Origin of the sequence: Robbsia sp. KACC 23696, from assembly GCF_039852015.1 — a bacterium.
In the GTDB taxonomy this organism is placed as follows: domain Bacteria; phylum Pseudomonadota; class Gammaproteobacteria; order Burkholderiales; family Burkholderiaceae; genus Robbsia.
In genome coordinates this window covers 1,037,910-1,095,580 of record NZ_CP156626.1, presented here as the reverse complement: position 1 = coordinate 1,095,580, position 57,671 = coordinate 1,037,910, and the positions used below count along the sequence as shown (strand labels likewise).

Sequence of the window (57,671 nt, the reverse complement as noted above, 5' to 3'; positions counted from 1 at the left end):
TGTCACCACGCGATCCAAATCGATTGTCGTGATCCGTCCGTCCCGTACGACCACCTTGCCATCGATGACACTAGTGGAAACTGTCGACGGCGCGCAGAATAATAACGCTGCAACGGGATCGTGCAAGGCGCCCGCGAAATGCAGATGACGCAGGTCGAATGAGATGAAGTCGGCCGCCATCCCCGGTGCAAGCACGCCGATATCGTCGCGATTCAAGACCTTTGCGCCACCGAGCGTCGCCAGTTCGAGTGCCTCTCGTGCGCTCAAGGCATCGGCCCCGAAGGCGACACGCTGCAGCAACAGCGCTTGACGCGCCTCGCTTACCATTTGCGCGCCGTCGTTCGAAGCCGAGCCATCCACGCCCAGCCCGATCGGCACACCGGCATGCCGCATTGCCTTGAGCGGTGCGATACCGGATCCTAAGCGCATATTCGAGCACGGACAGTGGGCCACGCCGGTACCGGTACGCGCGAACAAGGCGATCCCGGCCGCATCGAGCTGCACACAATGGGCATGCCACACATCAGGGCCGACCCAGCCGAGATCTTCCGCGTATTCGGCCGGCGTCATGCCGAACTTCTCCCGGCTATACAACACATCGTTGCTGTTTTCCGCGAGGTGCGTGTGCATCGATACGCCGTAGTGACGCGCCAGCGCCGCGGCATCCCGCATCAGTTCGCGACTGACGGAGAAAGGCGAACACGGCGCCACGACCACGCGCAACATCGCGTACCGGCTTGCGTCGTGATACGTCTCGATCAGCCGCTGCGTGTCTTCCAAAATGAAGCGTTCGCTTTCCACCAATGCGTCGGGCGGCAATCCCCCGTCTTTTTGCCCGACGCTCATGCTTCCGCGTGACGCGTGAAAACGCATGCCGATCTGCTGCGCCGAAGCAATACTGTCATCCAGGCGGCTGCCGTTTGGAAAGAGATAAAGATGATCGCTCGATGTCGTGCATCCCGACAGGATCAGTTCCGCCATCGCCGTCAGCGTCGACACTTCGATCATCTCGGGCGTCAGGTTCGCCCATATCTTGTAAAGACTGCCGAGCCAGCCGAACAACTCGGCGTCCTGCGCAGCGGGAATCGCACGCGTCAGGCTTTGATACATATGGTGATGCGTATTGATCATTCCCGGCATGAGCAGATGACCGGACAGATCGAGGACCTCGTCGGCGTGCTGCGGCAGATCGGCGCTCGGTCCCACTTGGACAATGCGATTGCCTTCGATGAACAACCCGCCGTCGGCGATTTCACGCCGCGATGCGTCCATCGTGACGACAACGTGGGCGTTCTTGACGAGTAACGTACGGGGCGAGCGGGTCATGTGCGTATCCTGGGTAAATATTGGGAAACGCGAAGCACGCATTAGACCGTCTCGTGCATCGCATCCTCTACCCGGTTACCCAACGCTGCGCGCCGTCTTCGGGGTGCCTATCGTGCGCCTCGAACGCGCATGCCTGCATTATCCGCACGCAATATGCCCGCGCCATACGGCCGCCGCGATAATCCCCTTCCTCGCGAGCGTATAGTCCGATGTTTCCACCGAAAAAGGCCGATGCCGCAAAGGCGCGGTTTCGCTTTATTCGCGGTGAAGAAACGCGCGCAACAGCGCGTTGAATGCCGCCGGAAACTCCATCGGCGGAAAATGCCCACACTCGGGCATCACATGAAGGGCCGCATCGGGCGCGCACTCGACAATGCGCTGTCCCGCAGCCGGTGATGCACTTGCATCATCTTGCCCGGCAACAACCAACACGGGGCATTGCACCGTTTCGAGCTGTTGCGCCACGTCGAGCGAGGCGACCATCGCCCACATCTCGGCATGAAAGGCATTGTCCTGACGCAAAAGTATTTTCGTCAAACGGTCGATCAGGTCGGGGCGCACCGCGCGAAAAGCATCAGGGAACCACCGCGCCACGTGCAAAGGTGCGAGCGCCGCCATGCCGTGGTCGCGCGCATAGTGTGCTCGCTCACGCAAGTTCTGACGGACCGGATCGGGAAAGGTGCAGGACGTCGCGACCAAGGTCAGCGATCGCACCCGCTCCGGCGCCCGTACCGCAAGCGTCTGCGCAATCATCCCGCCCACGGACAATCCCACGACATCGACGGCAGCGATGTCCAATCCATTCAAGAACTGCACCAGACTGTCTGAAAATGCCGCAAAACGCGGTGCGTCGTCAGTTTGCGGGGTCCGTCCATGTCCAGGCAGATCGACGGCAATGACATCGTGATCTGCGCCGAATGCCGCGATCTGCGACTCCCACACCGACAGATCCAGCCCCAGCGCATGGAGGAAAAGAAGCGGTGTTCCGCCGCGCGGCCCGGTACGGATGTAATGGAGCGCCACGCGCGATTCGACGTCGTTGGTCGTCATGTCTCTTTCCCATAAAACGGCCGCCCCACCTGAAAGATAGGGCAAAAATCACACCGGAGATATTTACGCTACAGTTTGTAGCGTAATATACGACGTAACGCCCTGCCTGGCAATGTGCGTCATGGCGCGTCCATCGTGATAGGCTCGCGATTCGTCGATCTCACGGGCGATGATTTGCTCGATTACCAATCCAGGGAATGAAAAACGAAACACTGTCCGATGCCACACCGCCTTCGCGCGTACGGGGCGTCGGGCGTCCGCGTGACGTGGCCGTGCATCGCGCTATTCTGGACGCCGCGTATGCGATTCTGGTGGAAGACGGATTAAGCCGATTTTCGATCGATGCCGTTGCGGCAAAGGCCGGTGTTGCGCGAACGACGGTCTACCGTCGCTGGCCGGATAAAATGAAGTTGATGCACGAGAGCTTCCTGAGCGCCTTTGCGCCCACGTTGACTTATGCGGACACCGACGCACCGGCGGATGATTTCCGCGCCTTGGTCCTGTCCCTCGCACGCACGTTGAGCGGGCCCAATGGCCGCATCGCGGCATCGGTCGTTGCACTGGCGCAAAGCGATCCACAAACGCAGCAGATGTTTCTGGACGACTTCTCCAAGCCGCTCAGGAAGCGCAGCACCCTCGTGCTGCAAGCCGGCATCGACAAACAGGAATTTCGAGAGGACCTGAATATTGCGCGTGTCCTCGATGCGTTCGTCGGCGCCATTTATCTACGCCTCTTGCTGGGCCAGCCAACCGGGCCGCAGTGGGCGAATCAACTGGTGGATACGCTGATCGAGGGATCTCGCCGGCACGGCCCGCGGTAGCGATACCGCAGACCATGTTGCATTGTCTGCAGTCGCGGCACCTTATGCCATCTGTGACACCGCCAGTGCAAGGCGCTTGACGCCTTCGCCGATCTGTTCGACCGACGGCATCGCGAACGACAGACGAACGGTGCTACGGTCCGCTTTATCGGAATAAAAGGCGGAGCCCGGTACGAACATCACGCCCTGCTCGATCGCCGCCTTCAGCACCTCGGCCGCGTCGACGCCCGATGCGACGCGTCCCCACAGGAACATCCCGCCCTGCGGCGTCGAAAACGTTAGTTGCTCGCCCAATGCCGCTTGCAAGCCGGACGCCAGTGCATCGCATTTGGCCCGATAGGCGGCGATGATGCGCGGAAGATGAGCGGCACACGCATCGTCCTCCAAATAAGCGGTCGCGACGGCCTGCGGCCAGCCGGGCCCGCAAAGATCGACCGTCTGTCGCGCAATGGAACAGCGACGCATGATTTCCGTCGGTGCCAGCATCCAGCCGATGCGCATGCCGGGCGCGACGATCTTGGAAAGACTCGAGAAATGCACGATCCAATCACGCGATCCAGGCACCTCTTCGGACAGCGCCAGTAAAGACGGCACGGCGTCGCCCGAAAAGCGCAGCTCGCTATACGGGTCGTCCTCGATCAACAGCAGGCGATGTTTGACCGCCAACTCAAGCAAGGCAATGCGTCGCGCACGCGACATCGTCAAACCGGTGGGATTCGAAAATGTCGGCACCGTGTAGAGCGCTTTCGGTTCGGGCAACGTGCGATCCCACTGTGCCAATCGCGCGGACAAGGCATCGATATCGAGACCATCGTCGTCGACGGCCAGCGACACGACGCGTGCCTGCGCCAAGCGGATGGCCTGCAGCGTCGCCGGATAGGCCGGCTCCTCGACGAGAATGACGTCGCCGGGCTCGACCATGACACGAAGCAACAAGTCTAAACCCTGCTGCGATCCAGACGTGACCATGATGCCGCTTTCGTCACACTGCACACCGCGCGCGCGCATCACCGATGCGAGCGCCGCACGCAGCATCGGCAATCCGTCGGTCGGGCCATATTGCAGGCACGCCGACTTGTTTTTCCACGCTTTTTCCTGCGCGCGTTGCAGACCGTCGCCATCGAAGAGGGCCGGATCCGGCATGCCGCCCGCGAACGAGATCATCCCGGGACGACTTAGGTAGGGAAACAGTTCGCGTATCGGCGACCCAACCGGGTGTCGGAACGGCGCCGCAAAAAAGGACGCGTCGAGGGCGGGTCCGGCGGCCAGGCCGGAAGTGTCGGATTGCGTGGCGCTCATGTCATCTCAAAAAGTGAAGAAAACACTGGCAAACCTGCCAGTGAAGCTCAGGCACACGGTGCCTCGTGCTCCTTGTCGAAAGACCCACCATGCGATGACCGCAAGATGCCGACATCACGACATCACGACATCGCATGGATGGGACGACGTTCAACCGCCGTCGAAATCGAAGCGGATTCCTTGTGCGAGCGGCAATTGCGTCGAGTAGTTGACGGTGTTCGTCGCGCGGCGCATATAGCCCTTCCACGAATCCGAACCGGATTCGCGGCCGCCGCCCGTTTCCTTCTCGCCGCCGAACGCGCCGCCGATCTCCGCCCCGCTCGGACCGATATTCACGTTCGAAATGCCGCAATCGCTGCCGGCGGCGCTGGTGAATCGCTCGGCTTCGCGCAGATCGTTCGTGAAAACGCACGATGACAAGCCATGCGCGGCCGCGTTGTTCGCCGCGATCGCATCGTCGAACTGGCTGTAGCGCATCACATATAAAATCGGCGCGAAGGTTTCCCGCAAAACCACCTGCGTTTGCGATGGCATCTCGACCAATGCCGGCTGTACATAGAACGCCTGATCGCTGCCCGCATCGCCCTCGGGCCTGACGCGTTCGCCACCAGTGATGCGCCCGCCCTGCGCGCGGGCCTCTTCCAGCGCGCGTTGCATGGCATCGTAGGCATCTCGATCGATCAAGGGGCCCATCAGAACGCCCGCCGCCAAGGGATCGCCGATCGGCACCTTCGCGTACCACGTCTTGAGCCGCGAGACGGTTTCGTCGTAGATGCTGTCATGTACAAAAAGACGCCGCAACGACGTGCAGCGCTGTCCGGCGGTGCCGACGGCCGCGAACAGAATGCCGCGCAGCGCGAGTTCCCGATCCGCCGACGGCGTCACGATGCCGGCGTTATTGCCGCCAAGCTCCAGAATGGCGCGGCCAAAGCGGCGCGCCACGTCCGCGCCCACGGCGCGCCCCATCGCCGTGCTGCCCGTCGCACTGACGATGGCGGCGCGCGCATCGTTGACCAGGTGCGCGCCGATGTCGCGGCCGCCGATCACCGTTTGCACGAGACCGGGCGGCGCGTCACCGAAAGCGTTCAGCACATCGCGCATCAAGGCATCCACCGCCAGCGCGGTCAGCGGCGTCTTCTCCGACGGTTTCCATACGACGCTGTTGCCACAGACGAGTGCCAGCGCCGCATTCCATGACCACACCGCCACCGGAAAATTGAACGCCGAAATCACCACGCACGGTCCCATCGGATGCCAGTTTTCGGCCATGCGATGACCGGGCCGCTCCGACGCGATCGTCAGCCCATACAACTGGCGTGACAGCCCGACGGCGAAGTCGCAGATGTCGATCATCTCCTGCACTTCGCCCAGCCCTTCCTGGAGGATCTTGCCGGCTTCCATCGACACCAAGGTGCCCAAGGCCTGCTTCTTCGCACGCAGCGTCTCACCGAGCAGACGCACCAGTTCGCCGCGCCGCGGCGCCGGCACATCGCGCCAGCTGAGAAATGCCGATTGCGCGCGTGCCATCACCGCCGGCGCCTCATCGGCCGCATGCAACGGCGCGACGCCGAGCCGCCGCCCGTCGATCGGGGAATGTACCGCCAGCCCCGCCGTTGACGGCGTGCCGTCGCCGGCCGCGGCGTGCGCGCCCAGATGCGCCAACCCTAGATCAGCCAGAATGGCATCGACGTTCATTTTTTCTCCTGGTTGCACAGACCGCCCGCTTACATCACCGCGCCGGCCGTCATCTTGAAAATGCCCTGGGCGTTGCCTGCATCAAAGCGCAGATCCAGACGCCAACGCCCGGTCTCTTTGTCGAACTCGTGCTTGCGCGTGATGAACTCATAGAACGAGCCCGGCACCGTGCGCGTAATCTCCCGGCCATCGCGATCGATAAAAGGCCGCTCGACCGGGTCCGCGCGGTAGGCCGTCTGGAAGACCCGGCCGGAACGCGAGCACTCGACATCCGGCTTCATCGGCAAACCGAGCGATTTTTCGGCATCGGCGAGCGCGAACACATCGGTCACGCGATCGGTGGCGTGATTGAAGGCATTGCCTTCGGTGGCGATCCAGGCCATTTCCGCCGACTCCTTCAGCACCGCCTCGTAATCCCGCTCGCGGGGCACCGCATGCTGCCGGGCAAACGCGCCGACGATCACCGGCAACAGTTCCTGCGCATAGGCCAACGGCAGGCTGCCGTCACGGTGCAAATCCCACAGCAGGGCAACGGCGTTCGGCGTCAAGGGATCGACCGACGTGGACACGATCTGCGTCACCGCTTCCTGGAACGCCGGCGAAAACCGCTCCGGATGCAGCTCGCTGACAAAGAACTGCGCGATGTCTTCCGGCGCGTCACGATGCGCATAGGCCCGCCCGGTCATCCCGAGTTTGTCCAATGGATACCGGTTGCGCATCTCGAACCCCAAGGGGATCAGAATGCGCGCGAACGCCGCTTCGCCGGGCGGCAAAGCGCCGTTCTGCGCCCAACGGACCGTGCGCAGCGCGCCGTGATCGAAACACACCGCCGACGGCTCCCGCGCCGCAGCCGATACGGACGACATGTCGTCCCGCGCGTGTTCGGCCGCTCCCGGCGCACGCCGGCGCTCACGTACGGCAGCCAACGCCCGCGCGGTATACCGCCGGCCGTTTGCGGAGCGCGCGATCAGGCCATCGAACAGCGCCATATTCATGGCCTGCGCCAGTTCCGTGCGGCTGACCACGCCCGGTTCGCAGTGCGACAGCGCCGCCGGCATATTCAACGTATCGAACAAGGCGGTCGTCTTTTCCGAACCCAGCAAGGACTGCAGCAGCCCGTCGATATTGGCATTGCGTTTCATGTTCTCCTCCTTTTCTTTCCTACCCATGTGAACTGATTATTGGCCTCTACGGCGCCGACGTAAAGCACGATAAAATCGGCAGGTAATGCGTTTTTGGAATCAACTTCATGACGATGCGCCGCCGCAGACTACCGAATATGGGGGCATTGATCGCGTTCGATGCCGCTGCCCGCTACGAACATTTCACCGCGGCTGCCCGCGCCTTGTCGCTGACGGAGAGTGCCGTGTCGCGCCAGGTCAGTGCCCTGGAAAGTCAGCTGGGCGTGCGTCTGTTCGTCCGCGCGAAACAGCGCGTGATCCTGACGCGCGCGGGGGCCTTGTATAGCGCGCAGGTGCGGCGCACGCTCGATGCGCTGGAGCGCGACACGCTGGCCATCATTGCCCACGGCAGCGGTGCCGGTGCATTGGAACTGGCGGTCCTGCCGACCTTCGCCTCGCAATGGTTGCTTCCGCGGATGCACGATTTAAGCGCCCGACATCCCTCTCTACAGGTCAATCTTGGCGTGCAGACGGAGATGTTCGCGTTTGGCGAGACGCATTTCGAGGCCGCGATTCACTACGGACCGCCGAATTGGCCCGGCACGATGGCGGACCGTTTGTTCGGTGAAGAGGTGGTGCCGGTGTGCGCGCCGGCCTTATTGGCGACGCTGGGAGACCTTCCGACGCATCCGGCAGCGCTGCTCGACTTGCCGCTGCTGCACTCCACCACGCGTCCCGACGCTTGGCAGAACTGGCTGCTGCAATGCGGCGTAGACGATCCGCGCGCGATGCGCGGCGCGCGCTACGAACTGTTCACGATGTTGATCAGCGGCGCGCGCGCGGGGCTAGGCGTGGCGTTAGTGCCGCGCTTCTTTCTCGACGGACTGTGGGGCGATCCTGGCCTGGCGATGCCCTTTGCCGATTGGCCGAGCAGGCAGGCCGCGCAACGGCGGGGGGCGAGGAAGAAGTCAGGAGATAAGGGAGACGGCGCGGCGTTGGACGGCGATAACGGCACGCGCCATCGCGACGCCGATGCCGCCTACTACCTCGTTTATCCCACCGAGGCGCGCCACAACCCGCCGCTACAGATGTTCCGGGAATGGCTGCTCGGTCAGGCGCGCGCCTACGTGGGTGACGGCGCGGGTGACCCGCGCAACCCGACGCCAGACGATCAAAGCGCGGCGATGACACCCTCGACGTCGATCGGCTTGACCAACAATTGATCGAAGCCCGCAGCGTGCGCTTGGCGGCGGCTGCCGTCGTCGCCATAGCCGGACAAACCGATCAGTTTCAACTGATCGGCGTTGAATTGGGTCCGAAGTCGCCGCGCGACCTCGAATCCGTCCATGCCCGGCATGCTGATGTCCAGGATGACCGCATCAGGCAACCGTTCGGCCACCGCCGCGAGCGCCGCCGGTCCATCGTGGACGACGCGGGCCGTATAGCCGTGAATTTCCAGCAACATCGCGAGGCTTTCAGCCGAATCGATATTGTCGTCAACGACCAGTAGATCTTTTTGTTCTTGCATACGTGCCTACGCTCCTGTCCCTCGCGCTGCTATTGAACAGGTTCGGCGTGGCACGCCGGAGCCGTCAGGCCTACGCGAAGCGAAACGATTGCGCCACCTCACCGACAGATCGCGCAACCGATTTTAACGAAGCATTATACTCGGATGCCCTAGCCCCGATGTAATTCGTGAGACCGGCGTTCTTTAAAAGAAACCGAGCGGCGACGTACCGTAACTGACCAGCAGATTTTTCGTCTGTTGATAATGTTCCAGCATCATCTTGTGGTTCTCGCGACCAATGCCGGATTGCTTGTACCCACCGAACGCCGCATGCGCGGGATAGGCGTGATAGCAGTTCGTCCAGACGCGCCCGGCTTGAATGGCGCGCCCCATCCGATAGGCTCGATGGACATCGCGTGTCCATAGCCCCGCTCCGAGACCATAGGCACTGTCGTTCGCGATCGCCAGCGCTTCATCTTCATCCTTGAACGTCGTTACCGACAACACCGGCCCGAAGATCTCCTCCTGGAAGATGCGCATCTTGTTGTCGCCGCGGAAAATCGTCGGCTGCATGTAATACCCGTTCGCCAGTTCTCCGTCGAGTCGCGCGCGAACTCCGCCGGTGAGGCAGGTCGCACCTTCCCCTCGACCGATCTCGATGTAGGACAGGATCTTGTCCAGCTGCTCCTGCGATGCTTGCGCGCCGATCATCGTCTTGTCGTCCAACGGATGCCCCTGGCGGATTTTCTCCACGCGCGCCACCGCACGTTCAATAAATCGCTCATAGACGCTTTCTTGAACTAAAGCGCGCGACGGGCAGGTACATACTTCGCCCTGGTTCAGCGCAAACATCGCAAAGCCTTCCAGCGCCTTGTCGAAGAATGCATCGTCATGGGCCATCACATCGTCGAAGAAAATATTCGGGCTCTTGCCACCCAATTCGAGCGTTACCGGAATCAGATTCTGACTCGCATATTGCATGATCAGGCGTCCGGTGGAGGTCTCCCCGGTGAACGCGATCTTTGCAATGCGCTTGCTGGATGCCAACGGTTGCCCTGCCTCCGTGCCGAATCCGTTGACGATGTTCAATACGCCGGGCGGCAGCAGATCGGCGATAAGTTCGGCCAGCACGAGAATCGACGCCGGCGTCTGCTCGGCCGGCTTCAGCACGACGCAATTACCGGCCGCCAAGGCCGGCGCCACTTTCCACGCCGCCATCAGGATCGGAAAATTCCACGGGATGATCTGCCCGACAACGCCGAGAGGTTCGTGAAAATGATAGGCGATCGTGTCGCGATCGATCTCACTGATCGCGCCCTCCTGCGAGCGCAGACAGCCGGCGAAATAGCGAAAGTGATCGATGGCGAGCGGAATGTCCGCGGCCCGCGTTTCGCGGATCGGCTTGCCGTTGTCGATCGATTCGGCAAAGGCGAGTTGCGGCAGATGGAGCGCCATGCGATCGGCAATGCGCAACAAGACCGCCGCACGATCCGCCGCCGACTGCCGCCCCCACGCATCCTTTGCCCGATGCGCGGCATCGAGGGCCAATTCGATATCCGCGGCGCCCGATCGCGGCACCGACGTAAATACTTGCCCGGTGATCGGCGAAACATTGTCGAAATAGACACCATCGACCGGAGGCACCCAGGCGCCACCGATGAAATTTTCATACTGCGGCTTGAACGGGAAGGGAACACCGAGGAATTGCATGTCAGCATGGTTCATTGCCGTCTCCGTTATCGTTGAAGTCGTTGCACTGGTGGATGGCGCGATCGGCGCGATCCATGCTGGTTATCAGGGTTACAGACCGCTTAGGCAATGCTGGTTTTCAGCATCGGGGGAACCCTGACCCGCGTGCAGCGGACCGGGACAGCGGGACGCCACGCGAAACGCGTCGTTCCTCAGCGATCCTTTGCGCGCGGCCAGGCGTAATGCATCGCCACTTCCGTCTCGTATCCCAGCTTTCGGAAGGCAGTCATCTTGTGTCCGCTGACGGTCTTGACACTGCGTTTCAATTTCGCGGCCGCCTTGGTCGGCGACAAACCTTGACGACAACATCGCAGGACATCGCATTCCTTCGCCGTCAATGCGGCACGCGGCGACGGCGCAGCCACGTCGGAGGGCGCCTGCCACGCGGCGCACTCTCTGCCGTCATAGGTCGCCCCGGTAACGTAGCGCTTGCCGGCCGCCACCGCATACAGGGCATCGATCGTATCCCGGACCGCTTGGCGCTTCGACAGGAAGCCGTGCGCGCCGGCGCTGAATACGGCGCGTGTCGTCACGATGTCGTCGAGCGCCGAACAGACCAGGATCCGTATGCTCTGGAAGCGCACGCGCAGGCGCTGGATCAATGCGATGCCATCAACGTCGTCATCGGACAATTGCAGATCGAGCAGCACGATATCGACGCCGCCACGCCGCAATACCGGCGTCAGCGATGCACTGTCGGCCAGGCTCGCGAGCACCGTCAGATCGGGATGTGCATCGATGATCGCGCCGTACGCTTCCCGGACCAGCGGATGGTCGTCCACCAGCACCACGCGCCATGCCCTCGCCTTCGCATTTCCCGGGTCCCCGTTCATCGTCACCTCGTCGCTGTGTTATCACATCTAATGCAATACGACGGATCGTCGTTGCCCGCTGCATTATCGCGAGCGCCTGTCGGTGATCCAAGCGATCGACAGAGAAACCAGAAAAGTCTGATCCTTCGTCGCAATCCCCGTGGTGGCGCGCCGCGTCGCCCTGCTTCAGTTGCCAATACAAATAAACTGGGTCGATCGTTGCCAATGAATCGTTGCCAATTAAACGGTCGTATCAAAGCCGAGGCCCGCCTGCATATCGCTGTCGACAGGCCCGCGAAAGCCTCTTGGATCGCGCGATGGTCGAGCTTATCGGTTGCGCTTTATAGGGTCTGACTGCTACTCTAATGGCCGTGACAAGCAGTGTTCCGCTGCGTGTCGACACAGATTACCGATGTCTTGCAGGACGGCCATGTGCTCGACGTGAGGATCGGTAACGACGCGCGGTGAAGCGGACGGTTATCGGCTGTTCGCTGCGGAAAGCACGTTGTTCGTCGTCTTCGTCGTCGCGCGCCTTCCATGCGATAGCGCGCCGTCGTGAAATCAGCGGTGCGCCTGAGACGCGCACGGGTTCCAAGCAGTGTGCGTAAGACGCGCGCTGTCACCCGACTTCCGTCGTGTCCCGCTCCCGATAGCGCCTTGCGTTGCGCCCAAGGAGTACCACTGCGTCATACAGTGAGATTGATCGTCCATGCCGGCGTGCATCGCTGCAATGCACCCCAGCCGGACATGCGCCGTGTGACATCGTATTTCGACGTATTTGTCGCCATACGATTGCGACGCCCCTTTTTTCGCCATCCGCGGGTTCCAGTCAACGCGGATGGCGCGACCCATCATTCGACCGGTTCCAGATTGGCGCACCTGTTGCGACGAACCGGCGAAACACGAAAATTCATGTCTTTTAGCGAACTCGGCTTATCCGAACCCATCCTGCGCGCCGTTGCCGATATGGGCTACACGACGCCCACGCCCATTCAGCTGCAAGCCATTCCGGCGGTACTCGAAGGCGGCGACCTGCTCGCCGGCGCACAGACGGGGACCGGCAAAACGGCCGGCTTCACGCTGCCCCTGCTCGAACGCCTGACGCGTCTGCCGGCCAAAGCCGGTAAGCCGGTCATTCGCGCGCTGGTCCTGGCTCCGACGCGTGAACTGGCGGCACAGGTCGAAGAAAGCGTTCGCAGCTATGGCAAGTACCTGAAGCTGAAATCGATGATGATGTTCGGCGGCGTCGGCATCAATCCCCAGATCGATCAATTGCGCCGGGGTGTCGATATCCTGGTGGCCACGCCCGGCCGTCTGCTGGACCATCTGTCGCAAGGCACCGTCGATCTGTCGCACGTTCAGATCCTGGTACTGGACGAAGCGGACCGGATGCTCGATATGGGCTTTATTCGCGATATCCGAAAGGTGCTGGCGGTCTTGCCGCCGAAGCGACAGAATCTGCTGTTCTCGGCGACGTTCTCCGATGAAATCAAGACGCTGGCAGCCGGATTGCTGGATGCACCGCGAACGATCGAGGTGGCCCGCCGGAACACGACGGCGCAAACGGTCGACCAACGCGTCTATCTGGTGGACCGCGAACGCAAGCGTGAATTGCTGACGAAGCTGATTCGCGATAATGCATGGTTCCAGGTGCTGGTTTTCACGCGCACGAAGCACGGCGCGAACCGTCTTGCCGAACAGTTGGACCGCGATGGCATCCGTGCGCTGGCGATCCACGGCAATAAGAGCCAGTCCGCACGTACCCGGGCCTTGTCCGAATTCAAGGATGGGACGCTGCAGGCGCTGGTCGCCACCGATATCGCCGCGCGCGGCATCGATATCGACCAATTGCCGCACGTCGTCAACTTCGATTTGCCGAATGTCGCGGAAGACTATGTGCACCGAATCGGCCGCACCGGCCGTGCCGGCGCCACGGGCGAAGCCTGGTCCCTGGTCTGCATCGACGAAAAGCAATTGCTGATCGATATCGAAAAGCTGATCAACCGCAGCCTGCCGAAAGAAATCCTGGAAGGCTTCGAACCCGATCCCACGATCAAACCCGAGCCGATCCAGAAGCGCGGCGCGGGCGGCGGCGGTCAACGCGGCGGCCCGCCGCAACGTGCCCGCGACGGCCAACGCAATGGCCAGCGCGACGGGCGTCGTGACGGCGGCCTGCCGGGCGCGCATGCCGGCACGCGTGACGAAGGCCGCGACGGTCAGGGTAATAACACCGGCGCGCGTGGCGCCCAAGACGGCCGCCGCCCGGCAGCGGATCGCGCCGACCGGCCGGCCCGCACGGAAAATCAGGCGCGCCACGGCGGCGCGCCGAAGCCGCAGAACGGTGCGGCAACACGCGGCCCCCGTCCGGCGGCGAATGGAAATAGCGGCCATGCCGGTGGAGCACCGCGGGCCCACGCCGACAACGCCGATCGCGGTCAGCCCCGCGCACCGCGTCAGGGTAATGGGGCGCTGGCCAATAGCGCCCCGCGCAATGCCGCGCTGCTATCGCGCGGCGCCCGAGGCGACCGCTCCTAAGCGGTGAACCGGTCACGGCCCTCTCGATAGAGGGCCGGCATGTCTCCCTGCAATGTCAACGCATGCGGGACGCGCATAAACAAAAAAGCCAACGAATGATTCATTCGTCGGCTTTTGCTTTGGCGATACGTCAAACGTGTGCCGCACCCTGCTCCCACTCAGCTCCAGGAAAACGCCGCCAGTGCCGCCTGCTGCGCACGCCACCGCTCGGCCGTATCGGCGCGCGCCGTGGCATCGCCGGTCAAGCGATACCGAATACCCGAGGTCAGCTCGGCATAGGGCACGCGTTGGGCTTCCCCCTCCACCAGAAGCAGCTCATGGCAAACCAAGGTCGACGTCGTGGCATCCGCTCGCGCGCGTTTGCTTAGCACCAGCGGCGCATGGCCCATGGAGCGCAGTCTTAGCTGAAAAAAGCAGCCCTCGAAAATAAAGTCGAGCGTGGCACGCTCCTCGCGGGCGAGATTGCCGTTGGCGCGCGCCGACGACCATAGCGCGATGCGCACGCGCACCGCGTCGATCACGACCACTTCGCCGGGCCCCAGCAACGACGTCACCGGCCAACCATCGGTGCCGGTCGTCAACAAAGACAAGGTGAACTGGGGGCCGTCGGGCTCGACTCCATCGCCGCCATCGGCCGCCACGGCGTCCATCGGGGCGCGCGGCGCCGCAGTAAGCAAGCGGTCCGCCGGATCGCCGTCGGCCATCGCGAAGCGTAAGGCAGAGGCCAAACCGTCCAAGTCGCTAACCGCGTGCCGGCTGCTGCCCGGCTTAGCGGAAGAAAACATGTTGGAGCACCCCCGCGAGGGGCGGCTGAATCGTCGACTGCAATTTACGCGGCAGATCGAGCGGTTTCATCAGCATCTTCAAGCACATATCGGCCGACAGATTGCGCCGCACCAGACGATTCACGCGGCCACTCATCGCACGATACTGCGGCGTATCGACCGCTTCGGTGTGGTGACGCTCGGCAAAGACATGGCGCAACGCGATGTCGGAATCTTCGCTCTTGATCTCGATGACACGGCGCACCAGCGCACCGAGCACCTTCCAGCGCCCGTTTTTCTCGGCCGCGTTATAGCGCTTGAAATACTGCAGAAAATGCTTGTAGTGCCGCACTTCGTCGGCGCGAATGTTCGACGTCAACTGCTTCAGGATCGGCTCGTCGGTACATTCGTTGATCGCGCGATACAGCGTGGCCGTGCCTGTCTCGACCACGCAGCGTGCCGCCATTTCCAGCGCTTTCGTCTTCTCGAACTCTTCGATCGAGCAGGTCTTCGAATACTCGTCGAAGAAGCGCGCGAACGACGCATCCCAATCGAAATCGGGCCAGACGTAAGCGATATACGCCTTCAATGCACGGCCGTGCTGAAGCTCCTCCGCTTCCCAGCTCGTGTTGAGCCAATCCTCCACCTCGCGATCGCCGGCGAAATATTCGACTAGGTTTCGGCTGTAGAGATCAGAGCCGCTTTCGATGAACGATGACGCGCACAACAGCGCGACGAGGTCCTCGTTACGGGCGACCACCTCGGGTTGGATCGACGCAAAGTCGATATCCTCGAGTCGCCACGGTAGCGGTGGAACATGTCCGGTTTGCACTTTGCTGCCTCCGAGAGCCATGTCTTGCATGTCTTTTCTCAATCCACCCGCATGGCGAGCGCGTGAATGGTTTATCAGGATGATCTTGAGACGCTGTCGGTCCGACTGACGTGCTCCACGCGTCGTCCGGTGCGGCCAGGAACCGGTGCCTTGCGACGCCGCCGCGTCGCGCGCGACGATTACGGAACTTTCATCTGTCTGCCTTCAGATCCATCTTCGCCATCATAAAGAAATTTGGACGAACGCGCGTTACACCCTATGACCTTTGGGAGATCAACGGTTCCTAATCCGGTGCGAAATTCGCGTATCCGTCGTTAAATAACCGTAAGCATTTGAAAGCATTCAGTCATATTCGACGGACTGGTAAAAATTTCACGCGCTATTGCCGCGTTTTACATTATTTTATGGCATCGCATCGACGCGGGCATCGCCGTGCTTCGCGTACGGCTATTTCCCCATCGGCGACGTTTCATCGAACTGAAGGACCGCGGCATCTAATGGCGACGCGAAAAGCATAAGGTATGCCCACCCATCCTACCCCACGTGTTGCTGCCGCACGGCGGGAGGGGCGTCCCGGTCGATCTGCCGGGCGCATGGCGTTATAATCTCCCGTTTGATTTCCTCGCCGTGCTGCCAGAGACCGCGTCCGCGATCGGATCCGCGCGCCCGCTACCGAAAATGGAAGCAGCACAGTACGTTTCACCCCTACTTTTACACGCCCCCAGGTCAACCACTGCGATCGGCGCCCCCACGATGACAACGCAAAACCACACCCTGCAGGATGCCAGCCCGGCTTCCTTGGCGCACCTGGCCGACGACACCGTCGCCGCCGCGGTCCCGCACCAGAAGAAGATCTTCATCAAGACCTACGGTTGCCAGATGAACGAGTACGACTCGGACAAAATGGCCGACGTGCTGGGCGCTGCCCAAGGTCTGGTGCAAACCCAGACGCCCGAAGACGCCGACGTCATCCTGTTCAACACCTGCTCCGTGCGCGAGAAAGCGCAGGAGAAGGTGTTTTCGGAACTCGGCCGGGTGAAGATGCTGAAGGAAAAGAATCCGAACCTGATCATCGGCGTCGGCGGCTGCGTGGCGAGCCAGGAAGGCGCGGCGATCGTCGCCCGCGCCCCTTATGTCGACGTGGTATTCGGACCGCAAACGCTGCATCGGCTGCCGAAGATGATCGACGCGCGTCGGGACACCGGGCGCTCGCAGGTGGACATCTCCTTTCCGGAAATCGAAAAATTCGATCACTTGCCGCCGGCGCGTGTCGAAGGGCCGAGTGCCTTCGTCTCGATCATGGAAGGCTGCAGCAAGTACTGCAGTTACTGCGTGGTGCCCTACACGCGCGGCGAGGAAGTATCGCGCCCGCTCGACGACGTGCTGACCGAAATCGCCGAGCTGGCGGAACAGGGCGTACGCGAAGTGACGTTGCTGGGGCAAAACGTCAACGCCTATCTGGCGCCGCTGTCCAAGGATCTGGCCCATGACGCGGACGCGGAAAAGATCGACTTCGCCGGCTTGATCGAATTGGTCGCGGATATTCCCGGCATCGAACGCATCCGTTACACGACGTCGCATCCGAAGGAATTCACGCAGCGCCTGATCGACACCTACGCAAAGGTGCCGAAACTGGTCGATCACCTGCATCTGCCGGTTCAGCACGGCTCCGACCGCGTATTGATGGCGATGAAGCGCGGCTATTCGGTGCTCGAATACAAATCGGTCATCTGCAAGCTGCGGGCGATTCGCCCGAACCTGTCGGTGTCCACGGATTTTATCGTCGGCTTCCCCGGCGAGACCGACGACGACTTCGACAAGATGATGGCCCTGGTCGAGCATATCGGCTATGACACCAGCTTCTCCTTCATCTATAGCCCCCGCCCCGGCACGCCGGCGGCGAATCTGCACGACGATACGCCGCATGAGGTGAAGCTGAAGCGCCTGATGCACCTGCAGGCGACGATCGAAGCCAATGTTCGACGCATCAGCGACAGCATGCTCGGCAGCGTGCAGCGGATTCTGGTGGAGGGTCCGTCGCGCAAGGATCCGAATGAACTGCATGGTCGCACCGAGAACAACCGCGTCGTGAATTTCCCGGCCCCGCTCGCCTCCCATGCGCGCCTGACCGGGCAAATGATCGACGTGTATATCGATCAGGCCTTCCCGCACTCGCTGCGGGGCCAGATCATCACCGCGGACGAGACGCCGCCTTTGGCCTGATCCTTTTTTTCAAGACCGCGCAGCCGGCAGGGCGGTCCCAAAACCGGGCAGACAAGCCGGCGCGGTGTAATAATGCAATCGCGGGACCGACGTCGGCCCGCGATCTCTTTATGTGGAAAGGATGGCTGTCTCGCGTTGAAAATCGCCCAAGAAGAATTCACCGCCCCGCGCGACGATAATCAGCGTCTCGCGAACCTGTGCGGACCGCTGGATGAGAACCTGCGTCAGATCGAGCAGGCCCTGGATGTCACGCTGGCACGGCGTGGCCACCGGATTGCCGTGCGAGGCAGGAATGCCAAGACGGCCGTCGCGGCGCTGGAAAACTTCTATAACCGCGCACGCGTGCCGTTATCGCTGGAAGACGTGCAGTTGGGATTGGTCGAAGCGCGCCACACCGGGATGGTGACCACCTTGCCCGCCGGCAGGACGTCCCGATCGGGACAGGCAAGCGGAGCGGCCAAGGCAGAAAACAAGACCGCGGCAAAAAGCCGGACGTCGGTGGCCGGCCGCGGCGCGGCACGCACCGGACAGACGCGCTATCCGACCGGACCGGAACTGCCGCCCACCGTCGAGTTGACCGCGCGCGATCAGATTGCCCCGGTCGCGGCGGACGCCGACCCGCACGCGTTGCCGACGCACCTCGGGCCGGATGCGATCGTGCTGCACACGCGCAAATCCGATCTGCGCGGTCGCACCCCGACGCAACATGCCTATCTGAAAGCGATCCTGTCGCACGACATCACGTTCGGCATCGGTCCGGCGGGCACCGGCAAGACCTATCTCGCCGTGGCCTGTGCGGTGGACGCGCTCGAACGCGATCAAATCAAACGAATCGTGCTGACGCGGCCGGCAGTCGAAGCCGGCGAACGGCTGGGGTTCCTGCCGGGCGATCTGACGCAGAAAGTGGACCCCTATCTGCGGCCGTTGTACGACGCGCTGTACGATTTGCTCGGCTTCGATCGCACCGCCAAGATGTTCGAGAAGCAGATGATCGAGATCGCGCCGCTTGCTTACATGCGCGGGCGGACGTTGAATCACGCCTTCATTATTCTCGACGAGGCGCAGAACACGACGCCGGAGCAGATGAAGATGTTCCTGACGCGGATCGGTTTCGGCTCGAAGGCCGTGGTGACCGGCGATACGACACAGGTCGATCTGCCGCGCGGCCATCGCAGCGGCCTGCTGGACGCGCAGGAAGTGCTGGGCAACGTACGCGGGATTGCGATGACGCGTTTCACCAGCGTCGATGTCGTACGCCATCCGCTGGTGGGACGGATCGTCGATGCCTACGAGGCGCATGCCAAGCAGGAAGAGCGCGATCACCCGGACGGACGTGGCACCTCACGACGCGGCGGCCACCACGAGTCCGGATCGCGCGGTGCGCGCCCGGATCGAAGTGCGCAACACGCGGACCGTTCGTCGGATGCCGGCGACCCCGCACCAACGACGCCCGTCGTACGCAGCGACGTGCCGTCGCCGCATTGATGGTGTGCGCCGCAACGCGACGCGCTTGACGAAAACGACGACCCCGATACCGATATGACCCTCGAAGACGCCCCCCCGGGCGCAGCCGATATCGACAAGGTGCCCCCAGCGCTGACACTGGAAGTGCAGTTTGCCGCGCCGGCTTTTGCCGCGCATCGCAAGCTGCTGAGCAAGGCGACCGTAAAGCGCTGGGTCGAAACCGCGCTTTTCGCCGATGCGATGTTGACGCTGCGCTTCGTCGATGCGGACGAAGGCAAGACGCTGAACCGCAGCTATCGCGGCAAGGACTATGCGACCAATGTGCTGACCTTCGCGTATGCCGAGTCGGAAGACGACCCGGTGACCGGCGACATCGTATTGTGCTGCCCGGTGGTCGAAAGCGAAGCGCAGCAGCAAGGCAAGCCGCTGCTGGCGCACTATGCGCACCTGATCATCCATGGTGTCCTGCATGCGCAAGGCTATGACCACGAAGACGAGGCCGAGGCCGAGGAGATGGAGGGCATCGAAACCGAACTGCTCGAAAGCCTAGGTTTCCCCGACCCTTATGCCGACGATGGAAAGGACGCCGATGAAGAAGCCGTCGCCTGAAGCGATCATCGGCGGCGCCGATCGCACCGGCCTTCCTACCGACGCCGCGGCACGCAAGGCGCTCGACAGTGGCGCGGGCGGCGAGGGCCTGGCCGGCATCTACCCCCCGCCGAACGGCGCCGTCGTCTATCTCTCGGACGCGGAACTGGACGCCTCGCGCGCGCAGGCCTTCGCCACGCATCCGGCGCCCGACGACATCTGGATCTTCGGCTATGGCTCCCTGATCTGGAATCCCGGCCTGCCGGTGATCGAGACGGTGCGGGCACAGGTCCACGGCTATCACCGCGGCCTGTTCATGTGGTCGCGGCGCAACCGCGGCACCGTCGAGCAACCAGGCCTCGTGCTCGCGATCGACCGTGGCGGTTCCTGTCCCGGCATGGCATTCCGCCTCCCCTACGACGACAGCGCCGCGCATCTGACCACGCTGTGGCAACGCGAAATGTCCCTAGGCGCCTATCGCCCCGCATGGTTGCCGTGCCGGTTGATCGACGGCCGGCGCATCCGGGCGCTCAGCTTCGTCATCAAACGTGACTCCCCCGCCTATGCCGGCACGCTGCCCGATGCGGTGCTGCGCCACGTGCTGCGCGAAGCGCGCGGCACTTATGGCACGACGCGGGAATATGTCGAGAAAACAGTGTTGGCGCTGCGCGCAGCCGGCATTCCGGACAAGCACCTGGAACAATTGCTGAGCCGCTGCGGGTCGACGACGCAATGCGCCGGCAATGACGACGAAGCGACCGACGGTGCCGAACGGACGGCGGAAGGCGTGCAGCGTCAGGCCTGATCAATATGACGCGATGATGACGTCCGGCGAAAAAACAGCCTGGGAAGCCCTAAAACCCGATGTTTTCGGCCTCGTCCTTGACCGAGACGACATGCGATTCGGCCGAGTGCGCGCTTTTCTGGCCGAACGTCGCCGATAGTGTATGCTCCCAGTCTTGAACGTCACCATTGCGTCCAGACACCCCGGCCGCCTTCGTCCGACTGCTGCTGCGCCTGCCTGCCCGCCAACGTGGGGAGCGGCATTGCGCATCACGGTGCCGAGATGTGCCGCCGACGGCGACGCTCCACCATGAACGACCCATATCCTAGTAGACGCACCCCTGACAAACCCCGTTCCCTGCTCGAACGGCTGACCGACCTGATCTCGCCGGAACCGGATTCGCGGGCCGAGCTGCTCGAAATCCTGCAGGATGCGCACGAGCGCAATCTGATCGACGCCGACTCCTTGTCGATGATCGAGGGTGTTTTCCAGGTCGCCGAAATGAGCGCACGCGACGTGATGGTGCCGCGCGCCCAGATGGATGCCATCAATATCGACGAATCGCCGGATACCTTCCTGCCATTCATGCTCGACAAGGCGCACTCGCGCTATCCGGTCTACGAAGGCAGCCGCGACAATGTCATCGGCGTGCTGCTCGCCAAGGACCTGCTCCAGTTCTACAAGGAAGAGGCCCCGGAACATCGCGAGGCGTTCAATGTCCGCGCCATGTTGCGGCCCGCCGTCTTCATCCCCGAATCCAAGCGACTGAATGTGTTACTGCACGATTTTCGCGTGAACCGTAACCACCTTGCGATCGTCGTCGACGAATACGGCGGCGTGGCCGGGCTGATCACGATCGAGGACGTGCTCGAACAGATCGTCGGCGATATCGAAGACGAATTCGACTTCGACGAGGAAGAGGACAATATCATCGCGGCACCGGACGGCCGTTACCGCGTCCGCGCGCTGACCGAAATCTCGCAGTTCAACGAGGTGTTCGGCGCGCAATACGGTGACGAGGAAGCGGATACGATCGGCGGCCTGGTGACGCATCGCTTCGGCCGGGTACCGCATCGCGGCGAAACGGTCGATATCGAAGGCTTCTCGTTCGAGATCCTGCGCGGCGACGCCCGGCAGTTGCACGTGCTGCTGGTGACGCGCTTGCCCGAGCCGTCGCAACACGATGCCGACGGTCAGGTGCACGACGACTGATGGGCCGCAAAAACCAGGATACAGGCAGCCAACCGGCGACATCCGGCGTGTCGACGCAGCGGCGTCCGAGCCGTTGGGCGCGCATACGCGGCGCGCTGGCCGGCATCGGCTGGCGCCGCAGCGTCGGTGCGCTGGCCCTCGGCGGCGTCTCGACCCTCACCTTCGCGCCGATGCCGCATGGCGGCTGGCTGCAATTGCCGCTGCTCGCCGTCCTGTTCGCCTTGCTGGCGCTGTCGCGCGATCGCCTGAGCGCCTTGGCGACCGGCTTTCTGTTCGGCCTCGGCAGCTTTGTCAGCGGGCTGTATTGGCTGTACATCAGCATGCATCACTACGGCGAAATGCCCGCGCCGATGGCCGCGGCTGCCGTCGTGTTGTTTTCCGCCTATCTCGCCGTGTATCCGGCGCTCGCCTCCGGCGCATGGTTCGTCGCGACGCCGCTCTCCAATGACCCGGCATCGGTCGGCCCATTGAATCTGGCCGCCTCGCGCAACCCGGACGCCGCGAACGAGGTATCGGACGCCGATCTCTCGGCTTTTAATATGCCGATTCGCGGCCTGCCGTGGCGTCCGCTGCGGCTGGATCGCACGCCCACCCGGCCGGTGCGCGCGCGCCGCTTCGCGCGCCTTGTCCTGTCGGCCGTCTTGTTCGGCGCGACCTGGGCGTTGGGCGAATGGCTGCGCGGCACCGTGTTCACCGGCTTTCCCTGGCTATCGATCGGCTATGCCCAGGTAGACGGCCCCTTCAACGGCCTCGCTTCCTTGCTCGGGGTCTACGGGGTTGGTTTCGTCACCGCGACCTGTGGCGCGCTGCTGGCGCAGTGCGTGGCCGGCGCGCGCCGCCATGCGAACGCGACCGGCCTGGCCTGTGGCGCCGCGGCGGTGCTGCTGGTCGCACTCGGCATCGGGGGGCGCTGGCTGCACTTTACCCATCCCGATACCGCACCGCTGACGGTGCGCTTGCTGCAGGGGAATATCGGCCAGAGCATCAAGTTTTCGCAATCGGGGCTCGATCATTCCCTGGCGCTGTATCAGCAGCTGATCACGGCGAAACCGGCGGATCTGATCGTCACACCGGAAACGGCGCTGCCGATACTGATCAACGACACCCCGGAAGCCTTCGCGCAAGCCACCCGCGCCTTTGTCGATCGCACCGGCTCGTCGATTCTGCTCGGTGCTGCCGGCGTCATCGAGCGCGATGGACATCCGTCCTATACGAATTCAACGTTCGGACTGAGCCCCGGGCAGCCCTTGCTCTATCGCTATGACAAGCATCATCTGGTGCCCTTCGGCGAATTCGTCCCGTGGGGCTTCCGCTGGTTCGTCAATCTGATGCAGATTCCGCTCGGCGATTTTGCGCGGGGCAACCCGGTGCAGCCGCCATTCGTCGTCAAGGGCGAGCGTTTCGCCGTGAATATTTGCTACGAGGATCTGTTCGGCGAGGAAATCGCCGCCAATCTGCGTGGCCAGGCGCTGCCGGCCGGCGTGCTGGTCAATTCGACGAATCTCGCCTGGTTCGGGAACACGATCGCGCTGGATCAGCATCTGCAGATTTCGCGCATGCGCGCCCTGGAAATGCAGCGCCCGGTGATCCGCGCCACCAACACCGGCACGACGGCGGCGATCGATGCAAACGGCGATGTCCAAGCGCGACTGCCGACGGAAACGGTCGGCGCGCTCGACGCCACGGTGCAGGGCATGCAAGGCGCCACGCCCTATATCCGCTTCGGTAATGTGCCCGTTCTGATCGTGTCCCTGCTCGTTTTGCTCGGCACGTTCTTCGCCGGCCGGAAACGACGCGTCTAGACGCCCACGGTCGCCGACAGACGCCCCAGGCGCCTGTCGGCCGGAATATCCCAGGCCGGGACCCGGTGAAAGAGGCTAGAATCGAGGGTTTCCGAGCCGCCTCACGCCGCTCCCGACCGCTTTTGACGTTTTTCGTTTTTCCATGCTCACTTTCCAGCAAATCATCCTGACCTTGCAGTCGTACTGGGACAAGCAAGGCTGTGCGATCCTCCAGCCCTACGACATGGAAGTTGGGGCGGGCACGTCGCACACCGCCACGTTCCTGCGCGCGATCGGTCCCGAACATTGGCGCGCCGCCTATGTGCAGCCTTCGCGTCGGCCGAAAGACGGCCGTTACGGCGAAAATCCAAACCGTCTGCAGCATTACTACCAGTTCCAGACGGTTATGAAGCCGGCGCCGGACAACATCATCGAACTGTATTTCGGTTCGCTGAAGGCGCTCGGACTCGATCTGCAACAAAACGACGTCCGACTGGTCGAAGATGACTGGGAGAACCCCACGCTCGGCGCCTGGGGACTGGGCTGGGAAGTGTGGCTGAACGGGATGGAAGTGACGCAGTTCACCTACTTCCAGCAGGTCGGTGGCATCGATTGCATGCCGGTACTCGGTGAAATCACGTACGGCATCGAGCGCCTGGCGATGTATCTGCAGAAGGTCGAGAATATCTACGACTTGGTCTGGACCGAGTGGGAAGAGAACGGCGAGCGACGCGTTCTGAAGTACGGCGACGTCTTCCACCAGAACGAAGTCGAGCAGTCGACGTACAACTTCGAACACGCGAATGCGCCGATGCTGTTCGATTTCTTCACGCAGTACGAAGCCGAAGCGAAGAAGCTGATGGAAGTGCCGTTGGCACTCCCGGCCTACGAAATGGTGTTGAAGGCCGCCCATACGTTCAATCTGCTCGATGCCCGCGGTGCCATCTCGGTGACCGAGCGTGCTGCGTATATCGGCCGCATCCGAACGTTGGCACGGTCCGTCGCGCAGGCCTATTACACGTCGCGCGAAACCCTCGGCTTCCCGATGGCGCCGCCCGAAACACGCGCGCTGATGACGCCTGCCGCGCCGCCAAAAGCGGCCTGAACCCGCGCGTCCGCCGCTGCCGACCTACGGTGACGACGCGCGGCGACGGACAACGCTGCGCGCTTCATGCCGCTGCAGCACGGATTAATGGACGGGCTTGCTCCGGTCCCGGATCGATTCTTGAATGACCATGACGCATACTGCCACGCTACTCGTTGAACTCCTGACCGAGGAACTGCCGCCGAAGGCGCTGGCCCGGCTGGGCGAAGCCTTTGCAAACGGGATTGCCACCCGTCTGGCCGCCGAGCATCTGCTCGACACCGACGCGGCCGCGCCCTCGGGCAGCGGCCCCGTCTACACCGCCTTCTCCACGCCGCGCCGGCTCGCCGTCCTGATTCCAGGCGTGCGCGCCCAGGGCGCCGAGCAACGCGTTCGGCAGAAGGTGCTCCCGGTACAGGTTGCGCTGGATGCGAATGGCCAGGCGACGGCGCCGCTGACGAAAAAGCTCGCAGCGCTGGGTTTCCCCGACATCGGCATCGACGAACTCGAACGGGCGCCGGACGGCAAGGCCGAGGCGCTGTTCCTGAACTACACGGCACCCGGCGCATTTCTGGCGGACGCCCTTCAGTCGGCGCTGACGGATACACTGGCGAAGCTGCCGGTGCCGAAAATGATGACTTATCAGCGCTACACACCGGGCAAGGTCGAAGTCGTCAATTTCGCGCGTCCGGTAAAACGCCTGACGGCCCTGCACGGCGAGGCGATCGTGCCGGTTTCGGCATTCGGTTTACCGGCCGGCCGCGCGACGCTGGGACATCGTTTCCTGTCGAGCGGCGATATCGTTCTGCCCAATGCCGACACTTATGCCGATGTCCTGGCACAGCAAGGTCGCGTGGTGGCAAATCAGACGGCGCGTCGCGAATCGATCGTGCGGCAATTGCACGACATCGCCGGTAGCGACCAGGTCGTGATGCCGGAAAGCCTGATCGACGAAGTGTCGGCGCTGGTCGAATGGCCGCGCGTCTACGCCTGCCAGTTCGATGAAGCCTTCCTGGAGGTGCCGCAGGAGTGTCTGATTCTGACGATGCAGACGAACCAGAAGTATTTCGCCTTGACGGATGCCGCCGGCAAGCTGCGGTCGCGCTTCCTGGTGGTATCGAATATCGACACGGAAACGCCGCAGGACATCATCGAGGGCAACGCTCGGGTGATTCGGCCGCGCCTGGCCGACGCGCGTTTCTTCTTCCAGCAGGACAAGAAGAAGCCGCTGGCCGATCGCGTCGCGCTGCTCGGCAATGTCGTCTATCACAACAAGCTGGGCTCGCAGTTGGCGCGTACGGAACGGATGGTGGCGATCGCCGAGTCCATCGCGCCGCGCATGGGCGCGGACCTGACCATGGCGGCCCGTGCGGCGCGCCTGGCAAAGGCCGACCTGATCACCGATATGGTCGGCGAGTTCCCGGAACTGCAAGGCACGATGGGCACCTACTATGCCCGTCACGACGGCGAAGCGGACGAGGTCGCGCTCGCGTGTTCGGAGCATTATCAGCCGCGATTCTCCGGTGATACGCTGCCGACCACGCCAACGGGCACCGTCGTGGCGCTGGCGGACAAGTTGGAAACGCTGGTCGGTATCTGGGGCATCGGCCTGGCACCCACCGGTGAAAAAGACCCGTTTGCCTTGCGTCGACACGCACTCGGCGTGCTGCGAATCCTGATCGAAAAGCAATTGCCGCTCGATCTGCTCGCCCTGCTCCGCGCCGCCTATGCGCCGTTCGCATCGATAGCCACGGTGACGGACCCGGTGGACGCGTTGTACGGCTTCTTCCTCGACCGCTTGCGACCGCTGTTGCGTGATCGCGGCTATGCGTCGAACGAAATCGAAGCAGTGTTGTCCGACGCGCCGACGCGCTTCGACGACGTGATCGCCCGTCTCGATGCGGTGCGTGCCTTCGCGGCGCTGCCGGAATCCGACGCGCTCGCGGCAGCCAACAAGCGGATCGGCAACATCTTGAAGAAATCGGAGGACGGCGCGCTCTCGAACGCATCGGCCGATGAGTCCGGTGTGCAAGTGGCACTGCTGCAAGAAGCGGCGGAAAAATCGCTGTATGACGATTTGCAGCGTGTCGCGCCGCAAGCGCGTGCGCACCGTGCGGCCGGCGAATACGCGCAGGCCTTGACGGTGCTGGCGGGTTTGCGTGGCAGCGTCGACGCCTTCTTCAATGACGTGATGGTCAACGCCGAGGACCCCGCGCTGCGGGCTAACCGGCTCGCCCTGCTGCGCGACCTGCATGCCGCGATGAACGCGGTGGCCGACATCTCGAAACTGGCCAGCTGACGCGCATCGGGCGGCGGGGCTTATCCAGGCGGAGGATCTATGGGTGCATATGGCAATCAGGACGGACAGCGCGGCGCGGCGCACGGCCGCAAGCTGGTCGTGCTCGACCGCGACGGCGTCATCAACCATGACTCCGCCGCTTTCATCAAGTCGCCGGATGAATGGCATCCGATTCCGGGCAGCCTTGAAGCCATCGCGCGGCTGAACCGCGCGGGCTATCGGGTAGTCGTCGCGACAAACCAGTCCGGCATCGGCCGCGGCCTGTTCGATACCGCCATGCTCAACGACATCCACGAAAAGATGCATCGTGCCGCGGCTGCGGCCGGAGCGCGGATCGAAGCGGTATTTTTCTGCCCGCATACGAATATGGATGCCTGCGGGTGCCGCAAGCCATTGCCGGGCATGCTGACGGAGATTGCCGAGCGGTACGACATCAACGACCCGAGCAAAGTGCCGATGGTCGGCGATGCGTTGCGCGACTTGCAAAGCGGTGCCGCGGCAGGCTTCATACCGCATCTGGTCAAGACCGGCAAGGGAGAGAAAACCTTGTCCGATGCCGACACGAAAAGCGCGACCCATGCACTGCCGCCGGGTACGCGCATCCATGACGACCTGCGGCAATTCGCGCTGGATTTTCTGGCGCATCACGTGGATTGAGGTTGGAGTCATGCGCTTGCTGCGTTCCGTATTGTTTCTGCTATATATGGTGGTGTTGACCCCGCTTTATGCAATAGCGTGTCTGTTGGTCTTCATGCTGTTGAATGCCCATCAGCGTTGGTCGATGGTCAGCGTCTGGTGCAAGTTGGTGATTGATGGCGCGCGCGTGATTTGCGGCATCCGATACCGTGTGATCGGCGCAGAAAATCTACCGGACCGACCGGTGGTCATGCTGTCGAAGCATCAGTCGGCCTGGGAAACCATTGCCATCCCCGCGTTGCTGCGCGGCCCGCAGTGTTATGTCTTCAAGCGTTCCCTGCTCTACATTCCCTTCTTCGGTTGGACACTCGGCCTGCTGAAGATGATTCATATCGATCGCAAGCAGGGGCCGCGCGCTTTCGCGTCGGTGATCCGTCAGGGCAAGGAACGCATCGCCGATGGTTCGTCGGTCGTGATGTTCCCGGAGGGCACGCGCACGCCCACCGGCGTCACCGGCGTCTATAAATCCGGCGGCAGCCGCTTTGCGATGGCCACCGGTGCCGATATCGTGCCGATCGCGCACAATGCCGGTCGCGTCTGGCCGCGTAACAAGCTGGTCAAGACGCCGGGGCTCGTCACCGTGTCGATCGGCCCGGTGATTTCGACGGCCGGCCGCAGCAACGACGAGCTCAACGCGGAAGTGGCGGCGTGGATCGAAGCCGAGATGCGGCGCATCGATGCCGCGGCCTATCCGTCCGACACGCCCTCGGCATCGGGCGTCCGTGCCACGTCGGCGACAACGTCCGCCGTCACGCCGACCGTCGATGCGACTCCTTGATCTCTTTCGCCGCGGAAACGGCACGAACGGCGGCACGACCGGTCGTGCCGGCGATGCAGGCGGACGCGAAACGCCGAGCGCAACCAAGCCACGCGGGCATGCGCCCGCCGCGGCCCAGCGACGTCAGATTCGCTTGGGTGACCGCGTCATCGACTACACGCTGAAACGCTCCGCGAGACGTACGGTGGGCTTCGTCATCGATCGCGAAGGGCTGACCGTCACGGCACCGCTGCGGCTGACTCTGAGCGTGCTCGACGAGGCCATCGCGTCGAAGCAGCACTGGATCGTCAGTAAGCTCGATAACTGGCTGGCGAAACTCGAAGCGGAGCCGTCCGGCCCGATCCAATGGCAGGACGGAATGGCCTTCCCGGTGTTCGGCGAGCCGTATCAGCTCAGGATCATCGGCATGGCGAGCGGCGCGGGTCGCGGCAGCGCCAAAGTCCTGGCGCAACCGACGATGCGGACCTTGACGATCATGTTGCGCGACCCGTCCGATCCAGCCGCGGTGCGACTGGCGCTGTTTCGATGGTTACAGGGTGAGGCCAGGCGCGTATTCGCGGCGCGGCTGGACCATTATGCCGCCCGGATGGGCGTGCGCTATGCGGCCGTCGGTCTGTCGTCGGCAAGAACGCGATGGGGCAGTTGTTCGAGCACCGGCCAGATTCGCCTGCATTGGCGCCTGGCGCATGCGCCGCTGACGCTGCTCGACTACGTCGTCGTTCATGAACTAGCGCATTTGCGCGAAATGAACCACAGCGATCGCTTCTGGGCCATCGTCGCGCGGGAAATGCCCGACTACGGCGAACGCCGCGCACGCTTGCGCGGACCGACGGCGGATTGGCTGCCGCATTGGTGATACATGGCTTGAAGTACCCGGATCGCGCGCCTTTCGATCCGCGCTCCGGGCCCCTCTCGCTATTTTCCTGCGGCACCTCGCGTTCGGCGACGGATCACTATCGCCGAAGCCGGCCCGACTACCACTGCCACTTCACGCCGCCGCTCACACCGTACGCATGGGTATGCGCTCCGATCTGCGTGCCGGCCTTCAACGTCACGGACGCGGACTTGGTCAAGGACACCGTACCGCCCAGCATCAAGCGCATCTGATCGCTATCCATCTTCGTCCCCTCGATGCGATAACCAAACGCGGGTGCTTCGACCAAGGCGGCAGTCAAGGCGTTCGCTTGCGCGCCAAAGCGATGTACCCAGCCGGCGTCGGCTTGCCATGACGTCGCGCTGTGGCCCAACGTGATGCCCGAATGCGCGTAGCGAACACCGAGCAACGTCGACATGGCAGTGGTATGGGTGCCGTTATAGCGCAGATCCATCACACTGCTCCCCGCGCTGGTCGATTCGGCGAAACCCTGTTGCTGGTAACGGCCGCCGCTCACGCCCGCATAGGGCTGCACGGTACCGAACGCGGTCGGCACGGTCATTCCCGCTTCCAGGTACAACGCTTCACCGGTCGTGTCGAAGGAACCACGCGTACGCCCCGTCAACGATCCGACCGTCGGATTACGCGTGAGCGTGTTCTCCCACCAACCCACGCTTGCAACGCCCTTGATGAAGAATGGCGTCGCCGACGGCGTGTACACGCCGTAAAGCATCAGCTGCGCGCCGTCCTGACGCGCATTACTGCTGCGATCGCCATAGCTGACCGTGTCATCGTTCGCACTGATACCGGCCCCTGCGCGCAGGTTTTCCGAGACTTGGCGGTCATGCCCGAATGACAAGGCGAACGTCCGATCGATATAGCTTCCCGTCCCGCTGGTGTCGCTGCCCCCGGCCCGCGTGCTGTCATGGCTGAAGCTTGCCCACGCATCACGCGACGTCGGCACCGCGCCGCTGTCACCGCTACGCTGCGCGGCCGGCGCGACCAGAGACAGGCGATCCGACACGGCGTACTGCGCACTGTTCATCCGGCGTTCGGCCATCTGCGTGAAAGCCAGTGCTTCGTCACCGGAGAGCGACGTCAACGCGGCTCGCGCCTGATCGTTTGTCATCGGCAGCAACTGCAGCGCGATCGGATCGAGACGGTTGCTGCGATAAGCCAGCGTCAACGCGTTACCGAACGCCGCCTGATTCGTGCGTACCGCCGGACGCGCAAAATCGGCGACTTCCTTCAGCGTGTACGAGATCGTCCCACCCGAATAACTCACGATCGGATCGAGATAGGCGAGGTTGTACGTCACGGTACCGAACGTCCCCGTCTCCGTTCCGGTATAGGTCAGCACCGTATAGGTGAGGCCGGCGGTATAGACGCCCGACAGCGCGGTAATGGCAAGCGTGGCACCGCTTCCGAGCGTCACATTGCCCAACACCTGGGTGACGCCACTCTGGCTTTGCGCATTACTCGACACGGCATAGGTCGAGCCGGACGCCAGCGTCAGATCGCCTTGCACCGTCAAACCGCTGCCGATCGTATTCGCCACGAGCGTGCTACCGCTGTTCATCGTCAAAGCCGAATCGACGACGCCGGTCCCGGTAATGGTTGCACCGTTCGCCGTCGTGATCGCATCGGCCGTGCCATAGACGATGAGCGTTCCGGAGCCCACGATGCTGTCGGTCGCATAGCCCCCTGCTTGAATCGTCTGCGTCGCATTGGCCTGCAATGTCGTAGCGCTGGCATAGCCGCCGGACGACACGATCTGCGCGCCGCCATCGAGCAAGGTCGTCACGGCCGAGCCGGCCGAATCGACCGTTTGTACCCCGCCACTGTGCACCGTGGTACCGCTCGCATAACCGCCGAACGCGACTTCCTGGACGCCGCCGCTATTGACCGTGGTGCCGTAGGCATAGCCTTCGATCACGCCGTCGACATACTCGAGGCCGCCACTGTTGACGATCGTCGCATACGATGTACCACCGCCTAGCACCGACAAGGTCCCGCCGCTATTGACGACAGTGCCGGTCGCCACGCCACCGGACGAGGCGATGACGCTGCCGCCGCTCGACACTTGCGATCCCGAGACGACGCCGGTCCCGCTCACCGTCTGCGTACCGTTGACCGTCGCACTGGTGCTGACGCCGCCGTCCGCCACCGTTTGCGTCCCACCCGCGCTGACGGCCGTGTTGATCGTGCCGCCCGAGCTGACAGTCTGTGTTCCGCCGCTGCTCACCGCGGTACCGCTCGCGGTGCCACCCGTCAGCACCGCTTGGGTACCGCCCGATTCGACGGTGATGTCCGTGACGATCGATCCGTCGGTGATCGTCTGCAGGCCCCCGCTTTGCACATGAACTTCCGATGCCGTACCACCAGACGCGACGTTTTGCGTGCCGCCATTGCCCACCGTGGTGGCCGACGCCACACCGTTGCTCAGCACATTCTGTATGCCGCCGCTTGCCACGGTCGTATTGCTCACCACACCACCGGCTGAGACGTTCTGCGTCGCGCCGGCGTTCACCATCGTACTGGTGGCAACGCCCCCGGACGTGATCGTTTGCGTCGCGCCAGTCAATGTCGTCGAGGTGACGGAACCGCCTGCACCGATGATCTGGTTGCCGCCGGTCAGTGTCGTCAACGTCGCCGTGCCACCCGAGGAGACGATCTGCGTGCCGCCGGCGACCGTGGTTCCCGATACCGCACCACCGCTGACAGTCTGAGTGCCGCCGCTGCTGACGACGGCGTTCGTCGCGGATCCCGCCACCGTTTGCAAACCGCCCGCCGTGATGGTCGTGGCATCGGCGCTTGCCCCGCTCGCCACGATTTGCGAACCCCCGCCGACCGTCACGCCGTTTGCCTGTCCGCCGCTCATGACGGACTGCACGCCCGTCCCCGAGATGACGGTGCCCGATACCACCGCGCCGTCGTCGACATACTGCGTTCCGGCAGTCACGGACCCCGAAATGGCACTTGCACCGTCATAGAGGTGCTGCGACCCACCGGCGATCAGCATGCCGCTCGTCACGCCGTAGACGTCTTGCAAACCGCCACTTTGCACGGTGCCGTTATAAGAGGATGCACCGGACGACACGACTTCCTGTCCAGCGGACGCGATGACCGTGCCGGAGGCAGTCGCGCCGTCCTCCAGGCTCTGCACGCCACCGGAGGAAACGACCGAGCCGGAAGCCAGGCCGCCGCTGGCAACGGTTTGAACGCCGCCCGCGCGGATCGTCGTTCCGGACGCCTTTCCGCCGCTGCCGATATTCGCCGTGCCACCCGATAGCACCGCTTGTACGGCAGTGCCGCCGGACACTGTCAACAGCCCGCCCGACAGCACGGTGGTCGACGATGCAGAGCCACTGATCACTGTCTGCTCGGCACCGGCATTCACCGTGGTACCGACCGATTGACCGCCGTTGATCGACATCGTCGCGCCCTCCAGCAGCGCGGTCCCCGACGCCGTCCCCGCATTCACGGTGACCGCGCCGCCGCTGGAGACAGTCGTGCCGATCGTCGTGCCGCCGTTTTGCACTTGCTGGCCGCCGTCTTCGATGACCGCACCGATGGCCGAGCCTGCGGTAATCGTCTGCCTACCATCGGCATTCACCGTCGTGCCCGACGCGATACCGCCGGCAACGGTCTGCACGCCGCCCGCATTGACCGTGGTATTCGTGGCCGTGCCGCCATTCAGTGCCTGCGAACCGCCGTCCAGCACGGTCGCAATCGACGAACCATAGTTGAGCGTCTGCGTGCCGCCACTGCTGACCGTCGTCGCGCTGGCGACACCGCCGTTGACCGATTGCGTGCCACCGCTGCTGACCGTGGTGCCGTGCGCCGTTGCGCTGCTGGCCACCGTTTCAGTGCCGCCGGAGCGAACGATCGTTGCAGTCGATTGGCCGCCCGACAGCACCGACAGCGCGCCACCGTTTTCCAGGATCAGGTTGGTTGCCGATACGCCGGCGATCGACATTGCCTGCCCGTCGGCATTCGTCCCCGTCATCGTCGCCGAGGTGTTCGTGATCAAGGCCCCGCCGCTGCTGACGACCAGCGTGGTTGCCGTGCCGCCGGCCGCCAAATTGAGCATGCCGCCGCTATCGACGGTGGTCGAGCTAGCCGACCCTGCCGATGCGACCGTTTGCGTACCGTGGGCCGATACGGTCGTCGACGTCGCGCGACCGCCGCTGCCGACGCTTTGCTGTCCGCCGTTGACCGTCGTATTCGTCGCGGCGCCATACACATACTGGGATCCCGACGTCAGGGTCGTGCCAGACGCCGTTCCCATTGCGGAAATGTATTGCGAGCCACCGGTGATCGTGGTCGCCGTCGCGGTGCCACTGACATACTGCGTGCCCCCGGCGACGAGTGTGCCGGACGCGGTCCCAACCGTCACGTCGGACCCGCCGGAGACGACAGTATCGTACTCGGCACCGAAGTTGGACGTGACGCCGCCGCTTATCGTCGTTGCGTGCGTGACGCCACCAACGGCCACCGTCACCGTGCCGCCGTTTCGTACGATCGTGTTGCTGGTGACGCCACCACTATTGACGATCAGCGAACCACTGTTTTCGATAACGACATTGGTCGCAACGTTACCGCTGATAGCGAAGTCCGTATCGTCCGAGACATTGTGTCCTGCCAATGTCGCCGAGGTATTGGTAATCAGCGCGCCGCCATCGGCCCGCGTCACCTCCAGCGCTGTCGCCCCACCGGACACGTACAAGCGTCCGCCCGAGTTGAGCGCCACCGCCGAAGCCGAACCGCCGGCGGCGATCGTGGCCGAACCGGTGCCATTGATCGTTGTCGATGTCGCACTGCCGCCGCTGTTCACCAGCATCGTCGAAGAAGACGCGATCGTCGTCGACGTCGCCGTGCCGCCGCTCGACACGGTCAGCGAGCCGTAGTACTCCAGTTCGAGACCGGACGCGGCATTCGATGCAATTGAAAAATCCGTCCCGTCGGCGGTGTTGGTGCCGTCGAGCGTGGCCGACGTATTCGTGACGATCGATCCGTTGTTGTCTCGCGATATCATTGTCGCGCTACCGCCAGCGGCCACGGTCAGGCGACCGTAGGCCTGCACTGTCGTGTTGCTGGCCGCGCCACCGCTCTCGACCGTTTGGTAGCCGCCGGAACCGACTGTCGTATCGAACGACGAGGTCGCCCCGACGGTATCGAGATAGCCACCGTTTTCGAGGACGACATTGCTGGCCGAGCCGGCGCTGATCGAAAACGTTCCGTTGCGATTCGTGCCACTGATGACCGTGTTGTAGGTCGTGGTCTGCAACGCGCCGCCGCTCCGTTGATCGACGTCGTTGGCGGTGCCCCCGGAGCCGACCACCAGGGTGCCACCACTCAGCACGCTGGTTTCGTTCGCCGAGCCGCCGCTCAGGACGGTCAGTCGACCCGCTGCATCGACGACGACATTCGTCGCGGTATTGTTGCTGATCGAGAAACTGCCGCTAGCCGTACTCGACCCGTTCACACTTGTCGACGTGTCCGTCACCAATGCCCCGCCGGCCAACTGATCGACGTTCGTTGCCGAGCCGCCTGACGACACTTCCAGCGTTCCCGAACGACCGATGGTCGTCGCATCTGCCGAGCCGCCGTTGAGCACCGTCAGATAGCCGCCGTTCTCGACGAGTACATTGCTCGCATGATTGCCCGAGATCGTGAACGTTCCATTGACCGAGCTGCCATTGACCGTCGCCGACGTATTGGTGATCAGCGCGCCGCCACTGCTCTGATTGACGTTGTTTGCAACACCTCCTGAACTGACATACAGCCGCCCACCGCTACTCACCGCGGTGTCCTGGGCCGTGCCGCCCGCTGCGACCGTCTGGCTTCCGGCATTGCCGATCGTGGTGCCGGTGGCATGACCGCCAGCCAGAACCGACTGGCTACCGTATTGGACGGTCGTGCTGTTCGCCACGCCACCGCTCGATACGGTTTGATTTGCGAAATAGCCGTTGACGGTGGTGCTGTTCGCCACACCACCACTGGATACGACCTGCGTCCCCGACGTGCCGTAGACAGTCGTTCCGCTGGTGACGCCACCGGCGAAAACCGTCTGCGTCGCGGACGAATACACCGAGTAGTTGTTTGCGGTGCCGTACACCAACTGCGGATTGCCATTGGATACCGAACCGCCGGAGGACGTCTGTCCCGCCGCGACCGTATCCGCATAGGCGTGCTCGGGCGCAAAGAACACGCTGATCAGTCCGGCGCCCGCCAGCATCGCGTAGGTCAGCCCGGCAAGGCGTTGCGGCCGCCGGCCGAAGGTGTGGACACAATACCTGCGGCGATACGAAAGGGGCTTCATATTAAGGAATGCTTATCAGTGTTGCTTGTCGAATTTTCTCGATGGGGCGCATGGGCGCCCCATCGAGTCATTTATTGCGGCTGTGCGACGAAGATGGGGATGCGGGAGATGGTGGATTTCACCTGCTGCGGCGTGATAAGCCGCGTGCATTCGAACTGGCGCGGTGTATTCGCATGACGCGGACACCAGAGAAAGTCCTTATGGTCGAACCGCACATGCGGATCGTTCCAACAGCTATTGCAGGTGTGATAATTGATCACACGATGCGGCGTCGCGAATTCGTTCGATGGATGGGTAAATCCACTGATCATCACGACCGGCGTCTGCATCGCCCAGGCAAGCCACGTCAGTCCACTGGACAGGCCGATAAAGAAATCGGCGTGCTTCAGCCAGCGTGCGCGCTCCATCAGCGGTCTGTCGCCGGTTTCGTCCTCGCATCCGTGCGGGATATGGTTCCAAACCAGACCGTGGCCATGCGTCGGCTTTTGATCGATGCAAATGACGCGATAGCCATTCGACTTCAAGAACGCAATGACTTCACGCCAGCCGCTCGGGTGGTTCCAATACTTCGACTGCGTGGAACTCTGCGTCGCGATACAGACGTATTTTTCCGCGATCGGCCGAGTCTCGTCCGCAAGCGATACCTGCGGCCGCGACTCCTCTGGATCGACGCCCAGAATATAGCCGGCCGTGCGGTGCAGCCCTACCAGGCGAAAGTCGCACGGCTGATGAATGTTCGCGCTGTCATCGAAGAACAGCCCGATACGGTAGGTCGCGTAATACGAGGACGCGTCGATCTTGTCCGGCGTGATGAATTGGATATGCGGATAACAAGCGGCGAACAAGGGACTGATAAGCTCGGACATCGAACACGTCAGCTCGCAGCCGTGTTGCGCCTGAAACTTCGCCGCATAGGGGAACCAACCCACCAGGTCGCCGAGCGTTCCCACCGGAAACTGAATGAGGACGCGCTTTCCTTTTGGATCGAAATCGTGATGGAAGACCGGATTTCCGCCCGAAGAGACGTCGATCGAGAATGGCACGTAGTACTTCTTGCTGCTCGCAATGCTGCCGGCGCTCAGGCGTGTCTCAAAAAGCGTGTTGTCGGTTTCCCTATCGCGCAACGTGACGTGCCAATCCCCCTGAGGCAAAACCACACGGCAGCCGTCGTTGAAATCGAAGCGGATATTGGCCGCCCCTTGCTGGGTCGGCACCGCCGGCGCTTCGACAAAAGCTTTCTTTTCCGACGGAATAAGCGCTGCGACGGGTGCGGTGGACGCGAGCGCAATGGGCGCTTCCGTCGACCGCGGCAGGCCGATATGTGTCGCATCGGCGTGTGCTTGCGTCTGCGCCGCGCTGGCCGCAGCGTCGAAAAGCGATGAAACGGCGGACCTCACGGCAGGCGATGTCGATGCATCCGCTACACGCGGTGCCGATGCAGGCTCGTTGCGCTGCTCAGGCGATTGGCTGGCGCCAGCGAAACGCGCGTCGACGCCTCCCTCCAAGCCAGCGTCAGTCTTTGCTGCAACGTCTGCCAAATCACGGTACTGCTTAGTCATACTATCTACTCACACGCAATGATGTCATGCATTCCGCCCGGCTTTCAGGTAAAGCGCGAGCAGTTTGAAACAGCAGAAATTCTGACGTCGATCGATCGCGGCGGAGGGCGCCGCGATCAAATGTAACAATGTGCTACATCTCAATGCGAAGCGAGTGTAATACATAAGTAATACGTTGAAAGTAAATTCTGGTGCCTGTGCAGGAAAGCGACACAGCATTTTCCCGATGCGTCCGATTTCGATTGGACACTTAAAACAAGTGTTTAAATCAATCCGGCATGCGTTTGGGCCGATCGAATCCTAGTGGCAAGCAGCCAAATTCGCCTCCGCTATCGCCTCGCGCACGCGCTCGGCAGCACCAGAGTCTTTCTTTACATTACGCCTGAAGCAGGCGCGAACCCGGGGTTTCTACCGCCTGCGGGCGGGAGGCGGCCCGTATTGGTAAAATGCTGCCCTTGCAGCTACAACATCTATCCCCGAGAACATTATGAGAATCCTGCACACGATGCTGCGCGTCGGCGACCTGCCTCGCTCGATCGACTTCTACACCAACGTGCTCGGCATGAAGCTGCTGCGCCAGCATGAATACCCGGAAGGCAAGTTCACGCTGGCGTTCGTCGGCTACCGGGACGAATCCGAAGAGTCGGCTATTGAGCTGACCTATAACTGGGGCACCGAGAAGTACGAACTCGGCACCGCCTACGGCCATATCGCGCTGGAAGTGGAAAACGCCGCGCAAGCCTGCGACGATGTGCGCGCACGTGGCGGCAAGGTTTCCCGTGAAGCCGGTCCGATGAAGCACGGCACCACGGTCATCGCCTTCGTCGAAGATCCGGACGGCTATAAAATCGAATTGATTCAGAAGAAGGTCGGCGGTCAAAGCGCGAAAGACTGAGCGTCACGCGCGCATCGTCCATCTCCCCCACCGCACCTCCTCGGCGCGCCGACGATATAAGCAAGAGCACGGCGCGCCGACGCACCACCCTCTCCCGCTTCGCCACGTCCCCAGGATTGTTGAAGGTTGATGCGGCGCCTCACGCTAGCATCGAAAATCCACCGTTCAAGGCAAGCACGCACAGGTCCGGGGTTTGGGCTTACCCCCGCCTCGCCGGTGCGCCATAGCCGGGCCCGTCTCTGACGCGCCTGTTGTGTCGGCGCATGCCGTGCTCGCGGAAAACGGTCGGTAGGCCGCTGTGGCAGCGCCAGCAATGGCGACAGGTTCGATTCCTGATCGGCCACCTTATCGGTGTAGCGCATTGGGTAGCGCGGCGTTCATGCGTGTGTAACGGGTTCGATTCCCGTACCGATAAATGCAGGTCGACGTTGACCTCCGGTCGCAAGACCTCCTCGCCGAAAGTGGGCAGTACGCGGCCCATCAGCGGTGTCGGCCCGTGCCTTGAAACCGTCCGGTGCTCGCCCGCGGCAAGCCGAGGTGTCTTTTAGCGAAAGCGAAACACCGACGCGCGCCGGGATGCCCCACACCATGACCTTCGAGGCCCGCCGCCACTGCTGTAACGGCACTTTCTTTTTACGAATTGCCCAATCCGGGCAACACACCGAAGTCATCTGGAGCGCATGGCCGTGACGATCAAGCGTGTTGTCGTAAAGAAAAGCGAACGCGGCATTTTGCTGCGCAACGGCGACTTCGCTGGCGTGCTGCAGCCTGGCAAGCATTGGCTTGTCAGCGCGGTTGATCGCCTTCACGCCGAGATCTTCGGCTTGGCACAAACGGCATTCACCCACGAAGCGAGTGCTTATCTGATGGCGCACGAACCCGACGTTCTCGCCGCCGAGTTCGTGCAGGTGGATCTGGGCGAGACGCAGGTTGGTCTGCGCAGCGAGAACGGCGTGCTGATCGAGGTGCTGGCGCCCGGCACGCGTCGCCTGTATTGGAAAGGATTGATCGATGTGAAGATCGAGGTGATCGATATCGATGAAACCGCCGTATTGCCGCCGACGCTGGTGACCCGTCTGATCCAGACGCAAATGCGCGAGCGCGGCGTGATCGGCCTCGACGGCGTGCTCTCGCTGCAGGTGCCGGAATCCAGTGTCGGCATCCTGATCATCGACGGCAAGGTCCAGCCGTTACTACAGCCCGGCGCGCATGCCTACTGGAAATTCAATCGTCATATCGCGATCGAGCTGATCGATTTGCGTATGCAGGTGCTCGACGTCTCAGGTCAGGAGATTTTGACAAAAGACAAAGTCGGCTTGCGCTTGAACCTGTCGGCCACCTGGCGCTATACCGATGTCCTCAAAGCCTTCATGCAGCTGCAAAAGCCCGCCGAACATTTGTATCGCGCGCTGCAATTCGGCTTGCGCGCAGCGGTCGGCACGCGCACGCTCGACGAGTTGCTGGAAAACAAATCGGCAATCGATGACAGTGTGATGGCCCACGTGACCGAGCACCTGTCGGACCATGGCATGGCGCTGGACAGTGCCGGCGTGAAGGACATCGTCCTGCCCGGCGACATGAAGGTGATCCTGGCGCAGGTGGTGCAAGCGGAAAAGGCGGCGCAAGCCAATGTCATTCGTCGACGAGAGGAAACGGCGGCGACGCGATCGCTGCTCAATACCGCCAAGGTGATGGAGGACAATCCCGTGGCGTTGCGGATGAAAGAGCTGGAGACACTGGAGCGCGTGGCGGAGCGCATCGACAAGATCACCGTGTTCGGTGGCTTGGATCAGGTGTTGAACGGGCTGGTGACGTTGCGACAACCGGCGTGATGCGCGTCCCCTTTTCTTACTGCACGATACCTGCCGTCGCGATCAAGGCGATCGCGTCAGGACAGCCATGATGCAAGCATCGAAGCCGCGCTTATGCGCGCGCCGCTTGAACCCGCTGCGCGACATCCACATACTCGCTGACCGGCACGTCTTCGGCACGGCGCGACAGGTCGAAGCCGATCGCATCGAAATCGATTTGATCGCGATAGACGCTCAAGGTGTTGCGCAACATCTTGCGCCGCTGCGAGAAAGCCGCCGTCACGACCGACGAGAACACGCCCTGATCGACGTCGGGCAAATCCACCACCCGATGCGGCAACATCCGCACGATGGCCGAATTGACCTTGGGCGGCGGATCGAACGAGCCCGGCGGCACGTCCATCAACTTCTCCATCGCGTAGCGATATTGCAGCATCACGCTCAGACGGCTGTACGCCTTGCTGCCGGGCTCCGCGACCATCCGTTCGACCACTTCGTCTTGCAACATGAAGTGCTGGTCGATCACGCGATCGGCCACCCGCATCAGATGGAACAGCAAGGGACTGGATATGTTGTACGGCAGGTTGCCGACCACGCGCAGCGACGGCACCGCCTCGAGCGCTGCTGTGGCGTCGGCACCGCCGCGATGCGCCAGGCTGGCAAAGTCGAAGTTAAGCGCATCGCCTTCATGCACCGTCAACCGCGTGCCGAAGGTCGAATGCAGACGCTTGATCAGATCGCGATCCAACTCGACGACGTGCAGTGGCTCATAGCGAGCAGCCTCAGCCTCGCCGCCCGCGCGCTTTGCCGCCTCCAGCGTCTCCAACAGCGGCGTCGTCAACGCGCCCAGGCCCGGGCCGATTTCGACGATCGTTTCGCCGGCACGCGGTGCGATGCATCGGACGATGCCGTCGATGACCCCCTTGTCGACCAGGAAATTCTGTCCAAAACGCTTCCGCGCAATATGCCCCTGAACCGGGCTGCGATTCGATCCACTCATGATTTGACTCTACTTTGAAACATCGGGCACCGGCGCGCCAACGGACGAGCCCATCGGCCGATCCTGATGCGCGCGGCGGTTGCGTGCCATCTGCACGGCGGTGTCGATGGCGGCCAGCATACTGCCCGGATCCGCCCGGCCGGTGCCGGCAAGATCCAGTGCCGTGCCATGATCGACCGACACACGCACGATCGGCAATCCCAGCGTGACGTTGATACCTTCGCCGAACGTCGCGTACTTCAACACCGGCAAACCTTGGTCGTGATACATCGCCAGCACGCAATCGGCATCGGCCAGATGACGCGGCTGGAACAGGGTATCGGCCGGATACGGGCCACGCGCGTCGATTCCGGCCTGGCGAGCACGCGCCAGCGCAGGCGCGATCACATCGATTTCTTCCCGGCCGAGATAACCGCTTTCGCCGGCATGGGGATTCAGTCCGGTCACCAGGATCTGCGGCTGGGCAATCGCGAAATCGCGGCGCAGATCCGCATCGATGATCTCCAGCGTGCGGACCAGCATGTCGACATTCAAGGCCTGTGGCACCTGCGACAAAGGCAAGTGAGTGGTCGCCAACGCCACGCGGAACATATACGACGCCGCAAGGCGCGCATCGCTCGGGGAGAGCAGGACCGGCGCCTCCGCCCCATTGCCGCCGGCGTGACTCTCCGGATCGACGCCCGCCCCGCTTGCGTTCGCGGACAAGACCGCCCCGTGCGCCGACGAAGAAACCGGCCCCGCCAGCATCATCACGACCTGCTCGGTGCCGGTGCGCTCGGCCAGATATTCGGTATGGCCGGTGAACGGCACGCCGGCATCGTTGATCGTACTTTTTTGCAAAGGCGCGGTGACGATGCCATCGTAGGCGCCCGACAACGCGCCGTCGATCGCCAGATCCAGCAGGCGCAGCACATAGGGACCATTGCGCGGATCGAGCACGCCCGGGGTCACCGCGGCATCCACCGTCGGCCCTTCGACGATAAAGCACTGATCCGACGCCGACGCGGACGCGTCGGGTGTCCCGGCGGCCGATACCCACGCCGTGTCCAGCCCGGCCGCACGGGCCCGCTCGGCCAGCAGGACGGCATCGCCCAGCACGACAAACCGACACGCGCCCCATCGTCGCGTGCGCGCGCCGTAGGCCAATGCCGCCAGCGTCAGCTCCGGCCCGATGCCCGCCGGCTCACCCGTGGTAATCGCCAGCGTCAGCGCCTGACCGCGCACTGCTGGTCCGTCAGCGCCTGTTGCATCCATCGCCGCGCTCCGTCCTCTCGGTACTCATGCTTCTCTGAAAAAACCAAAAGAACCAGGGGGCGATCGCCGGCCTCATGCCGTTATCGCCCCCTGGTTCCCAGACCCGCTCACTTTTCATGTCCATCCGGACCGCCGATCCGCCGTTGCCCTAAGCCAACGCCCGCGAGCGCTTGCAGACTGCGCCGTCAGGCTCAAGGGTCGGCGGCGTCCGCGTCAGATCAACTATCCGGCTGATTCAGCAGGACCTTGACGTAGGCCGAATCATACAACTGACGCAACCAGTCGCCGTACGACTGTTCGGATTTACGCGAACCGACGGCCTGACGCGCGGCGTCTTCCTGTTCGGCCGGTGACGCCGAAACCTGACGACGTCCCAGAACTTCGATCAAGTGATAGCCGTAGCGCGAGCGCACCGGATTGCTGATCTGACCCGGCTGCAGCGTATTCATGACGCGCTCGAATTCCGGCACCGTCTGACCCGGATTGATCCAGCCCAGATCGCCGCCATTCCCGGCCGAACCGTCCTGCGAGGTGGTCCGCGCGAAGTCCGCGAACGTGCCCTTGCCGGCTTCGATATCCCGCTTTACCGCCTGCAGCTTCTGCAAGGCCGCGCCTTCGTTGCCGCCTTCCTCGACACGAATCAGGATGTGCGAGACATGGGTCTGCGTGATCTGGTCCACCGGATTGGCGGCCGGACGGCGCGCCTCCAGGCGGACGACCTCGAAACCGTCAGCGGTGCGGATCGGCTCCGGTGCGACCTGACCCGGGGCAAGGCGCGACGCCGCCTCGACATAGGCCGGCGGCAACGCCGCCTGTGCCTTGAAGCCGAGGTCGCCGCCCTTCTTCGCATCGGCGGCCGCCGAATTCGAGCGGGCGAGGCGTGCGAAATTGTCGCCGCTGCGCGCGTCCTTGATCAGACCGGCAGCCTTTTGCTGTGCTGCCTGCACCTGGGCGTCGCTGGCGTTCGCCGCCACCGGCACCAACAAATGCGCGATCTGCAGGTCCGGCGGCGTCGTGCTGACGCCGTGCTGACTTGCGATGTAGTTCGCCACTTCGCCGTCGGACACGGTGATCTTGCTGTCCACCTCGCGGCGGCGCAGCTCGTTCAGCGTCATTTCATCGCGCGCATCGCTGCGGAACGTATCCCACTCTACGCCTTGTGCCTCGACGCGTGCACGGAATTCGGGAAGCGGCAGCCCGTTGGCCTGAGCCAGACGCTCGAGCGTCTGATCCACCTGCGCATCGCTGATCTGGATTCCATCCTGATCGGCCTGCTGCAACTGGATTTCGGACATGATCATCTGCTGCAGCACCTGCTGCTGCAAATCGGCGTCCGGGGGCACCTGCACACCCGCCTGCCCTTGCATGCGGTTCTTGACCATTTGCATGCGACGGTCGAGTTGCCGCTCGGTGATCACGCCGTTGTTGACGATCGCGACGATCCGATCGACCTCGACGCCGGGTCCCGTCGGGCGCACGCTCTTCGACGTCGCGCCCTGCAAGGCCTGCGCGTGTGCGGGCGCTGTCGCGCCGAGCATACCGGCCATCATCGTTGCGCTGGCCAGCCAGGCCAGCCGTACAGTCTTCACCATCACGAACGTCGACTCCTTCGGGTTACCGCATTCGGCAAAAAATCAAATCGCGAGAGTATCACGCTTGTCAGTCATAGTCGGAGAATCGCGACAACGGCGCGGCCGGCGGCGGCGGCGGTACGTAACCCGGCACGCTGTTGCGGAAGGCCGTGACCAGGCCGTTGTCGACGTTTGCCAGGCCCTTCAGCGTCAGTTGCACGAGCACACGCTTGCCCGACGCCGGTTGGCCGCTGCTGTTGATCCCGCTTGCATACTGCTGGAAAGCGACGCCGAGCACCCAGCACGGTGCGTCGTATTGCATACCGATCAGCCCGTCCACCAGACGGTGCGAATCGAAGGCGTAGTTGATCCGACCCACCGCGTACACATTACGCGAGATCGGCCACTGCGCGGATGCCACGATTTGTTTGATGCCGGTCGTCAAGTAAGTGCTGGCAAGATTGGTCGGGTTCGGACGCGTGTAACGGTAGGCAAGATTGATCACCTTGCGATCTTCCGGCGACCACGCAAAACCGGTGTTCAGACGATCGACGGTGCTGCTGCCAGTGTTGTACTGAATCGCATTCTGCGTCGCAAACGTACTCGACAACTTGAACGAAGCGCCAAAAATCAAATCGGAGCGCGCCGCATTGCTGACCGACTCGTTCGGCATCGTCGTCTGTTGCTCGCGGAAATAATACTGCTGCGCGACCAGGAAGCGCGCGCGCTCGTCGCCGCTGCCCGCATTGATGAAACGCGTCGACAAAGCAGCGGTAAGACGACTGCCGTCGGCGATACGGTCTTCGCCGACGAAGGTATTCGACGTGAAGATTTCCGCCAGACCGAAATCCGACGGCGCCGTATCAAATACCGGGATCTGCGACTGATCCCGGTACGGCGTATAGGTGTAATACAGGCGCGGTTCCAGCGTCTGGATGTAATCGGTGCCGAACAGCGTAATATGCCGCTCGTACTGCATGCCGGTGTCCACGCTCAGCGTCGGGATCGCGACGCTGGTATTTTTAGCGATAACGCTCGGCTCGATGGCGTTGATCGCCGACGGAATCCGCGTCATATCGTACGACGCGATGTGGTACTGGGCCTTCGGAATGAAGAACCAGCCCGGCCGCACGATCGGATAGCTGACGTAAGGATCGAGGACGGCGCGATTGCCTTCCGGCATCGTCACGTTCGACGACTGGAAACGCGTGAAATCCGCCGCTGCGCCGTAATCGAAGCCACCTACGTCGTACTTCGCGTAGTTGATATTGATTTGCGGCTCGCGCGAGTACGGCGGCACGATATCGCTCTGCAAGGACTGCCAGCGTTGCACGCGCGTCAACACCGACCACGGTCCCTTGTTGTACGTGACACCGGCTTCCTGTTGGAACAGCAGCTGCGCGCCGTTGTAGACGATGTTCTCGTTGTTCGCCAGATCCGAGGTATAGGTCTTGTCCGATACCTTGTTGTAATTCACATAGGCGCCGAAACCATTGCCGAGATCCTGGTTATGCTGCCAGTAGATCGCGTAACGGTTGCTCAACTTCGCCTTCGCGTCCCATGGCATGTATTCGCCGGTCAGCGTGCCGCGATAGGTCGTCCCGAGATAGCGGAAATCCGCGCCCAGGAACGCGCCACGCTGCTGCATGATCCGGGGCCGGAGCGTCAGGTCGCGGTTCGGTGCGATATTGAAATAATACGGAATCGTCGTATCGAAACCGCTCGACGAATTGATCGAAAAAGTCGGCGGCAACAGGCCCGACTTCCGTTCATTCGACAAGGGGAACGTCAACCACGGACTGTAAAAAATCGGCACGCCCTGGAAGAAAACCAGGCCATTGTGCGCATACCCGACGTTCTCGCCTTGATCCACGTCGAATTGGCTCGCCTTGATATACCAGGCGGGCTTCTCGCAGTCGCAAGCCGTATAGGTCGCGTGCGTGAACCGCGTGCGCTCGTCGTCGACCATGTCCATCCGCTCGGCCTTGCCGCTGCCGCCGGTGGTGTTGAAGTGATACGTCGGCGTGAGCATATAGCCCACCCGCGCCTCCAATTGCATCTGCGCCCGGGGACCGACGAACAGATTGCCGTGGTCGTTGATCCGGACATTGCCGTAGGCGTCGGCGGTATCGGTATCGGCGTCGTAGTGGAGCTTGTCCGCCCGGATGATCGACCCATAGCGGCGCAGCTCGGCATGGCCCGTCAACGTCGTCTGGCTGCCGTCCGCGCTCGCATTGTCGCCCAGCGAGAAGCTGCCCGGGGTCGTTCCCTCCGGCACCTTGCGCTCGATGATCTGCGGCGCCAGGCTGAATCCCCAATCGCGATCCAGCGGGATGGGCTGCGCGGCGTCGCCGCTCAATTGGGCGAAGCCAGGCAACGGCGCGGCCAGACCGGCGGCCAGCAGGGCCGCGGCAATCCGCGTAACGCGCTGCGGCGCCGGGGCGCGATGTCGAAGGAAAGGTGAACGGTGTGGCGGTCTAGGCGGCATGAATCGGGCTACAAGCAGGGGCATGCTGGATCAAATCGCGCCAACGGCGCGGCTTACACCGGACTGCGTCAAGTCCATCCAGACGAAGGGTCTCAGAATTCGTCGGGTATTATATATGGCAAAGTCTGCAAACTGACCGGGCGCATGGGAATCCCCTCGCCGAATTGACTGGATTATGCCGCTACCCTCTCCCGATGCCGGAAATGATACCCCGTCCGGCACGCCGTCCGCCCCCGTCTCCACGACGCCGATCGACACGCTTGAAAACGCCGCGGCGCCTCCCTCGCCGGGCGCATCCGAAGCGCCGGATAGGCGCCGGGAACCGCTGCGGCTCTGGCTGGCCGGGCTTTCCACTGCGATCGGGGCCGCAGGCAGCGATGCGTCCGACCTGAGCGCGCCGCAGGCGGCGCAACTCCCGGCATTGCTGCCGCTGGATCTCGGGACACTGCGACTGGCGTCCGAGGATGCGGGCTTTCGGCGTTATTTCCGCATTCAGGCGGCCGACGGCAGATCGCTCGTCGTCATGGACGCGCCGCCACCGGAAAAAGCGCGCGAATTCCGAGATATCCAGCAATTGATGCAGACGGCCGGCATCCACGTGCCGGCGATCTATGCCGCCGACGTCGCGCAAGGCTTCATGCTGCTGTCCGATCTGGGCAGCACCGCCTATATCGACCTGCTCGACGGCACGAACGAGGACCGTGCCAAGCCGCTGATGCGCGATGCGCTGCGCACGCTGATCCGCTGGCAGGCGGCCTCGCGCCCCAACGTCCTGCCGCCCTATGACGATGCCCTGCTGCGCCGGGAACTCGACTTGTTTCCCGAATGGTACGCCGGGCGTCACCTGGGCCGGCCCTTCGACGAGGCGGACCAGAAAGCCTATGCCACGATCAGCCAGTTGCTGATCGATGCCGCGTTGCGGCAGCCGCAGGTCTTCGTACATCGCGATTTCATGCCGCGCAATCTGATGCTGAGCGATCCGTCGCCAGCCGTCATCGATTTTCAAGATGCCGTGTACGGCCCGATCGGCTATGACGTGGCGGCCTTGATGCGGGACGCCTTCCTCAGTTGGGACGAGGCATTCGAGCTCGATTGCATCGCCTGGTATTGGGGCGAAGCGAAGGCTGCCGGACTGCCGGTCAACAGCGACTTCTTCGAGTTCTACCGCGACGTCGAATGGATCGGTCTGCAACGGCACTTGAAAATCCTGGGTCTCTTCGCTCGACTGCAGTATCGCGACGGCAAGCCCCGCTATCTGGCCGATACGCCACGCTTCCTCGCCTACGCACGCAAGGTCGCGCATCGTTACCGTGAATTACGGCCGCTCGCACGCCTGCTCGACAAGTTCGAGAGCTGTGAAACCCAAGTGGGCTATACCTTCTAGTATCGGCGATGGGTGTAATGACAGAAGCGACAGGACTGGCGACGATGGACACCGCGATGATCTTCGCGGCCGGGCGCGGCGAGCGCATGCGCCCTTTATCGGACCGCATGCCCAAGCCATTGCTGGAGGCTGGCGGCAAACCATTGATCGTCTGGCAGATCGAGGCACTGGCTCGCGCCGGCTTCCGCCGGATCGTCATCAATCACGCCTGGCTCGGCGAGCTGATCGCGCCGGCGCTAGGCGACGGCTCCCGCTGGGGGGTGACGTTGCATTACTCGGCGGAACCGGAACGCGCGCTGGAAACCGCAGGCGGGATCGCCCAGGCCTTGCCCCTGCTGCTGGACGACACGCCGGCCGAACAGGGCAAGCGTTTCGTCGCCGTCAGCGGCGACGTCTATTGCGCGTTCGATTATGCGGCACTGCGGCAACGCGACGCCGAGCGTCACGGCCACACCTCGAAACCGGCGGAATCGTCTGATAATGCGCCCGGCATGCATCTGATCATGGTGCCGAATCCGGCCTTTCACCCGGCGGGAGACTTCGGCCTGCTGCCAGACGGCCGGCTTTGCCTCGATGGCGGCGAACGCCTGACATTCGGCAATATCGGCGTCTACGACACGCGCCTGTTCACGGCGCTGGCCGCGCAACGCCCCCTTCCCGCAGCCGCACTCGGACCGATGATGCGTGTCGGCATCGAGGCGGCGCGCGTCACCGGCGAGCGATTCGACGGTCCCTGGTGCAATGTCGGGACACCGGCGCAGCTGGCCGAACTCGACGCGCAGCTGCGAACAACGTCCGCTAGAATCGCACCATGACGAATCCTCTCGCTCCCGCTTCCGTCGCCCCCGCCGAAACGCCCGACACCGTCGGCGCCGACAGCGCGTGGATCCTGGCCCCGCAACGCGGCTTCGCGCCGGAGGTCTTCGCGGCCCGGCGCGCGCGGGTTGCCGATGCACTGCGCGCCGCCGGCGGCGGCATTGCCTTGATCGCCTCGGCACCGGCGCCGGTGCGCAGCCGCGACAGCGAATTTCCCTACCGCCAGGACAGCAGCTTCTTCTACCTGACCGGTTTCAACGAACCCGACGCCCTGCTCGTGATCGACAGTCGTGGTCGCGGCAGTGCCGATCAACCGGGTTCGACGCTGTTCTGCCGGGAAAAGGATCCGCTGCGCGAAACGTGGGAAGGCTTTCACTACGGCCCGGTGGCCGCCCGCGACACCTTCGGCTTCGATCTGGCCCTGCCCAATAGCGCGCGCGACGGTCATGTGCCGGATCTGATCGTCGGCACGGCCGTGATCGCCTACCCCCTGCTGACGCACGGGCCGCTGGAAGCCGATGTCGCGCGCTGGTTGCGCGACGCGCGCGGGCGCAGACGCGTGACGACCCCCGGCCTTGTGCTCGATCTGGCACGCATCGTCGAGCCGATGCGCCAGGTCAAGGACGTGCATGAAATCGCCCGCATGCGGACGGCCGGCCGGATTTCGGCGCAGGCGCATATCCGCGCGATGCAGGCATCGCGCGTCGGGATTCCCGAATACGCGCTGGAAGCCGAGTTGCTGTATCACTTCCGGCGCAGCGGTGCCCAATTCCCGGCCTATACGTCGATCGTCGCCGGGGGCGCCAACGCCTGCACGCTGCACTATGCGGCGGGCGACTACGTACTGCGCGACGGTGATCTGGTGCTGATCGACGCCGCCTGCGAACTCGACGGTTACGCCTCCGACATCACCCGGACGTTTCCGGCGAACGGTCGATTCACCGGCCCGCAACGGACCCTGTACGACATCGTCCTGGCGGCAAACGAAGCGGCTGTTGCGGCGACTCGCCCCGGAGCGCGCTTCGACGATGCGCATCAAGCCGCCCTGCGCATCCTCACGCAAGGGATGCTGGACACCGGCCTGTTGAAACGCGACGCGCACGGCAGCGTGGAGGATGCGATCGCCGATCGCGCCTATGCCCGCTTCTACATGCACAGCACCGGCCACTGGCTCGGCTTGGATGTCCATGATTGTGGCGACTATATCGACACCGCCACGCCATCGGACAGCCAGACCGAGGCACCGAAGGCGTCGTCGGACGCCGGCAAGGCCGCGCCGCGCTCGACGCTGTTGCAGCCCGGCATGGTCTCGACGATCGAGCCGGGCCTGTACGTGCGACGCGCCGACGATGTACCGCCCGAATACTGGGACATCGGCATCCGCATCGAGGACAATGCGGTCGTGACCGACAGTGGCTGCACGCTGCTGACGCGCGACGTGCCGGTGTCCGCCGACGAGATCGAAGCGCTGATGCGCGGTACATGAGCCCGCCCGCAGTTTGCCTCGCCGAGTGCCCCGTGTCCGGACGCCCTGTCCGGAACCCTAACCGCCCAATTGCATGAATCCGCAGCACCTCGACGCCGATTTGGCCTCCCTTCCGCCTGACGTCGCGTCGATGTCTCCCGTCGCGCAGGCGGCGACGATTCCGTCCGTCGATATCGTCATTATCGGCGCGGGCCCGGTCGGCCTGGCGCTGGCCGGTGCGCTGGCCCGGCACAGCGCCACGGCCGGACTGTCGCTGACCTTGATCGATTCGCGCACGCGCGCGGCCGCCGACCGGGACCCGCGCGTGCTCGCGCTGTCGCATGGGAGCCAGGCCTTGCTGGCGCCGCTGGGCTGGCCCGAACAGGCCACACCGATCGAAACGATCCATGTCTCGCAGCGCGGCTATCTGGGTCGCGCGCTGATCCGCCACGACGCGCATCGCTTGCCCGCGCTGGGCTACGTCGTGCGCTATGGTGCGATTGCCGGCGCGCTGCGGGACGGCGTCCTGCGCCTGGCCGCGCGGCGCAATCAAGCCGACGTCAGCATCGGCGACATGGGTGGCAGCGGCGGCAGCGCGCAAACGAAGCACGCAGCCTTGACGCTGTATGAACGATGCACGGCGACCGCGATCGTGCAGGACGCCGACGGCGTTTCCTTGACGCTGATGCCGGCCAGCCCAGCCGAGGCGAACAAGCGCGGCGGGGCGGCGGCCGCATCGGATTCTACGGCCACGCGCTTCCCGACGACGCTGCGCGCCCGCCTGGTCGTGCACGCGGAAGGGGGTCGGGTCACGCCCACGCGTCCGGATCACGCGGCGGACAGCACGACGGATCGGACGCGCGACTATGCGCAGACGGCCATCGTCGGGGCGGTACGGACCAGCGCCCCGCAACCTCGGGTGGCGTGGGAGCGTTTCACCGATGAAGGGCCGTTGGCACTGCTGCCGCTCGCCGAGTCCGGAGCATTCGACGGCCCCGCGACGGCTGCCGGTGCGCCCACGGCGGCGGCACCGGCCGATTACGCCTTGGTGTGGTGTCAATCGCCGGAACAGGCGGCCGCCCGCATGGCAATGGACGATGCGGCCTTTCTTGCGGAACTGCACGGCACCTTCGGTGACCGTCTTGGGCAGTTCATCGGTATCAGCGGCCGCGCCACCTTCGACCTGCGCCTTCGTGCCACCGACTTACTGGCCGACGGCCGCATCGCGACGATCGGCAATGCGGCGCAGACGCTGCATCCAGTCGCGGGCCAAGGCCTGAACCTGGGCGTTCGCGACGCGCAGGCATTGGCATTGGCGATCGGCCGGCACGGTACGACGCCAGCGGCATTGCAGGCGTTTGCCGCAAGTCGGCAGTGGGATCGACGCATCACGATCGGCCTGACCGATGCGCTGGCCCGCGGCTTCACCCACCCCTTCCCGCCGCTGGCGCATCTGCGCGGCGTCGCCCTGGCAGCGCTCGATTGCCTGCCTGGTGCCAAAACCTGGCTCGCCCGTCAGATGATGTTCGGCCAGCGTCGCTAAGCGCACGGGAGGCGCGGGAGGCGAGTGATCGCGGCGGGACGCTGCACCGCAGCACGATTGCGTCGTTTGTGTGCAGCTTCTTAACGGCGCGCGCAGCGCTTGCGATACAATACGCGTTTGCGCTTTGGCGGCACTGCAGCCGTGCCTGACACGGCCACACTCAGTCCCCGCCTTGATTTGCCGCCCATCGGCCCCGATCGCATGTTTCCTACCGGACCCCAACTCGGATCGCATACGCTCCGTAATGCGTTGTTTGTCGCGCCGATGGCTGGCGTGACGGATCGGCCATTCCGTCAGTTATGCAAGCATTTGGGCGCCGGCTATGCGGTGTCGGAGATGGTTGCGTCCAACGCTTTGCTGTGGAAAAGCGAGAAGACATTACGACGGGCCAATCATCAGGGCGAAGTGGAACCGATCTCGGTACAGATCGCCGGTGCCGATCCGCAGATGCTTGCCGACGCAGCGCGACATAATGTCGCGAATGGTGCGCAGATCATCGACATCAATATGGGCTGTCCGGCGAAGAAGGTCTGTAACGTCGCCGCCGGCTCCGCGCTGTTGCAGAACGAAGCGCTGGTGGCACGCATCGTCGAGGCCGTGGTCAACGCGGTCGGCGTCGGACCCGACGCCGTGCCGGTGACGTTGAAGATCCGCACCGGCTGGAATCCGGAAAACCGCAATGCGCTGCGGATTGCGCATATCGCGGAAGCGGCGGGCATTTCGATGCTGACGATTCATGGCCGGACGCGCGCCGATCTGTACCGCGGCGACGCCGAGTACGAAACGATCGCCGCGGTCAAGGCGGCAATCGGCATCCCGGTGGTGGCCAACGGCGATATCGACTCGCCGCAAAAAGCGGCGCACGTGTTGCGCGTGACCGGCGCCGATGCCGTCATGATCGGCCGCGCGGCGCAGGGACGGCCCTGGATCTTCCGCGAGATCGCGCATTATCTGGAAACCGGCGAAGTGCTGCCGCCGCCGCGCGTCGACGATATCCAGGCCGTGATGAATCGGCACCTGGAAGATCACTATGCGTTCTACGGCGAATTCACCGGCGTCCGAACCGCACGCAAGCATATCGGCTGGTACACGAAGGTGCTCAAGGGCGCCAACGCGTTCCGCCACCAGATGAATACGCTGGACACTACGCGCGAACAATTGGCCGCGGTCAACGCGTTTTTTGAAGAACAGAAGTTGTTGTCGGACCGCCTCGTATATGACGCGCCGGACGATGCCGCCTCGGCGGGCATCGACGGCAGCCGCGATGCGGACCATACGGACAATTCGCAACCCCTTGCCGCATGAGCCGACATAATATCGAGCGGTGCGTCCGCGAGAGCCTGGATGAATACTTCCGGGACCTCGACGGATCGAACCCGAACGAGATCTACGAAATGATCATTTCCTGCGTCGAGAAACCGATGCTGGAAGTGGTACTCGAGCGCGCCAGCGGCAATCAGTCCCTGGCCGCCGAATACTTAGGCATCAACCGCAATACCTTGCGCAAGAAGCTGAAGGATCACGGCCTGATCAAGTGATCCGGCGAGCCGACTGCAGGGTCTGCCGACAAGCAGGCGATGCAGCCGGCATCCATCGATGCCGCGCCCTCCACGATGTCCGCTTAGGGAATCGTCCGGACAGGCGGCAAACGGCGGTCGATGGGTCATCGCGCCATGCACCATCCGTCTCACGCTCGACGTTCTCGTGACGTCCTTTCTTTCGCCTTTGTTCTTCTTTGCCGTTCTTTTGACATGATCAAGCAAGCGCTCATTTCCGTATCCGACAAGTCGGGCGTCGTCGACTTTGCCCGTTCACTCGCCGATCTGGGCGTCACGATCCTGTCGACGGGCGGCACCGCCAAGTTGCTGGCCGCCGAAGGCATTGCCTGCACCGAGGTGGCCGACTACACCGGCTTCCCTGAAATGCTCGACGGCCGCGTGAAAACGCTGCACCCGAAGATCCACGGCGGCATCCTGGCCCGTCGCGATCTGCCCGAGCACGTCGCCGCGCTGGAACAGCACGCGATCCCGACGATCGATCTGCTGGTCGTGAATCTCTACCCGTTCCGCGAAACGATCGCGAAGTCCGATGCGACGCTGGAAGAAGCGATCGAGAACATCGACATCGGCGGCCCGACGATGCTGCGTTCCGCGGCAAAGAACCACCGCGACGTCACTGTGATCGTCGATCCGGCCGACTATGCGGTCGTGCTGGACGAGATGCGCGCCAATCAGAACACCGTCGCCTATCCGACGAACTTCCGCCTGGCGACGAAGGTCTTCGCGCACACTGCGCAATATGACGGCGCGATCACGAACTACCTGACCAGCCTGAAGGACAACCTGCAGCACAGCGATCGCAACGACTATCCGGCCACGTTGAATCTGTCGTTCGAAAAGGTGCAGGACCTGCGTTACGGTGAGAACCCGCATCAAGGCGCCGCGTTCTATCGCGACCTGGTGACGCCGGCCGGCGCGTTGGCGGCGTATGCGCAGTTGCAGGGCAAGGAACTGTCGTTCAACAACATCGCCGATGCCGATGCCGCGTGGGAATGCGTGAAGAGCTTCGACGTGCCGGCCTGCGTCATCGTCAAGCACGCGAACCCGTGCGGCGTGGCCATCGCGGAAACGCCCGAAGCCGCGTATCAGAAGGCATTTTCGACGGACCCGACCTCGGCGTTCGGCGGCATCATCGCCTTCAACAAGGAAGTCGACGAAGCGGCCGCCGCCGCCGTCAGCAAGCAATTCGTCGAAGTGCTGATCGCGCCGTCGTTCAGCGCCGGCGCGAAAGCGTTGCTGGCCGCCAAGCAAAACGTCCGCGTGCTGGAAATTGCGTTGCCGGCAAAGGACAGCGCCTCGCATAATGCGCTCGACCTGAAGCGTGTGGGCGGCGGTTTGCTGGTGCAATCGGCGGACACGCGCAACGTGTTGCCGCATGAATTGCGGGTGGTCACCAAGCGTCATCCGACGCCGAAGGAAATGGACGATCTGCTGTTCGCATGGCGCGTCGCGAAGTTCGTCAAGTCGAACGCCATCGTGTTCTGCGCAAACGGTCAGACGCTGGGCGTTGGCGCGGGCCAGATGAGCCGCATCGACTCGGCGCGCATCGCGGAAATCAAGGCAACGAATGCCGGTCTGACGCTGCAAGGCTCGGCGGTCGCCTCGGATGCCTTCTTCCCGTTCCGCGACGGTCTGGATGTGGTCGTGAAGGCCGGCGCGACGTGCGTCATCCATCCGGGTGGCTCGATGCGCGACGGTGAAGTCATCGAAGCGGCAGACGAGCAGAATGTCGCGATGGTGATGACGGGCACGCGTCACTTCCGTCACTGATGGTTCGCGCGCTTCAGCCGGTCCCTGTCGGCACGGCGCAAGCCGCCGTGCCGACCCGCATTCTCGGTATCGATCCGGGCTTGCGCGTCACCGGCTTCGGCGTCATCGAACAGCGCGCGCATGTCCTCACCTATGTCAGCAGCGGCGTGATCCGCAGCGGCGAAGGCGATCTGCCCGCGCGCCTGAAGGTTATCTTCGAGGGGGTGCGTGAGCTGGTCGCGCAATTCAAACCCGACTGCGCCGCCATCGAGAAAGTTTTCGTCAATGTGAATCCGCAATCGACGCTGCTGCTCGGCCAGGCCCGCGGCGCCGCAATCTGCGGCCTGGTGACCGCCGATCTGCCGGTGGCCGAATATACGGCCTTGCAATTGAAGCAGGCCGTGGTGGGCAGCGGGCGCGCAAAGAAAGAACAGGTGCAGGAAATGGTCGCGCGCCTGTTGAGCCTGTCCGGCCTGCCGGGCACCGATGCCGCCGATGCGTTGGGCGTGGCGATTTGCCATGCCCATGCCGGCGACGTGCTTGGCCAATTGCGCACGATGGCCCCTGAACTGGCGCGTCGCGGCATGCGCGTCCGGCGTGGCCGATTGATCGAATCGTGACATCGCGCGGCGTGCGATAGTCGGCGCCTCCCTTTCCTCCCCCTCTCTCCGCTGATCATGATCGGTCGTATCGCTGGCAAGCTGCTCGAAAAAAATCCCCCTTCCATCCTGGTCGACTGTGCCGGCGTCGGTTATGAGATTTCGGTGCCGATGAGCACCTTCTATCACCTGCCGCACCTCGGCGAACCGGTGGTGCTGCTGGTACAGCAGATCGTGCGCGAAGATGCACACCTGTTGTTCGGCTTTGCGACGGCGCAGGAGCGCGGCGCCTTCCGTGAATTGTTGAAGATCAGCGGCATCGGCGCGCGCATGGCCCTGTCCGTGTTGTCCGGGATGAGCGTGGCCGAATTGGCGCAGGCGGTGACGGCGCAGGAAGTCGCGCGCCTGACCAAGGTTCCCGGCATCGGCAAGAAGACCGCCGAACGTCTGCTGCTCGAATTGAAGGGCAAACTCGGCGCCGATCTGGGTGCCTTGGGTCAGGGCGCGAGCACGGTTCCCACTGCCGGCGACACCGGAAGCGACGTGCTGCAGGCCCTGCTCGCCCTCGGTTACTCGGAAAAAGAATCGGCCGCCGCGATCCGCTTGCTGCCGCCCGACATCGACGTGTCAAACGGCATCCGCCAGGCGCTGAAGACTTTGTCGAAGGCCTGACGTTGGGCGGTACAATGGCTGCATGATCGAAACAGACAAACTCTCGGGTGACCGACTGATCTCCGCCGCGCCGGTCTCGGCGCGCGAAGAAGCGTATGAACGCGCATTGCGTCCGAAGCAACTCGACGACTACGTCGGGCAGCAGAAGGTGCGCGGCCAGTTGGAGATTTTCGTCCAGGCCGCCCGTAACCGCAGCGAGGCACTGGATCATGTGCTGCTGTTCGGGCCGCCGGGTTTGGGCAAGACCACGCTCGCGCACATCATCGCGCGCGAAATGGGCGTCAATCTGCGACAGACGTCGGGGCCGGTGCTCGAACGCGCCGGCGACCTCGCCGCGTTGCTGACGAACCTCGAACCCAACGATGTGCTCTTCATCGACGAAATCCATCGGCTCTCGCCGGTGGTCGAGGAAATCCTGTATCCGGCGCTCGAGGATTACCAGATCGACATCATGATCGGCGAGGGTCCGGGCGCGCGCAGCGTCAAGCTCGACCTGCAGCCGTTCACGCTGGTGGGCGCGACGACCCGTGCCGGCATGCTGACGAATCCCTTGCGCGATCGCTTCGGCATCGTCGCCCGACTCGAGTTTTATACGGCCGACGAACTGTCGCGCATCGTGCAACGGTCGGCGGGCCTGGTCGGCGCGGCGATCGGCCCGGAAGGGGCGATGGAAATCGCCCGGCGTTCGCGCGGCACGCCGCGTATCGCGAACCGACTGCTGCGTCGCGTACGCGACTATGCCGAAGTCAAAGCCGATGGCCAGATCACCCCGGAGATCGCCGACGCGGCACTGAAGATGCTCGATATCGACCCCGTCGGCTTCGACCTGATGGACCGGACGCTGCTGGAAGCCATCCTGCTGAAATTCGACGGCGGTCCGGTCGGACTGGATAATCTGGCAGCCGCCATCGGCGAGGAACGGGACACGATCGAGGATGTCATCGAACCCTATCTGATCCAACAGGGCTATGTGCAACGGACGCCGCGGGGTCGGATGGCGACGCTGCTCGCCTATCGCCACTTCGGTCTGACGGCGCCGGGCAGCACGACGTCGACGCCCGATCCGGCTCCTCCCGCGCCGTCCCAGGCGTAGGGGCCGCGATGGGCGCCGGCGATTTTCTGAAACAACGGATCGTGCAGGGCGTGAACCGTGTCACCACGGACAGCCGCCTGCGCATCGATTACAGCCAACCGCCCGGCGATCTCGGGCTCTACGGGCCCGACAGCGTCTGCTGGCGCGTCCATGCCGATTTCACGTCGATGCTGGTGGGCGGCGTTGCCGCCCTGCTGCTGCAGATGCTGCACCCCTTGGCATTGGCGGGCGTCTGGGATCACTCCACGTTCCGTCAGGATATCCACGGCCGCCTGGGACGAACGGCGACGTTTATCGCCGCCACTACCTTCGGCAGCCGCGCCGACGCCTTGATGATGATCGAGCGCGTGAAGGCGATTCATCGCCGTATTACCGGTGTCGCACCGGACGGTCGACCCTATGCGGCCGACGATCCGGATCTGCTGACGTGGGTCCATGTGGCGGAGATGTCGTGCTTTCTGCATGCCTACATGGTCTACGTCAATCCAGCGCTGAGCGGCGAGGAGCAGGACCGCTACTACGCGGAAACGGCGCTGGTCACCGAGATGCTCGGCGGCCGCGGCGTGCCGCGCAACCGCGCCGAGATCGACAGCT

At 63.3% G+C, this 57,671-nt stretch carries 41 protein-coding genes and 2 pseudogenes (2 of these 43 cut by a window edge); 27 read left to right on the top strand and 16 right to left on the bottom strand.

The genetic code is table 11. The features are described 5' to 3' along the window. Positions 1-1,326: the 5' portion of an 8-oxoguanine deaminase gene (locus ABEG21_RS04500; protein ID WP_347556065.1), read on the bottom strand. 45 nt of this gene lie to the left of the window's left edge; 1,326 of the gene's 1,371 nt are visible here — the first part of the coding sequence; the start codon lies at positions 1,324-1,326; its stop codon lies beyond the left edge, outside the window. A 255-nt stretch (positions 1,327-1,581) separates the two neighbouring features. Further along, the gene (locus ABEG21_RS04495) at positions 1,582-2,376 is read right to left on the bottom strand and encodes an alpha/beta fold hydrolase (RefSeq protein ID WP_347556064.1); all 795 of its coding nucleotides are present in this window, start codon (positions 2,374-2,376) and stop codon (positions 1,582-1,584) included. A 197-nt stretch (positions 2,377-2,573) separates the two neighbouring features. Here ABEG21_RS04495 and ABEG21_RS04490 point away from each other — a divergent pair, with 197 nt between their 5' ends. Continuing rightward, complete coding sequence (locus ABEG21_RS04490) at positions 2,574-3,197, top strand: TetR/AcrR family transcriptional regulator (protein ID WP_347556063.1); 624 nt, start codon at positions 2,574-2,576, stop codon at positions 3,195-3,197. Between the two features lie 42 nt (positions 3,198-3,239). Here the strand turns inward: ABEG21_RS04490 and ABEG21_RS04485 are convergent, their stop codons facing one another. From ABEG21_RS04485 to ABEG21_RS04475, 3 genes are all read right to left on the bottom strand, one after another. Further along, a complete protein-coding gene (locus ABEG21_RS04485; protein WP_347556062.1) occupies positions 3,240-4,496 on the bottom strand; it encodes a PLP-dependent aminotransferase family protein in 1,257 nt (418 codons plus the stop codon). A gap of 150 nt (positions 4,497-4,646) precedes the next feature. Next, a complete protein-coding gene (locus ABEG21_RS04480) occupies positions 4,647-6,191 on the bottom strand; it encodes an aldehyde dehydrogenase family protein (RefSeq protein WP_347556061.1) in 1,545 nt (514 codons plus the stop codon). Between the two features lie 29 nt (positions 6,192-6,220). Beyond that, complete coding sequence (locus ABEG21_RS04475; protein ID WP_347556060.1) at positions 6,221-7,333, bottom strand: DUF1338 domain-containing protein; 1,113 nt, start codon at positions 7,331-7,333, stop codon at positions 6,221-6,223. Between the two features lie 113 nt (positions 7,334-7,446). Between ABEG21_RS04475 and ABEG21_RS04470 the strand changes: the two genes are divergently transcribed. Beyond that, positions 7,447-8,535: a LysR substrate-binding domain-containing protein gene (locus ABEG21_RS04470; RefSeq protein WP_347556623.1), complete on the top strand. Its 1,089-nt coding sequence runs from the start codon at positions 7,447-7,449 to the stop codon at positions 8,533-8,535. Here the strand turns inward: ABEG21_RS04470 and ABEG21_RS04465 are convergent. The 3 genes from ABEG21_RS04465 to ABEG21_RS04455 all read right to left on the bottom strand — a co-directional run bounded on the left by ABEG21_RS04465 (position 8,484) and on the right by ABEG21_RS04455 (position 11,401). Next, a complete protein-coding gene (locus tag ABEG21_RS04465) occupies positions 8,484-8,840 on the bottom strand; it encodes a response regulator (protein ID WP_347556059.1) in 357 nt (118 codons plus the stop codon). The genes ABEG21_RS04470 and ABEG21_RS04465 overlap by 52 nt on opposite strands. 183 nt (positions 8,841-9,023) lie before the next feature. After that, a complete protein-coding gene (gene adh / locus ABEG21_RS04460; RefSeq protein WP_347556058.1) occupies positions 9,024-10,544 on the bottom strand; it encodes an aldehyde dehydrogenase in 1,521 nt (506 codons plus the stop codon). Positions 10,545-10,720: 176 nt separating this feature from the next. Continuing rightward, on the bottom strand, positions 10,721-11,401 hold the full coding sequence (locus ABEG21_RS04455; RefSeq protein ID WP_347556057.1) for a response regulator transcription factor: 681 nt from the start codon (positions 11,399-11,401) through the stop codon (positions 10,721-10,723). An 891-nt stretch (positions 11,402-12,292) separates the two neighbouring features. On the opposite strand from ABEG21_RS04455, the gene ABEG21_RS04450 reads away from it, so the two are divergent. Further along, positions 12,293-13,915 carry a DEAD/DEAH box helicase gene (locus ABEG21_RS04450; protein ID WP_347556056.1) on the top strand — a complete coding sequence of 541 codons (1,623 nt, stop codon included), beginning with the start codon at positions 12,293-12,295 and terminating at the stop codon, positions 13,913-13,915. Positions 13,916-14,073: 158 nt separating this feature from the next. Here ABEG21_RS04450 and ABEG21_RS04445 read toward each other — a convergent pair whose 3' ends face one another. Both ABEG21_RS04445 and ABEG21_RS04440 read right to left on the bottom strand, forming a co-directional pair. Then, complete coding sequence (locus ABEG21_RS04445) at positions 14,074-14,700, bottom strand: hypothetical protein (protein WP_347556055.1); 627 nt, start codon at positions 14,698-14,700, stop codon at positions 14,074-14,076. Further along, a complete protein-coding gene (locus ABEG21_RS04440; protein ID WP_347556622.1) occupies positions 14,684-15,532 on the bottom strand; it encodes a ferritin-like domain-containing protein in 849 nt (282 codons plus the stop codon). The genes ABEG21_RS04445 and ABEG21_RS04440 overlap by 17 nt, the downstream gene beginning before the upstream one ends. Positions 15,533-16,390: 858 nt before the next feature. Between ABEG21_RS04440 and miaB the strand changes: the two genes are divergently transcribed. The 11 genes and pseudogenes from miaB (at position 16,391) to ABEG21_RS04385 (ending at position 29,276) form a co-directional block, all read left to right on the top strand. Beyond that, positions 16,391-17,734, top strand: a complete 1,344-nt coding sequence (gene miaB / locus ABEG21_RS04435; RefSeq protein ID WP_347556621.1) for a tRNA (N6-isopentenyl adenosine(37)-C2)-methylthiotransferase MiaB — start codon at positions 16,391-16,393, stop codon at positions 17,732-17,734. A gap of 135 nt (positions 17,735-17,869) precedes the next feature. Further along, positions 17,870-19,048 (top strand): annotated as a pseudogene (locus ABEG21_RS04430) (PhoH family protein); the annotation flags it as partial. A gap of 225 nt (positions 19,049-19,273) precedes the next feature. Continuing rightward, complete coding sequence (ybeY, locus tag ABEG21_RS04425) at positions 19,274-19,807, top strand: rRNA maturation RNase YbeY (RefSeq protein WP_347556054.1); 534 nt, start codon at positions 19,274-19,276, stop codon at positions 19,805-19,807. Then, positions 19,788-20,591, top strand: coding sequence for a gamma-glutamylcyclotransferase (locus ABEG21_RS04420; protein WP_347556053.1), 804 nt, complete (start codon positions 19,788-19,790; stop codon positions 20,589-20,591). The genes ybeY and ABEG21_RS04420 overlap by 20 nt, the downstream gene beginning before the upstream one ends. 288 nt (positions 20,592-20,879) lie before the next feature. Then, positions 20,880-21,782, top strand: coding sequence for a transporter associated domain-containing protein (locus ABEG21_RS04415; protein WP_347556052.1), 903 nt, complete (start codon positions 20,880-20,882; stop codon positions 21,780-21,782). Further along, positions 21,782-23,584: an apolipoprotein N-acyltransferase gene (gene lnt, locus ABEG21_RS04410; RefSeq protein WP_347556051.1), complete on the top strand. Its 1,803-nt coding sequence runs from the start codon at positions 21,782-21,784 to the stop codon at positions 23,582-23,584. Before ABEG21_RS04415 ends, lnt begins: the two co-directional genes overlap by 1 nt. A gap of 142 nt (positions 23,585-23,726) precedes the next feature. Beyond that, a complete protein-coding gene (gene glyQ / locus ABEG21_RS04405; RefSeq protein ID WP_347556050.1) occupies positions 23,727-24,668 on the top strand; it encodes a glycine--tRNA ligase subunit alpha in 942 nt (313 codons plus the stop codon). Positions 24,669-24,792: 124 nt separating this feature from the next. Then, positions 24,793-26,946: a glycine--tRNA ligase subunit beta gene (gene glyS, locus ABEG21_RS04400; RefSeq protein WP_347556049.1), complete on the top strand. Its 2,154-nt coding sequence runs from the start codon at positions 24,793-24,795 to the stop codon at positions 26,944-26,946. 39 nt (positions 26,947-26,985) lie between these two features. After that, entirely contained in the window at positions 26,986-27,603 is a 618-nt protein-coding gene (gene gmhB, locus ABEG21_RS04395; protein WP_347556048.1) for a D-glycero-beta-D-manno-heptose 1,7-bisphosphate 7-phosphatase, read from the top strand. A 10-nt stretch (positions 27,604-27,613) separates the two neighbouring features. Beyond that, entirely contained in the window at positions 27,614-28,420 is an 807-nt protein-coding gene (locus ABEG21_RS04390) for a lysophospholipid acyltransferase family protein (RefSeq protein ID WP_347556047.1), read from the top strand. Beyond that, positions 28,407-29,276, top strand: coding sequence for a SprT family zinc-dependent metalloprotease (locus ABEG21_RS04385; protein ID WP_347556046.1), 870 nt, complete (start codon positions 28,407-28,409; stop codon positions 29,274-29,276). The genes ABEG21_RS04390 and ABEG21_RS04385 overlap by 14 nt, the downstream gene beginning before the upstream one ends. A gap of 118 nt (positions 29,277-29,394) precedes the next feature. Here the strand turns inward: ABEG21_RS04385 and ABEG21_RS04380 are convergent, their stop codons facing one another. Further along, positions 29,395-35,619, bottom strand: a complete 6,225-nt coding sequence (locus ABEG21_RS04380; RefSeq protein ID WP_347556045.1) for an AIDA repeat-containing protein — start codon at positions 35,617-35,619, stop codon at positions 29,395-29,397. Between the two features lie 71 nt (positions 35,620-35,690). Next, the gene (locus tag ABEG21_RS04375; RefSeq protein WP_347556044.1) at positions 35,691-37,178 is read right to left on the bottom strand and encodes an autotransporter strand-loop-strand O-heptosyltransferase; all 1,488 of its coding nucleotides are present in this window, start codon (positions 37,176-37,178) and stop codon (positions 35,691-35,693) included. 487 nt (positions 37,179-37,665) lie between these two features. On the opposite strand from ABEG21_RS04375, the gene gloA reads away from it, so the two are divergent. Beyond that, on the top strand, positions 37,666-38,073 hold the full coding sequence (gene gloA, locus ABEG21_RS04370; protein ID WP_347556043.1) for a lactoylglutathione lyase: 408 nt from the start codon (positions 37,666-37,668) through the stop codon (positions 38,071-38,073). 686 nt (positions 38,074-38,759) lie between these two features. Continuing rightward, positions 38,760-39,905 carry a slipin family protein gene (locus tag ABEG21_RS04365; protein WP_347556042.1) on the top strand — a complete coding sequence of 382 codons (1,146 nt, stop codon included), beginning with the start codon at positions 38,760-38,762 and terminating at the stop codon, positions 39,903-39,905. Positions 39,906-39,996: 91 nt separating this feature from the next. On the opposite strand, the gene rsmA is transcribed toward ABEG21_RS04365, so the two are convergent. The 4 genes from rsmA to ABEG21_RS04345 form a co-directional block, all read right to left on the bottom strand. Beyond that, positions 39,997-40,884 (bottom strand): 16S rRNA (adenine(1518)-N(6)/adenine(1519)-N(6))-dimethyltransferase RsmA, encoded by an 888-nt coding sequence (rsmA, locus tag ABEG21_RS04360; RefSeq protein ID WP_347556041.1) that lies wholly within the window; start codon positions 40,882-40,884, stop codon positions 39,997-39,999. Between the two features lie 9 nt (positions 40,885-40,893). Beyond that, a complete protein-coding gene (locus tag ABEG21_RS04355; RefSeq protein ID WP_347556620.1) occupies positions 40,894-42,108 on the bottom strand; it encodes a 4-hydroxythreonine-4-phosphate dehydrogenase PdxA in 1,215 nt (404 codons plus the stop codon). A 248-nt stretch (positions 42,109-42,356) separates the two neighbouring features. Continuing rightward, the gene (locus ABEG21_RS04350; RefSeq protein ID WP_347556619.1) at positions 42,357-43,730 is read right to left on the bottom strand and encodes a peptidylprolyl isomerase; all 1,374 of its coding nucleotides are present in this window, start codon (positions 43,728-43,730) and stop codon (positions 42,357-42,359) included. A gap of 67 nt (positions 43,731-43,797) precedes the next feature. Then, positions 43,798-46,221 (bottom strand): LPS-assembly protein LptD, encoded by a 2,424-nt coding sequence (locus ABEG21_RS04345; protein ID WP_347556040.1) that lies wholly within the window; start codon positions 46,219-46,221, stop codon positions 43,798-43,800. Between the two features lie 151 nt (positions 46,222-46,372). Here ABEG21_RS04345 and ABEG21_RS04340 point away from each other — a divergent pair, with 151 nt between their 5' ends. From ABEG21_RS04340 to ABEG21_RS04290, 11 genes and pseudogenes are all read left to right on the top strand, one after another. Next, positions 46,373-47,581 (top strand): phosphotransferase, encoded by a 1,209-nt coding sequence (locus ABEG21_RS04340; protein ID WP_347556039.1) that lies wholly within the window; start codon positions 46,373-46,375, stop codon positions 47,579-47,581. 17 nt (positions 47,582-47,598) lie between these two features. Beyond that, entirely contained in the window at positions 47,599-48,396 is a 798-nt protein-coding gene (murU, locus tag ABEG21_RS04335) for an N-acetylmuramate alpha-1-phosphate uridylyltransferase MurU (RefSeq protein ID WP_347556038.1), read from the top strand. Further along, positions 48,393-49,883, top strand: a complete 1,491-nt coding sequence (locus tag ABEG21_RS04330; protein ID WP_347556037.1) for an aminopeptidase P N-terminal domain-containing protein — start codon at positions 48,393-48,395, stop codon at positions 49,881-49,883. The genes murU and ABEG21_RS04330 overlap by 4 nt, the downstream gene beginning before the upstream one ends. Positions 49,884-49,956: 73 nt before the next feature. Further along, positions 49,957-51,405, top strand: coding sequence for a UbiH/UbiF/VisC/COQ6 family ubiquinone biosynthesis hydroxylase (locus ABEG21_RS04325; protein ID WP_347556036.1), 1,449 nt, complete (start codon positions 49,957-49,959; stop codon positions 51,403-51,405). A 201-nt stretch (positions 51,406-51,606) separates the two neighbouring features. Continuing rightward, positions 51,607-52,710, top strand: a complete 1,104-nt coding sequence (gene dusB, locus ABEG21_RS04320; protein WP_347556035.1) for a tRNA dihydrouridine synthase DusB — start codon at positions 51,607-51,609, stop codon at positions 52,708-52,710. Beyond that, positions 52,707-52,943: a Fis family transcriptional regulator gene (locus tag ABEG21_RS04315; RefSeq protein ID WP_347556034.1), complete on the top strand. Its 237-nt coding sequence runs from the start codon at positions 52,707-52,709 to the stop codon at positions 52,941-52,943. The genes dusB and ABEG21_RS04315 overlap by 4 nt, the downstream gene beginning before the upstream one ends. Before the next feature lie 213 nt (positions 52,944-53,156). After that, positions 53,157-54,734: a bifunctional phosphoribosylaminoimidazolecarboxamide formyltransferase/IMP cyclohydrolase gene (gene purH, locus ABEG21_RS04310; RefSeq protein WP_347556033.1), complete on the top strand. Its 1,578-nt coding sequence runs from the start codon at positions 53,157-53,159 to the stop codon at positions 54,732-54,734. After that, the gene (gene ruvC / locus ABEG21_RS04305) at positions 54,734-55,333 is read left to right on the top strand and encodes a crossover junction endodeoxyribonuclease RuvC (protein ID WP_347556032.1); all 600 of its coding nucleotides are present in this window, start codon (positions 54,734-54,736) and stop codon (positions 55,331-55,333) included. The genes purH and ruvC overlap by 1 nt, the downstream gene beginning before the upstream one ends. 57 nt (positions 55,334-55,390) lie before the next feature. Continuing rightward, positions 55,391-55,984, top strand: a complete 594-nt coding sequence (ruvA, locus tag ABEG21_RS04300; protein ID WP_347556031.1) for a Holliday junction branch migration protein RuvA — start codon at positions 55,391-55,393, stop codon at positions 55,982-55,984. A gap of 22 nt (positions 55,985-56,006) precedes the next feature. Continuing rightward, a complete protein-coding gene (ruvB, locus tag ABEG21_RS04295; RefSeq protein WP_347556030.1) occupies positions 56,007-57,077 on the top strand; it encodes a Holliday junction branch migration DNA helicase RuvB in 1,071 nt (356 codons plus the stop codon). 21 nt (positions 57,078-57,098) lie between these two features. Further along, positions 57,099-57,671, top strand: a pseudogene (locus tag ABEG21_RS04290) (oxygenase MpaB family protein); it runs 311 nt beyond the window's last position.

Coding starts and splice junctions, on each gene's coding strand:
- ABEG21_RS04495 (WP_347556064.1), bottom strand. CDS start 2,376: ATGACGACCAACGACGTCGAATCGCGCGTGGCGCTCCATTACATCCGT.
- ABEG21_RS04490 (WP_347556063.1), top strand. CDS start 2,574: ATGAAAAACGAAACACTGTCCGATGCCACACCGCCTTCGCGCGTACGG.
- ABEG21_RS04485 (WP_347556062.1), bottom strand. CDS start 4,496: ATGAGCGCCACGCAATCCGACACTTCCGGCCTGGCCGCCGGACCCGCC.
- ABEG21_RS04480 (WP_347556061.1), bottom strand. CDS start 6,191: ATGAACGTCGATGCCATTCTGGCTGATCTAGGGTTGGCGCATCTGGGC.
- ABEG21_RS04475 (WP_347556060.1), bottom strand. CDS start 7,333: ATGAAACGCAATGCCAATATCGACGGGCTGCTGCAGTCCTTGCTGGGT.
- ABEG21_RS04470 (WP_347556623.1), top strand. CDS start 7,447: ATGCGCCGCCGCAGACTACCGAATATGGGGGCATTGATCGCGTTCGAT.
- ABEG21_RS04465 (WP_347556059.1), bottom strand. CDS start 8,840: ATGCAAGAACAAAAAGATCTACTGGTCGTTGACGACAATATCGATTCG.
- adh (WP_347556058.1), bottom strand. CDS start 10,544: ATGAACCATGCTGACATGCAATTCCTCGGTGTTCCCTTCCCGTTCAAG.
- ABEG21_RS04455 (WP_347556057.1), bottom strand. CDS start 11,401: ATGAACGGGGACCCGGGAAATGCGAAGGCGAGGGCATGGCGCGTGGTG.
- ABEG21_RS04450 (WP_347556056.1), top strand. CDS start 12,293: ATGTCTTTTAGCGAACTCGGCTTATCCGAACCCATCCTGCGCGCCGTT.
- ABEG21_RS04445 (WP_347556055.1), bottom strand. CDS start 14,700: ATGTTTTCTTCCGCTAAGCCGGGCAGCAGCCGGCACGCGGTTAGCGAC.
- ABEG21_RS04440 (WP_347556622.1), bottom strand. CDS start 15,532: ATGGCTCTCGGAGGCAGCAAAGTGCAAACCGGACATGTTCCACCGCTA.
- miaB (WP_347556621.1), top strand. CDS start 16,391: ATGAACGAGTACGACTCGGACAAAATGGCCGACGTGCTGGGCGCTGCC.
- ybeY (WP_347556054.1), top strand. CDS start 19,274: ATGACCCTCGAAGACGCCCCCCCGGGCGCAGCCGATATCGACAAGGTG.
- ABEG21_RS04420 (WP_347556053.1), top strand. CDS start 19,788: ATGAAGAAGCCGTCGCCTGAAGCGATCATCGGCGGCGCCGATCGCACC.
- ABEG21_RS04415 (WP_347556052.1), top strand. CDS start 20,880: ATGAACGACCCATATCCTAGTAGACGCACCCCTGACAAACCCCGTTCC.
- lnt (WP_347556051.1), top strand. CDS start 21,782: ATGGGCCGCAAAAACCAGGATACAGGCAGCCAACCGGCGACATCCGGC.
- glyQ (WP_347556050.1), top strand. CDS start 23,727: ATGCTCACTTTCCAGCAAATCATCCTGACCTTGCAGTCGTACTGGGAC.
- glyS (WP_347556049.1), top strand. CDS start 24,793: ATGACCATGACGCATACTGCCACGCTACTCGTTGAACTCCTGACCGAG.
- gmhB (WP_347556048.1), top strand. CDS start 26,986: ATGGGTGCATATGGCAATCAGGACGGACAGCGCGGCGCGGCGCACGGC.
- ABEG21_RS04390 (WP_347556047.1), top strand. CDS start 27,614: ATGCGCTTGCTGCGTTCCGTATTGTTTCTGCTATATATGGTGGTGTTG.
- ABEG21_RS04385 (WP_347556046.1), top strand. CDS start 28,407: ATGCGACTCCTTGATCTCTTTCGCCGCGGAAACGGCACGAACGGCGGC.
- ABEG21_RS04380 (WP_347556045.1), bottom strand. CDS start 35,619: ATGAAGCCCCTTTCGTATCGCCGCAGGTATTGTGTCCACACCTTCGGC.
- ABEG21_RS04375 (WP_347556044.1), bottom strand. CDS start 37,178: ATGACTAAGCAGTACCGTGATTTGGCAGACGTTGCAGCAAAGACTGAC.
- gloA (WP_347556043.1), top strand. CDS start 37,666: ATGAGAATCCTGCACACGATGCTGCGCGTCGGCGACCTGCCTCGCTCG.
- rsmA (WP_347556041.1), bottom strand. CDS start 40,884: ATGAGTGGATCGAATCGCAGCCCGGTTCAGGGGCATATTGCGCGGAAG.
- ABEG21_RS04350 (WP_347556619.1), bottom strand. CDS start 43,730: ATGGTGAAGACTGTACGGCTGGCCTGGCTGGCCAGCGCAACGATGATG.
- ABEG21_RS04345 (WP_347556040.1), bottom strand. CDS start 46,221: ATGCCCCTGCTTGTAGCCCGATTCATGCCGCCTAGACCGCCACACCGT.
- ABEG21_RS04340 (WP_347556039.1), top strand. CDS start 46,373: ATGCCGCTACCCTCTCCCGATGCCGGAAATGATACCCCGTCCGGCACG.
- murU (WP_347556038.1), top strand. CDS start 47,599: ATGACAGAAGCGACAGGACTGGCGACGATGGACACCGCGATGATCTTC.
- ABEG21_RS04330 (WP_347556037.1), top strand. CDS start 48,393: ATGACGAATCCTCTCGCTCCCGCTTCCGTCGCCCCCGCCGAAACGCCC.
- ABEG21_RS04325 (WP_347556036.1), top strand. CDS start 49,957: ATGAATCCGCAGCACCTCGACGCCGATTTGGCCTCCCTTCCGCCTGAC.
- dusB (WP_347556035.1), top strand. CDS start 51,607: ATGTTTCCTACCGGACCCCAACTCGGATCGCATACGCTCCGTAATGCG.
- ABEG21_RS04315 (WP_347556034.1), top strand. CDS start 52,707: ATGAGCCGACATAATATCGAGCGGTGCGTCCGCGAGAGCCTGGATGAA.
- purH (WP_347556033.1), top strand. CDS start 53,157: ATGATCAAGCAAGCGCTCATTTCCGTATCCGACAAGTCGGGCGTCGTC.
- ruvC (WP_347556032.1), top strand. CDS start 54,734: ATGGTTCGCGCGCTTCAGCCGGTCCCTGTCGGCACGGCGCAAGCCGCC.
- ruvA (WP_347556031.1), top strand. CDS start 55,391: ATGATCGGTCGTATCGCTGGCAAGCTGCTCGAAAAAAATCCCCCTTCC.
- ruvB (WP_347556030.1), top strand. CDS start 56,007: ATGATCGAAACAGACAAACTCTCGGGTGACCGACTGATCTCCGCCGCG.